Below are 56,704 nucleotides of genomic sequence, written 5' to 3'. Positions count from 1 at the left end.
TTATTCTCAAAAAGGACATTTGGTCCAATTTTAATGAGAAGGGATTTTTCCATATTTGTCTTGATATAAGGCATGGCAGTCCCCATTATTTTGGGCAGTTTCACCAAAGTGTTAAACTCCGAAAACTCACTGCTTAACACCTTCAGCACTTCCTGCTGCCTCCGCACTCTTCCGAAATCACTTTCTGAATCCTGCCTGAACCGGACATAATCCAGTAGCTTGTCGCCATTCAATGTTTGCTTTCCAGCCGTAAGGGCATGGTCGATTCCTTTGGACATATCTTTTTCCACATCAATTTCAACGCCGTCCGGAAACGCCACATCCACGACCTTAGGAAAGCTTTGGAAGTCCACAATCGCATAGTAGTGCAGGTCGACACCAAAATTGTGCTTGATTGTTTTTCTTAATAACTCCACTCCACCGATAGCATGGGCTGCATTGATTTTGTTTGAGTCATGACCAGGTATTTCCACATAGGTATCGCGCATAATAGAGACAAGCTTCGTATCCTTTGTCTTTTCATCATACTGGGCAATTATGATGGTATCCGTTCTGGATTGCTCCTCTCCCCTTGCATCAATCCCCAACATAAGGACGTTATACTTCTCTTCGGTCACCTCTACGGGATTGAACTCGATCGGTTCATCGTCCAGAGTCGAATCGTCCTTGGCATTTTCAAATGCGCTTTTGTACTGTAGGTATCCATAAGAAAAAACTACTGCAATAAGAAACAGAGGAACAAAAATCAGGGACAGAATGATATATTTCTTCTTATTACTGCCCCTTCTTTGACTTCTTGTCATATTAGTCATAATTATACCCTATCCTTTGAAATTTGATTATTCAGAACAAGGTTAACAAAAACTAGAAATAAATACAAATATTTATAGATACTGTGAATTTATCATGTTAGTTAAAATTTCAGGTCAAAAGGTTCCCCTTCAAAATATACGGTTTTCACCTTTTCGAGTTTCGACTTTTCTATTGTAAATACAAATGATTTTAGGAAACCAATATCATCACAGCCATCTCCATCAGGAACCGTTTCTATGGATAGCTTGGTTCCATCTTCACTTAGCTCAAACCTTTCTATATCCTTTGGACATGAATTTTCCATTGTATGTGCAATTAGGATAGCAGATTCATCAAAGTTAATATCAGGTCGGTTCTCATTAAAGTTGAAGTCCCTCCATAAGTGCTCCAACTCCTTTTCCGTATACGCTATTTCTATTGCTCTTTCGCCTGCAACGGGACCTTTTGGACCGGTTTGCTCGTCGTGTATCAGACTTCCGCTAACAAGCTTGCTGTTGCATCCTATTAGGGAAAATACTAGCCAAATAAGAATTGCTCGATTAATAGCCTTCATTTTCCCACCTCAGTTAATATACTTTTCTTGTTCATTCTAAATCACTCCTTCATTGTGCACAGTTAGTTTCGGCTGTTTCTTCCCTCATGACTAATACAGAATCCCATCACTTCTCAACCGCTCCTTATCCTCCAAAGAGAATATTCCAGGAGACCAGTCTTCCAGATGACCGTGGCCGCCGATGATGTTTCCATCCACCTCATAGATGAAAATGTACATGTTGTTTCCATCAAAGATGGAGGCGTTCTCTCCTTTTCTTTGTTTTTCTTTCAACAAGTATCTCGTTACCTTTACTTCCTTGTTCTTATATTCCTCCAGGTCTAAACCCGCCTCTTTGTACATTTGGAGGGTTTCTGGCAAATAATCGTTCAAATTGATTATGTTCTCGTTTTCCATAGCTCTTATATGCCAGCCAAAAGAATCCAGATATTCCTTATGTTCTTCTGGAAAGTTTCCCTCAAAAAAAAGACCTCCAAATAAAAACAAACATCCGACCAGAATAAGCAACGAAAACAGCCGGCCTCTCAATCTCATTCGAATACCCCCATGCCAAATCTATAAGATTTTCATTTACATCATTCTAACTACAACACGCCGCAGCCGCTGTCATATCCTCTTTTTTAATCAGCACATTGTTTTCGTCATCTAATCTATAATTGATGCCTGCCTTTTCCAGTCTCGTAATCAGGATTCTCTTAGTTAAATATTGTCCATTCCCTCAGCCCAGATCATTTAATGGTCCTTGTCCTGCAGAAGAATGATTTCCTTCGCTTCTACTTGTCTTTGATCATTTTTCCTTATCTTAGTTTCCTTGTTGAATTTGACATTAACTACTGTATTCTCGTGAAAGCTTTCGAGAGTAAGATTGTTCCCATCCTCATCGGCCAGTTTGGTTCGTTCGCTGACTGTTACTTCACATAGATACATGATGGCTTCCTGGCTGTTAGCCCAAAAAGGCTTTTCGTTTTCGAATGCAGCAGAGCAGTCTACAAGCAGAGAATTTATCTGTACCTCTTGCACGGAAACTTTTTCAAAACCTTTTAACTTCTGTCTGGCTTGACAGCCAACAAGTAATATTAAGAGAAGAACAAATATTATAAAATTTCGTTTCATGTATACCTCCCTCTTAGGGTTTTCAACAACCTGTCAATCCCTCTTCAGTCTTAATACCAATTATTTCAAAATAACCAAATATTCTCAATCTTTTTCTGTTCAATACATAAAAAAACACACTCTTTTGAGAATGTGCTAATATCCATTTTCCCTCTCATCCTGCAACTCAGTTCTATTGTTTCCCCTGCCCATATTTATTCCTGTAATGACCAAGTGCCTGCAACGGCCAAATATGCTTATAACTGTGGTAGTGAATATAGTAGCTCCCTGGAATACCAGCACCTGTAGGATACCTGGAAATCCAATCATTTTGTTCAAATTGTTGTAAAAGAGCCCTAATTCCCTTTTCTATTTGAGTTGTTGGTTGATCGGACACAGAAATAAGCGCATCCAGTGCCCAGGCAGTTTGAGAAGGTGTGCTACGCTGCAAGGGAATATACCGTTTCTTTATGTCACTCTCACAAGACTCGCCCCATCCTCCATCAGGATTCTGGATGGAGAGCAACCAGTCGACAGCCCGGCTTATGATGCGATCAGTGGCTGGAACTCCAATGGCTTTTAGACCTGTAATGGCTGCCCAGGTGCCATAGATATAACAAATTCCCCAACGACCATACCAGGATCCGTTCGATTCTTGGTTGTGTATTAGCCATTCCTTCGCCAGACTTAGCGGTTCAGAATCATGCGGCATGGATGTATATTCGCCAAGGAAGTATAGAGTCCTCCCAGTCAAATCGGCGGTGGATGGATCAAAAAGCACTCTATCCTCGTATCGAAAAGGTACCAGGGGCAAAAGGTAATTGTCCGTATTTTTTTCAAAAGCGGACCAACCGCCATCTTCATTCTGCATGGACAAAACCCACTCCACCCCTTTGTTCCAGGCATCCCGGAAACGGTCATTCGATTGGGCGTAGGGGGTGATTACCCGTAAGGCAGCGGTTGTGTCATCAATATCCGGGATCAACGTATTGATATCTGAAAAGCCCCATCCACCCGGCTCAACTCCTGGATTTTTTATGGACCAGTCCCCATATTTGTGCTGTTGTTTTGAAAGGATATAGTGGCTGGCTTTTTGAAGTGATCTATGTTGGAGAGGAACGCCTGCATTGTACAATGCGGCTGTCATTAAAGCCGTATCCCATACAGTTGATGGTGAATTTTGCACAAAAGTAGTACCGTCAGTTGAAGTTTTGCAAATATAGGATTTCATCCCTTGAAATGCATTCAAGATATTGGGATGATTTTTACTGTATCCCAATGCAAGAAATGCGAAAACCATAAAGAAGCTTGAGCTGAAGTAGCTACATAACGTCCCATTTTCTTCTATTCTATCTATTATGTAGCTTTCCGCTTTTGAGTAGGATTTTTTTCTTAAGGCATCAGGTGTACCAGCCAGCTTTTCCATTGCATAGGTCACAAAATGCTGAAGTACTTCCATTCCCTCTAAAGGCCGTGAATCATCCATATCATTAATCAGGTAGGATATGTTTGGAGTCTGTGATGTTTGAAAGGAGGCATTCTTGTTGCTGCAGATGATAATGGGTATCCAGTGAGCCCTTGCATATCCGACGAGATGGTAGATATTAATCGGAAACCATTTAGGCAGCAGCATGATTTCAATCGGAATACTTTTTACAATACTTGGCCACTCTATCTGACCAGTCAGCGCTAGCATCATCTTGGTGAGCCAATCACTTTGTAACAGTCCACCCTTACTCTTTATAAAATTCTCCGCCTTGCGCATATTACTTTCTTCAGGATTTGCGTAGCCTGAATAAAGCAAGGAAAAGTAGGCCTCTATCGTTGCACTTAGATTTCCATCGACTTCATCATCATGCACTTTCCAGGATCCATATTCAGTTTGCTGCCCCTTAATCCGTTCAACCAGCCTCTTCATTAATTCCTCTTCATCCTTCATCTCTAAAACTCTGATAAGAATGATCATATAGGCATCTGTCATGATACTTCCTTCAAAACAAAAATTCCAAGCTCCGTTATCAGACTGTTTGCTTAGCAAATAATTAGTCATCTTGCTTATTTTTTCGTTTACAATATCCATTGTTTTCATACATTCCTCCAAAATGGGTTTGTTAGTATAACTTATGTGCATTTATCCAATTTAGAAGAATGTTGCGGACGAACTGGCACGCCCACTTTTTCAACAAAAATAACCATGCAGTATAAACAACATGGTTATTTCTGATTTTGACTGGTTTACACTACCAACCATTTTTTGAATTCTAATAAACTACCTGATTTATTTCACTAATGGAATCAGATAATCGAAGGTATCTGATTCTAGATTCTGATACCTCTCCATCTTACTCCCTGCAGGTTGAAAACCGTACCGGATGACTACCTGGATGTAGGAAAAACACAGAAAGGCATCATCTGCCCGGCAATCCTGCATGACAGCAAATAGGGTGGGAGGAACCTTTTCATATCGGATGTTTTCAATGTTCTTCAATTGAGCGCTGTTACTAACCTCAAACCCTACCTCCCCGATTATCTTTTCCTCGGTAACCTTCTCAGTTCTGAGATATACCTGTTCTGAACAAGGAATTCCCTGATCCCTCTTATAGTCGTTTCGCGGTAAAAGTTCGTACCACTCCTTCATTTTTTATTTACATTTTCAGGATAAAAGTTAAACCTAGTTTAAGGTCAATGGATAAATTCATTTTTTTGAAAAAGATGCATTCCGACTGATTATTTTCTTATTAACAATAATAATCAGGAGTGATAATATTATTAAAATTATTCCCCCACCTATAACTAGATGAAGAGGATTATACTTTCCTCCGGCATACTCACCATCCCAGTCAGCCTTTATATATTTACCTCCGTCTTCAACAGCTATTGCAGTATCTGTACTAATTCCTTTGATTGAAAAATACTTTGTGCCTTTTTTATAGGTATTAGAAAAATTCCCATAATAAGTGCCTTCCTTATCTGAATACTGTGTTACATGTCCTATTTCTTTATCAATCTCAGTTACATATTCATCGCTGACCACATAAATATATCCTTCATAGATCACAAATGAATATGCCCAGCTAGCAAACTGCTTAGTTGGTAGTAATAAACAAAAAATAACTGTCATTAATAAGATAAAACTGAGTGATTTATTAATTCTCATACACCAGCCCCCTTAGTAACTTGTGCGACCATCTACTACCAATTATTTCAAATGCCAACCATTAACTCAATCTATAATTTGATAAAAAAGGAAGCTTACCTCATTCCAGATAAGCTTCATTCGAACTGGTACTATTCAAAAGACTCCGCCATTTTTATTAATTGCTCTTTACTCACTTCTTTTGGTGTAAGCTTATAATAATAAGTGATCTCATAGTTCAAATCATTATCTTGCCAAGTAAGAATCCTTTTTCCTGAACCATCTGAGAAAAACACTCCTTGTAACTCATCACCTAAACGGACACTTTCTTCTTCAAAACCCTTTTTATATTCTATTTCTTTTCCACTAATTCTGACTTCTAAAGTTTCTTTATGTAAATTCGTTAAAGTAACTACAATCTCGTGTTTCTCAAAATCAAAATTCGAACTAGATACATTCGTTTTTTCAAATGGAACTTTTGTAGGAACCTTGGCTTCAAATGGTAAGCCTTCTATTTGTTTAGAGAAATCTGAATGATTATATTCATACATCTTCCCGCTCCAATTAGACCACCCAATCGTGATTCCCCCAATTGAAATTAATAAAAAGGTAAAAGCAATAAAGCTGCGTCTTTTCATTTGTATCCCTCTCCCCACACGAATAACCCTTACATTAACCACTTTATAAATTCTCTCTTAACTCGATTAAGAATTAACAATAATATTAATGAAGATATAGATGATTGCCACACAAAACAACACCACATCCACCTTTGCCAAAATACATTCTGTCATATATATCGTCTCTATCGAAATACTTTTTTTACCTTTGTCCATATTCATGGATATCCCCCCTACTATTCAAACGAAGGATCCACACATTAAGTTCCAGACTTAACTTTATTTGTTTTCGGATCATTCTTTTACACACGAAAAACCGAGCACTAATAAGCGCTCGGTTTTAAAATCTTCATCTATTTTCACCAGGTTATTTATTATCTTCAGTATACGTATGCTTGCTGTTGGTAAGTTTCTGTAAATCTTCTCTATATATTGTATCTTTCAATTCCTCCATCTTAAATGGAATTAATGGGGAAAGATAGGGAACTCCTACTGATTTTAGGCTCACCATATAAATTATTTGAAGGGTTGTAGCAATAATTATCCCGGTAAATCCAAAAAAATTAGCAGTAAGCAAAAAAAATATTCTTAAAATGTTATCAACTACTACCAGTCCCCTGTTTGCACCGAGGAAACTTGAAAGAGTTGTGATTCCTATCACGATCAGACTGACGGGGTGGATTAACTTTGCTGTAACAGCCGTTTCGCCAATGACAATTGTTCCGATTAATGATACCAAAATTACTGCCGTTTGCGGAAGGCGGAACGAAACATCAACTAGTATTCTTATCAAAAATATTAGAATGACAATTTCCCAAAAGGTAGGCAACAGCTCATCCTTAGAAATGATTGCTTCTGAAATCTTTTTTGGCAGATCATCTTTGTGAAAATTTGCTATCGCAATATAAACGGCAGGCAGATACACTCCAATAAAAAATGCGAACAATCTCATTGCCCGGCTTGTAAGCCTGCCCAATGGAATGTGATATTCATCAGGTGCCTGAAGAAATTCGACAAATAGGGCAGGAGTCAAGATGGCGAAAGGGTAGCCATCAACAATAATAGCTACTCTTCCTTCAAATAAGGAAGATACCACTCCGTCAATTCTTTCTGAATGTCTTATTCGTGGAAAAATAGACCTTGGTTTTCCCTCTAACACATCCTCAATTACTCTCTCACTAAGGACATACTTTATCGTAAGTCTATTTAATCTCTTTTTCACTTCTTTTAATATTCCTTTATCGACAATGCCTTCTATGTATAAGATGGAAACTGATGTTGGGGAAATCGAGCCCAACTCTATTGTATCTACACAAAAATCGGGAGTTTTTAATGAACTTCTTATCAGATTGATATTTGTTTTCATTTTTTCAGTCAGTCCAATTTGGGGACCTCTTGCGGTACGTTCTCCTAGAGTTGCTTCGATGCTTCTTTCGGCCCACTTAGGAGATGGAATGATGATTCCTTGTTGATACTCGTCTATCAGTAAAACGGTACTCCCCTGTATGATGGCATCGGTCAAATCCTTATACTGAATTGTGGTCTTTACATCTGCCGATTCAATGATTCTCCCCATTATCTGATCTATGAGTGCTTCCTTCATACCTACAGTCTTGAATGGTTCCAGTAAAGGCTTGACCATATGTTCCTGAATAAGATCTAAATCAATGATTCCGTCCAAATAGACAATTGCCATTTCGGCAGAACCTTTGAAGCCCACTTTTATTTTTCTTACAATAAGGTCAGAAGTATGGTGGAAGGTATTCTTTATATTCACGATGTTTTCATCAAGGCATTTATGAATTTCTATGTTAGGCATCCTTCATCCTCCCTTAAAGTTAGTATTAGGAAATGGCAAAATACTATACTTTTTTACGGAGATATCACCGGTCTGTATTTTTTTAAAAAGAAAAAGAATAATAATGTTCTAAACATTCCGTTTTCTGATAAAATGAGGCTTAACAAATTTCATTAGATTGGGGATCATCAACATGGAGAATTTCTATCTGTTTGTGATTATGAGTATTCTGCTAATCATTCTGCCCGGTCCTGATACTGCAATTGCCACCAGAAATACTCTTTCTGCAGGAAGGTCTGGGGGGTTCAAAACGTTAGCGGGGACATTTTGTGCGCTGCTCATTCATACTCTTGCAGCTGTAATTGGTCTTTCTGCTCTCATCGTAAAATCAGCCTTTCTGTTTTCGATCTTCAAATATGTTGGTGCAGTGTATCTTGTGTATTTGGGCATCAAGACGTTACTGGCGCTCAAGAACAAACCTGCTACCGGCCCCGAAGACACAGGATCCATACGAAAATATAAGAATCAGTCCCATTTCAAACAGGGGTTTCTGACAAACATGTTAAATCCTAAAGTTGCTGTTTTCTTCTTGACATTTTTGCCTCAGTTCGTTCATCCAGGCAGCGACACTTTAGTACCGTTCATCCTTATGGGTCTTACTTATGCCATCCTGACAGCTGTTTGGTTTATCATGTATATCCTTCTTGTGGACCAAATCAGCGCATTTATGAAACGACCAAAAACCACGACAGTAATTGAATCCATCACAGGGGCTGTGCTGATCGGGTTTGGAATCAAACTTGCAATGGAAAAAGCCCAGCATTAATTTCATACCAGGTTATAAAAATTCCACCATTCAAAGTTTCAAAAACTCTCTCCTTGGAGGACTGAGTTTTTGGAACTTTTTTCATTTAGACCCGCCCTTATCAGAAACATAAAAAGCACCCTGATTTTCTACTAACTACGCCTTGAACATTATAATGAGTTAGCAATAGGCCTGTCCCGATAGCTTGGATATTTTCTCTTTCTTTGGGGATGCTAAAGTAGGTAAATTTAATATAGGGATGTGTTTTTTATGTTTTTTCATGTGAAGGAGCTTCAGTATCGCGCCAAACCAGATCGTGCAGATCCGGTTTATGCCAAGAAACTGCAAGAGGTTTTAGGTGGTCAGTATGGTGAAATTTCTGTTATGATTCAATATTTATTTCAAGGCTGGAATTGTAGAGGCGAACAGAAATATAGAGATATGTTACTGGATATTGGGACAGAAGAAATTGCCCATGTTGAAATGCTTGCTACAATGATTGCTCAGCTTCTGGATAAGGCTCCTGTTGAAGAACAAGAGCAAGCAGCTCAAGATCCGATTATAAAAAGTATTATGGGTGGGATGAATCCTCAGCATGCAATTGTCAATGGTTTAGGTGCAAGTCCGAATGATAGTGCGGGATATCCATGGAATGCCAGGTACACCATTTCAAGCGGAAACTTATTGGCAGATTTCAGGGCGAATCTAAATGCTGAAACGCAAGGTAGGCTTCAAGTCGTCCGATTATATGAAATGACAGATGATGCCGGGGTAAGAGATATGCTGTCCTTCTTAATAGCCAGGGACACCATGCATCAAAATCAATGGGCAGCAGCTATTGAAGAGTTACAACAAAAAGAAGGCTTTGTTGTGCCCTCCACATTTAATAAGGAATATGAAAAGCAAGAGGTTTCCCATCAATTCATTAACTGTTCACAAGGTACTGAAAGTAAGCTAGGACGCTGGGCAAGTGGTCCTACGATTGATGGACAAGGTGAGTTCACCTATATAGAGAACCCTTCACCTGCAGGCCAAGCCCCAATATTAGCCCCTGCGCCTGGTTATATCCATGGTACACCGATTAATCCAGCATAGAAGAAATAAAGGATTGGAGATTCTCCAATCCTTTTAACTATTATTTACACTTAATGGTGTATCGGATCTTTATTAAACAGACCTTTTTGTCCAGTAGTATCAATATTAAAGTCAACTTTTATCGTAAATACCGCATCTTTGAATCCCGTTTCCTTCCAATTCAACGATTCAAAAAATGCGCGATTTTGCGCCCGAATTCTTTGTCCTAGTAACCATGGTTCTACATTGGCTTCTTGCATTTTTTTGACGGTATTTTCAATATCATTCTTTACTTCCGTATTTATATTTGTTTCTAATTTTTTTATAAAGTCTTTGGATGTTTCACCAGCGGATAGTTCGACAATATTGCCATCTCCCTTTATTGAAATGTAGATTGATACAGGAACTGTTTGCTGGAGTTTCACCTTACTCTTCATCATCATACGGGCCAATGATACAGAGACTAATTTTTCTCCTGATTCCAATTGTGTAACATAGTTCATTTCTTCTACCTTATTACCTTTTATCAATTCGCTAGCTGCTACTTCTTTCCCCTGAAGTATTTCTACTAACTTATCGTCCTTCAATACACCCATATCTTCTATGATAATTTCATTCTTCTCTGTCGCTGCATATGGGATCGTAGCCGCAGAAGAGACCGTATTTCTATCGCGCCTATACTGAAACACTCTAACGGGTAAGGACCGGGATAATTTTTTATCTGCGCGAAAAAAACGATTGATGTACAAGGATGGGAGCTTAATAAGTGGCGATTCTGTTTTTAAAAACTTTCTAGCTTCTTCATCCTTACTGATAATCAGAAAGACCTTATTTCCGATATCGGGGATTCTATCAACTAAATCCAACGCACCATTTATACTTTTTAGGGCAATTGCTTCCGATATGATAATAACTTTTAACTGACCAAAGAATAGTACATTCGGAGTCTTTGATTCCAAATTCACAAGCGCATCCCAAATTGTATCTCCCTCACTTGTCAGCACTTCAAACTCTCCAGACTTTGCAGGACCCGCACCCCCATTCTCGCTTTTACCGAGAATGGGAAGCTGAATGCTTACCTTGTACTGCAATTCTTCCCCTTGATCAATCGAGATACCAAGTACCATCCCACGTTGATCAATTTCTCGCATATCATTACACCCGACTAAACAAAGGAGAATACATATCAATACAAATGATGTTTTTCTGATCATGAATAACTCTCCTGTTGTTTCTTTTGTTTTAGAATGACAATCAATAATGATAAACAAGGAACGACAAAAGAAGCTAAAAGCACATTCACGTTGTAAACTTGCCAAGCATCGATAAACTGATAAGGAACCAAATAGGCATATAAAAAGAAAAATGGAGTAATGATGAAAATAAAAACCACCCTTTTGACTCTCGGCATTAACTGCTCTAGGAGATAAAGCGAAAACCAAAACAATATACAAGACACTTTAATAAAGGAAATAGTCCAAAAACCCAAAAATAACAGATCCATTCTTTCCAGAAGCCCCGTACCCGGTGTAATGGATTGCACCAATGTTATTATCGGGGAAATCAAGTGGATAGCTTCTTCAAATCCAAATACCCCCAGGACTACCAGGCTAAGAGAAACATAAATGAGCATGACAAAAAATAAAGCTGTACTCATTGCTCCGAAAATTTTTTCTTCTTTTTTCATAAATTGTATCACTGCAAGTAGTGTGACAACTCCTCCATACCTTGCAGCATCAGATAGAGAACTTACTAGAAATGTATGGATATCCACGTCCATGATAGGAGGGATGAATATCCAATTAAAATATTCGCTGAAAAATCCCCACACTATAAATGCTCCTAACATCACGATCTCCGCAATGACAAAAAAAGAAACAAATCTGACGATTGTCAAAATCCCATAATGAACGGCTATTGATATCAGGAGGATAAAAGGGATCAGAATAATGATTGTTGGGGTTGTTTTTAGCAAAAATGTTCTTACCAAAAAGGTTAGGTCCTGCGTAACCTTCATCGTACTAAAAATCGAACTAAAGATCAGGTAAACCATAACCACTAAATAAACTATAGCACCAGCCTTTTTTCTCAACTCCATAAAGAAATCGTTATTCCCATAGATTTTAAAGTACCTCGATATAAGCCATAATAGGAGAAAATATGGGATGGAGGTAATAATCAATTTTAACCAAGCACTTCGAATTTCCCCATCCGCTACATATGGTAAAAATGCTACACCTAGTGTGATAGTAGATGAGAATGTAATTGCAAATAGGTCAAAGGTTCTTAATTGTGGACTATTCATTTGAAAGAAAACTCACGTCCCTTCTTACTTTTGCTTAGAATATCTATTATTTCTTAGTCGGTAAAATACATCCAAAAATTCTTTAGGATTAAACGGACTAACTGGAGAAAGATATGGTTTTCCAAAAGATTTAAGATTACAAAGATGCAAAGTAAGATATGCCACTCCAATTGTCAATCCAAATATCCCCAATAACGCAGATAGTATAATTAATAGATATCTTGCAATTCTCCAAGAGGAGATTAAATGCCAAGTCGGCAGAGTAAAGGAAGTTATCGCTGTTGAGGCACTGACTATTATCATGGTATTGCTCACTAGGCCTGCTTCTACCGCAGCCTGCCCAATCACTAGACCACCTACAATTCCAATTGTCTGCCCTACAAAGCTTGGTAGTCTTAAACTTGCCTCTACTAAAACATCCAGGGCAAAAACCATCATTAATGCTTCCAAATAAACAGGAAATGGGATATTGTTCCGCGAGTCGGCAATAGATAATGCCAGAGTGGTTGGCAATAATTCCGGATGGTATCCCACTAATGCCACATAGAGACCCGGAAGTATTGTAGCTACCAATATTGAAATGATTCTCAGCATTCTGATAAACGAATTATCCAATGCCATCCTATAATTGTCCGGGCTTATCTCAATCAGATTAAATAATGTTACAGGCAATATAATACAGAAAGTAGAGTTATCAACGATCAGAACAATTTTCCCCTGACTTAATGCAGTAGTAGCATAGTCAGGTCGTTCCGTTTCATACACCTGGGGGAAAATAGAAAGAGGAAAATCTACAATTTTCTTCGCAAGCTCCCCTCCATCGGTCAATTGCTCCATATTCAAAGATTCCATTCTTTTTATCACCAGCTCTAAAAGCTCCGGGTCCACATATTCTTCCAAATACATTAATCCTACCTGAGTGTGACTAAGACTACCGACCGTAAATTCATTTAGTTTCAACCTAGGGTCTTTTATCAGTTTTCTAACTAAAGAAATATTGGTTCGCATATCCTCAATAAATCCAATCTTTGGACCGTAAACCTGATATTGAGAAGTCGGTTCTGTTAAATTTCGTTTTTCGGTCTTCTCATATTTCACCAGTAATGGACCTTCAAAAGGCAAATGTATAATGATATGGCCTTCTAAACACCCTTGGATGCACTGCTTCCAATCTTCCGGTTTATAGTAATCCGATCTTTTTAAATTCATGAAAACCTTTTCTTGATATTCAACTGCAATGCAATCTTCTTTCAATAAAAGAGCTTCTTCCAATTTTTCTATATCTGCTATCCCCTGGATATAATAGGTAAAGATTCCACCTTTTTCTTCACCTCGAATGTACTGCTCTCTAAAGTCATCGCTTCCTTCAAAGGCTTTTCTTATTAGATGACGGAATGTCTCCTGGTCCTGAGGAAGGCAATTCAAGTCATCGATTTTCAATTTTTCTATTAAGTAGTTATCGTAATTGGGTTTGATTGGTGATGGTTGTTTGGTTGATCGTCTTTTCTTGAACATTCAATAACCCCATTTAACTTTTTTGCAATAGGCAGCAGGAATACATGTACCTCTCACTTAATTTTCCAAAAAAAAAATAAATTATCCCTAAATGACAGGACAAAGCTAGTTGTGTTGTGTCAGATGTGAATAAAGTATTAATTGATTGAATATGAACGTAGAGTTCTTTATTGGAGAAGTACTTGGCTATATGCAAAAAAGCTTACCTTATTAAAGATAAGCTTCCTTAAATATTATTTATATTAATATCTATCAACAATTCCATTCTGAATCACGCACTCGCATTTTTCCAACTTCCTCAATCGAAAGTTAAGCGAATTTAGCCACTCTTTGTACCGAAATACCATCTTGCAGCAACTCACTTGTTTGGTTAGGATTGTAATACTAATATTTTGTTATTTCTTCACATCAAAAGGTTCTCCCTCGAAAAAGATGGTTTCCACTTTTTCCAGCTTGGCTCTTTCAATTTTCATTACAAAAGTCTTTGACACTGCATCACTTGTACAAGTAGAACCTTTTTGAACTGTATCTATGAATAAATCCGTTCCAGTATCACTAAGCACCATTTTATCAACTTCAATTGGACACGTGGAGGATTCACTTGTATGTGCAAATAGAATAGCAAATTCCTCAAAATCAACATCCGAAGGCTTTGCTTCAAAATTAAAGGCATTCCACAATACCTCAAATTCATCGTCGTTAAATACTATTTCTACAAGTTTGTCTCCAACACTTTGACTATACGGACCAGTCTGCTCTTCATGTAATAATTCTCCACTTTCCAACGGTTTGCTACAAGCTACTAGTAAAACAATAAAAGCCATCTTACTTATTGTCAGCAAACAATTCCCCCTGCCTATCAAGTTCCTACAGTATTGAAGCAAACAATTCTTCCCTTCTCTTTCTGAAAGATTGATAGTTATGTTCCCCATCATCGATCATTACCAATCTGGAGTTTGCAATCTTTTCTTTTAATATCTTATAGATTGTCTGATTGGAGGCAACAAATGCTTTGTTTATTGGCGTTCCTTTACCAGCCTCTATAGCGCCTAAATCAAGATAAAGGCTTTTGATTGGAGACAAATCGCTTTCTATGATCAGCTTCTCCATTTCTTCCTGATTGGCTAAAAATGAAGGGGATAGAAGAATGATATGCTGAAAAACTTGAGGATACATGCAAGCTGCGTAAGTGGAGATTAGTCCTCCCAGTGAAATCCCGGCGATGGACGTTTGATTGGTAATCGTTCGATACTTCCTATCTATCATTGGTTTCAATTCATTTACGATAAAATCTATATATTGTTTCCCTTTACCTCCATACGATTCGTTTCCTCTCAGCGCTTTGTTAAACGGACCGTTTACCCAAGGACAGTACTCGTTCAATCTTTCCGCACTGACCTGGTCTATTGCAACCATAATCACATCCAGCTTATTTGAATTGAGGTAATCTTCCAGACCCAAGGAGACTCCTCCAATAGCACCTTCGTCCTGAAATACATTCTGGCCATCATGCATGTATAGTACAGGATATTTCTTTTCCTCATGAACGGAGTAATTCTCTGGTAGATAGACACGGACCAATCGTTCATTCTCTAATGAGGGAATATAGATGGGGAATTTTTCAATCATTGTTGGTCACCTGCTTCAATTATTTTTAGATTCACTTTTGAATATTTCGCCTGTCAGGGTTTTGATGAGCATTAGAATACATTTTGGGCTGTTTAATCAATCTATCTCAATAAGATGGGATAACCCAAGCCACTCCCCTATCATTTATCTAAGTCTGCTCTAGGTACATCATCTCTGTGTCCTCCTTAGAAAGGATTATTTCGCTTCTCAGCTTTCTTGTTAGTTCTATGGGTATTTGTAGTAGATAATCAATAAAATACTGGCTTAATTAATCACTTTCATTCTATATACAACTTTGGAATTTGAAAAATATTATCATTTATTTTTTATATCCTTCAGCAACTCAACAATCTTTTCGTTGCTCTTCTTGATACTTCGCAACTGAATCTCAAGCGATAGGATTGTTATGACGATGACTATTCCGAAAATTATTTCCAATACTCTTTTCACCCGCTTCATTTATTAAACTTTTGAATTTTCAACCATCAGAATATCATATACTATTTTAGACGAGCTTTTGGATAGGGTTCACCAATTCGATTGTCCATCGATTTTGAGTTCTAGCCTTTCTTATTCTTCGTTTCTCCATACACTGTGCTTAAACCCTAATCGGGAATTGTCCTCTTGCAAATTAAGCTGTTTGTCTTCCTTTTCGTGCTTCCACCGCAAGAACAAGTGGATAAGCTACTATGAGTGCCAGAGTAAGATAAGTGGACTGCTCAAAAAACGATCGGAACATCTCATTCGTCCACCGCTCTTCGCCGATGATCCAATAGGCCAAGCTATTGGATATCCCCATTCCGTCATTCGCTTCCGGGATAAGACTTTGCGTATAATTCTGCGCAAGTGCAATAACAGCTAGAATGGAAAGTGCAATTGCTAAGGCAATTCCTTTTGAATAAGCGTTTGGTATGCCGAATCTTTTAAACAAGAGTATGGAAGCAATCACGAAAACTAAGCATCCAAAAATGAACATACCGCTTAATCCCCCTAAAATTTATTTAAAGAATTCTTCCTATATCTTTATTCAATCCACTATACCCATTCCAAGCTTACTCACTCATAGTAGGGTTGGTGATACTATATTTTGACGGTCCTAGATCAAAAAGGTTTCATATCTATTCAATACAAAGACGGAGGGGTGTCCGGAACAGCGTTTACAAGAATGATATAGATGATAAAAGAAATAGGCAGCGTTAAAATAAACATCAGTCTAATGCTTAGGGAAGAGATTCCGTAAAACTCTGCAATTCCACCACAGACTCCAAACAATGATCGATCTTTTGCTGATTTTCTTAATTTGTTTTTATTCATTGTTCTCCTCCTCTATGTTATGAATAATCAACTCTTTATTTTCTTGATAGTCTTCAAAGAGTTCATCGATATGGCTTTGAACTGAACTCCCCCATTTGTCCTCAACATTTTCTGAGGAAGGCTCCCCAAACTCACTCTTTATATATGCTTGAATATATTCATTTCGTTCTAGATATGTTGTTGACCAGATTTCAAAATATTCCTCAGCCGTGATCCCTATGAAATCCGCTTGCTTCCCATGGAAATCTTCTATTTGGGAAGGTTGGTCACTAGGATAAAGTAGACCTTTAAGTTCTTTTATCTCTTGTTCAGTTATGGAAATTCCCCTGTTTTTAGCTTCCCTAATGACAATCTCCTCTTTAAGATAAATTTCTATATATTTGCCCTCTACAGGATACTGTGTAAGCACATCACTAACTCGGATTTCTTCCCCTTTGAGAGAAGCGATTACCTCGTTTTTATCGTTTCCTGGTTCAGAGCAAGAAACTAAAAATATGATACATACGCAATACAGGTACGATACATTTAACTTCATAATTCCTCCCCATCGTCCAGTAATTAGTCGGTATAACTTCTTTCAAATAACTCAAAAACACCTTGAGCAGATTGTTCCGAGAGTGTATAAATTGTATGGGTGTCAATTAAGTTCATGATCGTCCCTGACTTCTCTGTGAGCCAGAGGTAATAGACATCCTCTCCAAAATCAATTTTGTATTCCGGGTCTGACATGTCAGCTGTGCCAGGCTGCTTAACCGCTTTGCTAAAAGACTCTTGAAGAGTTTTTACATCTTCTGAATTAGTAATCTCTATTACGGAGCCCGGGGTATTGCTTGATAAACCGTCCATTTTCCGAATGGTTACTATTTCTATCTCTTTCGAAACAAGAGATCCTGGTGTATTTTCGGTTGATTTTATAGTGAATGGATTGTTATAAAAATATAAAGTGCTTTTGAGTTTTTCTAATTCTTCCGTATACTCTGCTTCATTCCAATCGAGTAAATTATTTTCTTTGGGAATATTGTTTCTGTGTGTTGCAGCAAAGGTTTCCTCGATAGATATCAGATCTTCTTCTAAATGGTCGAGTTCCTCAGAAGATGGAATGTAGCTGCTGGTTATCCATTCTTTTACCATCTCAGCATAAGAAGCTGTAATATCTTCTTCAGGGTATTGAATCAGCCCCCTTATATTATAGGACAATAATGAAGCCGTTCTTAAGCTGGAGTGGAGCGCCACAAAGCTTTCATCATAAATACCGTTCCTTGCATTCTTTGTGTGAACATCACTGGACACGATTTCTGAATCGAATAAGGAGTACAGGTAATTTAACCGTTCCTGTTTATAACTCCTGGCGTCGTTATATAAGATTATTAAAATAACATTTAACGCTAAAGATATGACTATAAGAAGCTTAATGATATTTTTCTTCAAATTATGTTCTCATCCTTTCGATGAATCAGCTATGTTAAATCATGAACTAAGAGTTCCTTATGAGCATTGGATAGTTTCATCAAACCAATCCCCTTATCATTTAATTGAGAAGAAAGCCTCTCCGCTTCATCCCAAGCCATATCGTAAAGAGTTTTATCAATGACTCCTGTAAAGAAAGCCTGTTCCAACTCATCCGCATCTTTCTCGATCACTTCCCCTGAAGGAAGCACAACAATGTCCAGATATAGATCATCCATATAGGGAATGCCGTTTTCCATACCATTTTCCAGGCAAATATCGATATACCATTGCAGCACATTACCGCATTTGTCATACATGGTAGTGACTGAGTGCTTTTCTTTCAACGGAAATTGCTGAAGCCACATGTACCCGTCGTCCACAATGCATAACTTCTTCTCACCGTACGAAACGAATAATGGCTCGGTAACTTTCAATGTATGTAACAAAGTAACGTTCCCCGTAAAATCACCGCTCTCTAAATACTTTTGAGCATACCTCCGCTCTAGAATCCTTTTCCAGTCAGACCGGTTTCCGAATTTTCTCTTTAGCACATCCATCCTCCCAACCATTAATCCATTTACTCGGGATTTGAGAATCAAACATAAATAGAGCCTTCTATTATCACCTTATCCTTAACTGATGTTTCAAGTTCTGTTTTTCCATTATTAAGCTATTATAACATTAATTACAAATTTTCTGATAACTAAGTACAATTCGGTAAAATAATACTGCGATTCCTTGATCAATGAATGCGTACTGGGTAACGTTTAGTGGAGTGATAGTTAAATTATGGGCAACCAGTTAAGCTGCACTATGAAAAATTTGCAGAGAATTTCTATGAAGTCATGCTGCAAAGAAAAGGTGAAGGTTGTAATCGCAAACCTTAAGAAGCGTGCACAAACCTTTATCATAAAAAAAATGAACTTGAGAGCATTTCAAGTTCATTTTTTGCGTTTTTATTATAATCTTTCCCTAGCTGTTCGGATTGCATTAACGTGGCACTAATCTTTAGTAACTACAATCTTTTTGGCAAAGTGCTGGCCGTCAACTGTTTCCATCCATACTTTAACCTCTTGATTTTCTTGCAACTCAATAATACTGCTTATTTTTCCAGTAACTTTAGTGTCCTCTGAAAAATAAATTACTGGAGTGTAGGGTTCCTCTTCGGGATCTACTTTAAATGGGTATAGGATAAATTTATTCTCTTCTAACGCTCCGACAATACCGGAATGATCTGGTTTTGTAAGATACCAGATTGATAGGAGAACCAAGACAACTATTATTAATAATGAAAGTAGGAAGATTTCTTTTTTTACTCTATTTGTCATTGTATTCTCCTTACCGTATTCGAAAATCCTGGCTGAACCTTTAAAAGGCGAATAAGGGACCTCGATTTAATTAGATCTTTGCTTTTGCTTGTATAGGAATATGGAAGCAGCGGCTAATACTAGGGTCCCTACTTGCCAGCCCCATCTTAGTGAATCTTTAAACATTACATAGGAAAGGTAAGATTGAAATGATTGCCATCCTTTAAAGGGTAGAATAAATATTACTGGAATTAGACTTATAACAATTATTAATACTGAGATAAAAACAATAATTTTTGATACTCTTTTTACATATACCCCTCCCTTCATTTCCTATTAGTCAGTATTCTTTCGCTCAATTTCTATAAGCTTCCTTTTAATACTCTCCAATTCAGAACGGAGAGCCTTCATATTCTGTGAAGTGTCAATTCCTGCACGAACAGCATAGACAATAATCAAAAACAGTAGAACCAACCCCATAGTGCCATAAAAAATAATATCCAACTCTTTTCACTCCCTTTTATGCTATTCCCAAGTCTCATCCAATCTATCTGAATAGAATTCAATCGCTCTTTCGTATCTTAATATTTCATTGTCTGATGTGGTATCTATCAAGCATTTCAGAAGAATTTCCATTGCACTGCTATGTTCTTTCAAATTATATAAGGTCATGGAATAGAACACTTGGATTGCTCTATTATTCGGAAATGCTTCCATCCCCCGCTGAAATATATTCTTTGACTTTTCATATTCTCTTAAAGTTCTATATGTGCTTCCTAAGCCTAAAAATGCCCCTTCCAATTCGTTTGTAGGTAAACCCAATTTGATTGCCTTTTCATAAAAGGGCACTGCGTTTGATTCTTCCCCTAATAGATCAAAACTCCAAGCACAATGATAGTTAATCGAAGCATCCTCAGGAAAATCTTGTACTAGTTTAATTAGTAATTGATTAGATTCTTTATGTTTTCCACTTTTTCGTAATTCAATGGCTTTATCTAAATCATAGTTCATTTATTTCTCACCCTTTGTCTCATTCATTTCAGGAATCCTGTCCATAAGCTTATTAGATTAAACAAAAAGAAGCTTTAATCCTTTCTTGGATTAGGCATTCAAACATTAATAGCATAAATTTTCCATTAAATATGCTATAATTATTTAATAAGTTACTAAGCAAAAGGGATGCATAACAATGAAAATCACCCAAAACTTTGTGTACTTTTTCAATAAAATCCTGACTGCCATAATGGCATCCATTCTCTTTGCTACCTTATTAGGAACGCTAACATATTTTACTGGGCAAGAGTATCAGGGTTGGAATTATCCTGTATTAACAACTATTTTCATCATTCTGCTATATGGATCCACTGTCTTCTTCATATTAGGAATACCTAGTTCTATTCTCATTGAGTTCATAACTGATAAAAGAACGTTTCATTCACAGATAAGAAATCTCTTCTTTCGATTTTTCGGATACATCCTATTGGGCTTACTTTCTGGTCTTGTTGTTGCAGCTACAATATTTAAATACCTTATTAGTTATATGGACGCTGCGGTATTTGGCATTACTTCAGCAACCATCTATTTCGTTATTCAAAGCATAATGAATGGCTTCTGGAATAAAACGTTTCATCAAATCAAGAGAAATACTCTTACGTGAGTGCACAATATAAAGAACTCAACATAATCTCTGATTTAAAAATTCATGAGCTTGTTTTAGAATCTGTTTCTGATTTTCATAAACAAACAACTTTAATGTATCTGTAAATGTAGCCCATTTATACATTGCGATTTCACTCTGTTGAATGGTAACAGAGGTACTCGTGGGTGTCCCTAAAAATAAGATTACTTCTTTTCTAATAGCTGATTGTGAAATCATATATTCCATACTTAACTTAAAATCTTCATGAATAACAACATCTAGACCTGTCTCTTCTTTAACTTCCCTTCTAGCTGCATCAATTTCTGTTTCGTCCTCTTCAATGTGTCCTTTTGGAAAGCCCCAGTGACCGTTAGCTTTACTTTTTACAATGAGATACCGAGTGTCTGGTTTGTCTTGATATATAATTACCCCACATGATTTTTCTTTTTGCATTTCTATAACCACTCCTTTAAATTCCAGAAAAGTTTTCGCTAATCGTTTGTAAAATAAAACTTTTACGAAAGATCCACTTTTTGAAAGTGTTCAACTGTCGGGAACGGGTCATAAAAATGATGGAGTTGATTTTTCCATTCTTGATATTCGTGTGATTGTCTAAATCCAACTGTATGATTTTCTAAAGTCTCCCAATTTACTAATAATAAATACTTCCCCTCTGTTTCCATACAACGGTGTAGTTCATGGGATATATAGCCCTTCATCGATGAGATAATTATAGATGCCTTACGAAAGGCTTCCTCATATTCCTGTTCCATCCCTTTTTTAACTTGAAGCATGACCGCTTCTAATATCATAAAAGCTCCCCCTCCATATACACCCGTCTTATAACATCTTTTTAAAACAAATGATACGATTTGCTTCACTGAATCCCAATTTCAGATGCATGGCTAAGCTTTCTTCATTTTCTAATTCACAGTCACTAGCAAACTCGTGACAACTTTTTTTCTTAGCCCAATTCTCACAAGCATTAACTAGTTTTTTAGCAAAGCCTTGTTTACGAAAGGCTTCTTTTACGTAAAGTCCTTCTAGATATCCTACCGGACTTGAACTAGTGCCTTCCACATAATCATATCGCAGTTGGCATTGTGCAAACCCGATTGCTTCACTGTCATGATAAGCTAAAATAACCGTTGCATCAGGCTGAGCCATAAGATGCGTAAGTTCTTCTATAAATTCCTCTAAATTGTGATCTGGCCAAAGCAGTAAAGCAAGGTGCGCAGCTTCTTGTACGTCCTCTAATATCGCCTCTTTTAGCATATAGAACCTTCTCTCAAAAAATTATTCCACTCCACTTTCTAGAATTGTGAAAGTCTTCTTATCACAATTAATTTCTGCCATTGCGCCATATGGCAAAATGAATTTCGGTTCGGTATGACCGAAATTCAAGTTATAAAGAATCGGTAAATCCTCCAAATCATACTCCTTCATGACTTGTTTAATTTTTTCTTTATACTCGTCGTAGTACTTCTCATCTTGAGGTTTAGCAAAAATGATTCCTTTCGCTACTTGCAGAATGCCTTGTGCAGCATAATTACGTAACCAATACTTGATAAATGCTGGTTCTGGCTTTTCTTCAGATGTTTCAAAGAATAAAATGCTATTCTTCCAATATTTTTTCTCAGGCCAAAGTTCTGTTCCTTTTGCAAACTCAAGGACTTCAATGCAACCACCAATCAAATGTCCTTGTGCGACACCTGAACCTTGTAGTACCTCGTAACCTACATTCTTTCTCATTGTCCGTCGGCGGTTCTTATTCTCTTCTATCCATTCTAATCGCTCGCTCGTCCATTCTTTCGCAGGTTGAATATCACCAATAATCTCATTGGAAAAGAGCGTTCGGTTCACCATTTCAATTGTATAAGGATACATCTCCACATTCTCAGCAAAATCAGTTAAAATGGCTGGACCGTAAAAAGAAGAAATTCCTGCTTTATGACAAAATAAATGCGAAACGGTCACATCAGAGTAACCCATGAAAATTTTTGGATTTTCACGTATAACGTCGAAATCTATATAAGGAAGTAAGCGAATACTATCTTCTCCTCCAATATTTGCAATGATCCCTTTTATACGCTCATCCTTAAATGCTGTCATCAAATCTTCTGCACGAGCCTGTGGATTGTTATAAAGATAGTCCCCACCTTTCAAGCTATTCGGCATTGGGACAACCTTAAGGCCGAAAACTTCTTCTAATCTCTTTACACCTTGCTCATAACGCCATCTAATTTCCGGTTCGCCTGCCCCTCCCCATGAAGGACTTATTGTCGCAACTATATCTCCTGGCTGCAATTTCTTTGGTTTTATTAACATATTAACTACCACCCTTATTTAAGTCGGTTTTCTACGTGTGGACTTAATTTCTATATAATCATCAAATTCCCTGCTGTTATTTAAGAATTTCCGCAGGATTGATAAATTTCCATGAAGAAGGACGCTTTCCATAGTTTCAGAAATGCGTCCCATAGTTATTGAACGAAATGAACGATCCGTTCTTAAACTCAATATAGTTGTCTTTGCAAAACTTAGACCATCAATGAGCCACGGAAACCCCTTGCAGCATAATAGGAATCTGCTCCATTGTGATACACGAAGACGTGACCAAAGCGATAATCGCAAAATAGTGCACCGCCGAGACCCCTAATATCAGCTGGTGTTTGTACCCAACTCGACGTTTTCATATCGAAATTTCCAAGTTCCTGCAACGCTCGATATTGTTCTTCCGTCAAAATTTCAATTCCCATGGCAGTTGCCATATCTATAGCACTATTTTCAGGCTTATGTTTTTTTCTGGCACCCAGTGCTTCACGGTCGTAACAAACACTTCTGCGACCTTTAGGACTTTCCACTGAACAATCACAAAACATGTATTCGCCCTTCTCTTGATCAAAATCGACAACATCCGGCTCACCCCCGGTTACTTCCATTTCATTGAGCGACCACAGTTTTTCTGGACTGGCATCCAGCTTTGCTTGGACATTTGCCCACTCAAGAGCTTCATGGCGGTTCATGTTTTTCTCAAAACGAGCTTTCAATACTCTGAGTAATTCGTCACTTTGTTCTTGTGACAACTCCTTTTTATTGCTGATATTATTTACCTTTGTCATGTTAGTTCCCCCTGGTATATTCATTTTCCACTTTATGATTTATGTACAACTGTCTATTAGTTTATTCCTGATTTCATCCTAGAAACTGTCATTTTTTTTTTTTGCTCGATATAATTGAATGATCATTCTTTATCCGATTTACCCATTGTGATGTCATCAAAGGGAGTATAGTTGTTACCTGGCAATTTTCTTTTTCTCACTGCTTTATATATCGAAAATCCTACTGCAAACACTACAAATGCGATGAAAATATATGCGATAAAAACCACTCCCATCTATAATTTTTTGTTCCGGAAAAACTCCCGTATACGGAATAATTAAAACAACGCATCAGCTAGCTTAAAAAATAAATACTATAATTGCTAAAATTAATAGAATGAAAGACAGGATAAAACGTACAAATACTTTCCTTACATCTTCTACTGTTTCTGCTTTCTTAACCTGGGATCTGTAATCTTTCCAACTAAAGAATGTAGAAATTAAGATCATTATTAAAAGTAAAAGTTCCAAGAGATTTACCCCCTATCCCTTTATACTTTACCGTAAAAATAAAAATCAATGTCTTTCAAAACCCTTTGTTTAGTAAATTCAACAAATATAAGCATTAATCCTTCTTAGATTAGAGCTTCTTCCCTTCCAATGATTGGTTTGTGGATATACTTTAGTACACAGACTTATACCCACAGTGGCATGTTAAAAGATGAAAAAGACTGCTACACACTTTGCCAAGTATGGAGCAACCTTTAATTAGGAATTGTAGTAAATTCCCAAATGAAGAGAGGCAGTATGTAACTGCCTCTCTTCATTTTACGGAGGGTGGGGTATTATGCAAAGCAGGTGGGGCAGGTGCTAATACAGGTTTGTTTCCCCAAGCACCAGGCATGGAAAGATAATTAAATTGGGATATTCCATCTGGTGTCGGCCCACTAGCCCATCTTCCTTTACTGCTTTCTTCTCCTTCCGATAAAGCAATAAAGGTATGAGAAACTTCCGTTTTTTCTTTTTCAAAAGGGAAGGTACTTGGAACAATTACTCCTTCTTGCGCTTCTAATTCACTGATAGCAGCCATCCATTGATTTTGATGCATTCTATCTCGTGCTATCAAAAACGATAACATATCTTTTACTCCACGGTCCTTTGTTTGTTCATATAGCCTTACTGCTTGAAGTCTACCTTGGCTTTCTGCATTTAAATTAGCTCTAAAATCTGCGAGCAAGTTGCCACTGGCTATCACATATCCAGCATTCCATGGAACTCCTACACTATTTACAGGCATCGCTCCTAAGCCTGAAACAATAGCATATTGTGGATTCATCCCCCCCATTATTGCTGCCATGATTGGATTTTGAGCTGCTTCCTCTTGTGCTTTTACAGGGGCATTATCTAATAGTCTTGCAATCATTGTAGCCAACATTTCAATATGTGCCAGTTTCCCTCTCTATCCCGCTCTGACCCGAGTGAGGGTATCATCCGATGCTTTTGATTCCCTCACTATCACGCTCTGACCAAAGTGAGGGTATCATCCGATGCTAAACGATGCGGTTTTCACAATAATCTATCTTACTTTTTCTTCCCAATTCTTGAATGTCTTTTATCAGCCGCACTTAGTACAAAAAAGGTAGATAAAAAAATAGCAACAAGACTAATAATCATCTCTGTCCAATATCCTAGTGGGAATAATAATGACAACAAAAATAGAAATAATGGAACAAATAATATTAAACTTAAGCCTATTGTAAATGCCACCTTTTCAGGTAAATCTTTAATTCTATTTAACATTTTTCACCATTCCTTCTTAAACATCCCTGCCCAATTCTTAACTAAAGAGCCACCCACAATAATGTTATCGTTCGTCATTTTAATACCATATATTTAAATATTAACATAATTCTCCCAAAACCCGCGCGACAGTTCCATAAAAAAGCAGCAAAAAAACAAATGAAATCTCATACCATTTCAACTGTTGTTTTGCTACTTTTTCCATAAGCTATTGTTGAACTCTTTAAATCTAATCGATCATCCTTCCGTCGTTTCCATTCAAAAATCCAACTTCAAAGTTTTCCCGGTTATTACATTTCTATATATATTTTCACCTTGATCCGTCTCTTCTATTTCAAAGATCCCATATCCACGTGCAATAACTGTGTAGATTTCATCCTCAGCCGGTTGTTTCGCTAAAATTACCGCGTATTCTTTTCCAGGCTCCATCTTATAATCGTATTCAGATGTATATGAAATAAATTTGGTTTCCTGTTCTTCTTTAGAAAGTTTGGTTAGGCCCATTTTTTCGAATTTATGTTCGATCCACGAATCCAATAGATTGGATATCCTTATGTCCCCGCCTTGGATATAAATCGTCTTATTTCCAGCAGATACAGCATTGCCATAGACAGTTTCCCCTATTTCCACTTCCAATGGAGTGTAGGGCCTATAGGTATAGAAATTTTCATATTTAGGAAGTATCTCAGCCTCCCCGATGGATTGAACTTTTAAATGTACAACAGATGCCCCTTCCACATTCATAAGTATAATCCTTGGTTCTCTAGGATTCCATGCCCACAAGTTCTGGCTCTGAGAGACCGAGTAGATATCCTCGGGGCCAATCTCTTCCTGAATGTTCACATATTTTTTATTCTCAATTGTCAGTATCTTATCACTATGGATTCCTGCTTGCTTTTGAACGTTCCCATCCTGACCACCAATGCTCCAAAGTAGAATTGCTGCAATTGCTATAGGTAGTAATGCGGTTGTGATTACTTTTTTATTGAAAAATGAACCATTTCTATATTTCGCCTGTCTCTCTGCCAATTCCTTATCAATGCTACCAGAAATTTTGCTTAGACTTTCTTCATTTAATCTATGATTTTTTGGAAAAGATTGAAGTTCATCATGGAGTCTAGAATCCTTCATATTTTTCGCCCTCCCATCTTTTTCTCCAGCGCCCTTAAAGCCCTATGGTAGCTAAGATTCACTTTATTTTCACTCCACTGCAAAGCTTGGGCAGTCTCTTGCACAGATAGTTCGTTGATTCCTCTGAACATGAGTACATCATAATAGCTTTGCTTTAACGTCCTTATCGCCACATAGAGTTCCGCCTTCGTTTCGCTTAATCCCACAATTTCTTCCGGCGAATCCGAACCCTTTGCTGACAGACTTAATTGCAGAAGTCGATTTCTTTTCGTCTCTTCTTTCCTTCTCTTTCGGCTTTCATCAATTGCCACATTCCTTGCAATACTGATCAGCCAGGTTCTGGGATTCGAATTCCCTTTAAACTTATGTATATTTCGTACAGCCTTCACGAAGGTCTCTTGCACAAGATCCTCCACATCCATCCCGCCTGTATAATAGATTAGGAAATTATAAATGTCATTGTGATATTCCCTGAACCAATCTGTTATCTCGTTTTCTTCTCTCATTCCTTCTCCCCCGTAAAACGCATATACCTATTAGACGTTCGTTTTCATGGATACTTTCACTTGGGTGATAAATTCTCATCTACAACCTAAAAAGGCCCCCATTTCATCGTACAGAAATGGGGGACCTTTCACCAGAAAAGTTCATTCTAAATCTATCATACTTAATCTTTCTTATTGCAAAGTGGAGATATATTCTTTCACCACTTCATATACATATCCCTGGTTGGCTGCTGCTGTTTCCGGGTTGTACTTGCCGCCGTTGACTTTGTTATTGGATAGGATTCGTATGCCTAAAAATGCTATATCATACGCTCCGGCGATTTGTGCTGCTGCGGCACCTTCCATTTCTTCTACGGATGTGCCGTATTTTTCATGGAACCATTTAATTCGATCCACTTCATTATTCCAGACATCTGCAGAACCGATTGTCCCCTGAACAATTTTCCCCTCTTTATAGGTATCGATTACTGCATTGGCAGCTGCGAGCAACTCTTTGTCTCCCTCATAATAACGAATCTTTTCGGCATTAGGGTCTTCGCCTGCGCTTCCTTCAGAAGCCATCAAGTCCATCGGTTTCCATACAGTTGGATCAATCCCTTGGTTTTCATCCTTATCGGCTGTCTTTAATGAGCCTAGGTTGGTCGTTTTTTCTCCTAAGACAATATCAAATACGTTCAGGTCCGGATCATGTCCGCCTGATGTTCCTTGATTGATGATGGCAATCGGATTGTATCTCTCAATAGCAACTGCAGTAGCTGCTGCTGTATTTTCCATCCCTTTACCCGTTTTTGCAACGATGACCGGGTAGTTATCTAAAGTCCCTATGTAAAATACAAACGATCCTGATTTTTCTTCTTTCACGTTTTCAAGTCTATCTGCAAATTTTTCTGCTTCAATTGGCATTGGCCCTTGAACCATGATTGGCCTTTGCGTTTCCTTTTCCTTACCTGCTGATTGGGTCGTAGAACTGCAGCCTGCAAATACCGATACCAACAGTACCGCAATCAATGTTAATGAAACGAATTTTCTTACCATGATGTTTTTCATGCGTGATCTCTCCTAAGTAGTATTTTCTTGTTGATTTGGTCAAAAGAAGAAGGTCTAGAAAATAGAATAATATCTACCCTCTACACCTACGAGTTCAAGTATAAATAATGGCGCAGATATATAGCCCTGCAACAAAAGTAAGAATCAGCAAATAAGCCGACCTGCCATATACTTTACATCGTAGTCCAGTTCTTCAATGGGAACCGGGTAGAGACACTCAGACCATATTACCAAGTATATACGAGTAAAAATATTTAATTTTACTACTTTCCTAATATAACAAACGAATTATGGATAATCAACATAAATGCGAATATTTTTAAATAACATCTAAATTAACGTTCGGATTTAACTAATTCTATACTAAAATTTGTCTTTATACCCAGCATATTTACACCAAAAAGCCCAGAGCATAAAAGCTCTGTGCCATTCAAAAAAAATTATATTTTTGGTCCATTAAAATCGTCATTGTTGAAGGTGTTCGAACGATTTGGTGTGTTTGATGTACTTGGCGTCTTTTGATCTTTTAAAATCTTATTTTCAAATCTTTCCAAGTTGCGCTTTGCGAACTCTCTTCCGCCAATTCCAAAGGAGATGGCAAAAGCGATTGATAAGCCGCCCAGGATTAGCAAGAAGCCGATATTCACGATTGTAACTGCAAAGCCAAGTTGAGATAGTGCCATGAATACAGCAAATACAATAAGAATGTATTTCACAAGCGCCCCGGTGAATCTGCTATTTGTATACTTGGCAATTAGGTTTTGCAGGAAATTTCCTCCCACTAATGCCAATCCGATAATGATTAATGCACTGATTACCATTGGCAGGTAAAGGATGATTGCATTTCCGATATTCTTCAGCACTTCAAGATGTAAAACATTTAATGCTTCTACAGTAAAGAAAACGATAATTAATATCTTTACAATTTGTCCAATTACCGCTGCCAAATCAAAGCTTGGCTTGGATTGATCTTTCATTCCCATAGACTGGTAGATATTGCTGATTCCTGTACGTTTTAACAGGCTTACCAGCAGCTCGGAAACAAATTTCGCCAAATAGTAGCCTACCAGTAATAGAATAATTGCTACAATAATATTTGGAATCATGTTCAGGATTGTATTCAATACCGATACAATAGGACCAGAAATAGTTTCAATGTTCAATGTTTCCAATGCAATCGTAACGATTGGAATTAAAATGACCACGAATACAATATTTGCAATAATTTTCGCTAATGTACCTTTATTATTCTGAGCTTCTGCTTGTAGATTAGTGGCACCTTGAGGATTGGAAGGCTGCACTCTCATGCTATTGCCTTGGCCCAAACGGTCAAACCAGTGATCTATATTCAGGCTAAGTAGAAGATTATATACTAGGTCTCTAACTAGACGGGCAACAAAATACCCGATTGCTATTATGATGGCTGCAGCAAATAGATTTGGAAGGAATGCCAGGAATTTTTGGACCATATCTGTAATAGGCTGAGACACGCTTCTCATATTCAATGCATCGAAAATACTAGGCAAGAAGAGGATGAATACCAGGAAGTATATAACTTTCCCCAGAGAATCGATTATCTTCTTTCCCTGTCCTTCGCTTTTGACCAGTTTAGATCTTGCCATTGTTCTGTGCAATCCAGCTTTTTTAGAAAGCTTGACGAAGATGCCCTTTACTACTGTAGCCACTATCCAGGCCAGCAGTAACAGCAATAAGGCGATAATGACATTTGGTATTGCTTCGATCAATGAGCTTATTGCTGATTGAAAACTATGGTTCGTTTCGTTCAAAACAATCACTCCTTCTCTTTTTATGAGGAAGTATCAGTAAACTATTCACGCTGAGTCCAACTAATACTCTATGTCTCTAATAACCTGTATCCCGCATATTTAAACAATGGAATAAATTTGAAGGAGATTATACCCGGCTATCATTCTGGCTATCGCCCTTTAGTGGAATGGAAATGGCAGGCATCGGATTCTCTATTGAAAATCAAACTCTCATCTATTATAATTTCATTTAGAAACTCAATAATAAAATCTTTACTGTGGATTTTTCTAGAGGTAACTCTATTTTCGCCACACGACTGTCTTAGGACAGTCGTGTGGCTTTTTGTTTTTCTAGTATAGGAAAGAGGGGATTTATGATGAAGACTTGGCATTATGCATTATTTGTATTTATTGGAGGCTGCTGCCTTGGGATATTATCTACGTTTGTTAAACTTGCCTATTCGGCGGGGTTTTCGATGGTGGAGGTTACGGGTAGTCAAGTGCTGTTTGGTACCTTGATTATTTGGCTGGTGGTTTTGTTCGCCAAGAAGACCAAAATTGGTTTCAGACAAGCCGGGACCATACTGGTAGCCGGAATCCCAATGGGTTTAACCGGTCTGCTTTACTATCAATCTCTACAGACACTCGATGCTTCATTGGCCATCATTTTTTTATTTCAATTCATCTGGATCGGCTCCTTGATCGAATGGATCGTTTATAAAAGAAGGCCATCAGCAGGAAAAGTGGTTTCGATTGCGATTCTCCTTGCCGGGTCTATTTTGGCAGCTGGACTTTTTGTAGAAAATATACAAGCTGTATCCTTGCAAGGTGCGGTATGGGGAATGCTTTCTGCAGTGACGTTCTCCTTTTTCATTTTTTTGAGCAGCATCATCGGTAAGCATGTTCCTGCTATTCAAAAAAGTGCCCTCCTTTCAACCGGGGGAATGATTGTCACTTTTTTATTATTTCCACCCGTATTCCTACTTGATATTTCGACCCTTACAGGTGTAATGCCTTACGGATTGATTCTCGGTATATTCGGTGTGGTGTTTCCCCCGCTATTATTTTCAATCGGGATGCCTCATGTCGGACCAGGACTTGGCACGATCCTTACAGCGTCTGAGCTTCCCGTTGCCATTATCATGTCGGCACTAGTCCTATCAGAAGAAATAGCTACATTACAATGGTTTGGTGTTGTTCTTATTTTAGGAGGAATCATCATCGGAAATATAAAACAAAGCCAGAGGGACATTCTCTCTGGCTGATTTCTTCTTATCATGTTTACATGAATAACCACATATTGATGAAATAGGTGTACTAATTTATTTATAAGGAGTGTTAACTTTGTATCCATATTACTTTAGGGGAAACGGCTGGGAACCAATTTTGGGCCTATTACAACAAAGTCTATATGCCGAAGAAATGCTATGCTCGATAAGTAGTGAACTCTATCATATTCCAGAGACCCAGGATTTGAAAGGCAATAACGAGATGCATAACCATCTGGTTCCAGCCTCCTACCATCGAGTCACCTCGGTTGGATCAGCCAGGAGGCTTGTCGGTGGAGAACAGCAGAATACCATCATTGTAACTATGGCAACCTGTATCGTGAATGCAGAAAAGCAAGATAAGGGAGTTCGCGAGTGGCTTCAAGTAATGGAGAATAATGCCGAAGCTCCATATAGACCAAAGATGAGATTGTTAATCCAGTGGCAAGATCAGGCAGAATTGTATTTAAAACAAGCAAAGAATGCTTTAAAGTCGATGGGAGTTAGCTTTCCTACAGAAAGTGCGGATCAGGAGCAAAATTATTAGAACCTACTTTCAAAGCATCTATATATAATTCTTTGTTAAAGTTGAATATTTAAATAAAGAATGGAACTCCGATATTTTGGAGTTCCATTCTTCAATTATCGCTCCAGATTGTAGAAGAGTCTTTAATTCAAACGAAAACTTACATCTGTTTCACTTTCATATTTTTGTAACAGGTCTATCCAGTAATCATCTGCAATTCCTTTTTCTTCATAAATATCGAAAAAATCTAATGGTAAACCTTTGTCTGCTTCTTTTGGTGTGGATTTTAATGTTTCATTAACAGCTGCTTTGTATTTTTTCATTAATTTTATCATTTTTTCAAGTATAAAAATTTGTTCTTCCGTTAATTGTATTTCTTCGTTCTCAAAGTCTAATTTCAAAAAAAATTCACTATAATCATTGTTTACAGATACAACGACATCACTAGAAAATTGCAAACGACCTATAGAATTCCCCATATAACTAACATCTTGTATATCGAAAGCTAAGTTATTAAATCCTTGTTCCAACTCATCTGCTTGTGAATTGGAAATTTTACCACTCTCAAATATATCTTGTAATATTCCTAAATTATAATTTGGTAAACTTGATATTCGAACCATTTGATCAACCAATCCGTCAGAAAGAAACTTTTCATAAGCATCGTTTTTCTTTTCTGAAAGGACCCATAATGTAAGGAAAATTAAAAGACCAACTCCTAACACAATATATATAATGTTTGGTTTGTTTGCTTTCACTTAACCCCACCCCCATCCATAAAAATACATAAACCTTATTCCACAATCCTGCCCGATTGCGGAAGAACGTTTTAATTTATGTTTGATAACCTTTTATTACTTAAAAGCACCGATTGTTCATCAGCGTATCTTTCATTCTTTTTCTAAATCTCTTTTATTCTTTTTTTTCATCCAAATCCATCTACTATTATACGCGGATCTTAAACTAGGTTCTTCAACAAATCCAACTCCCTTATAGCATTTAATAGCTTGTGCATTTCTAGGCTCTATTCTCATATAGACCCAATCATAAGGATAGGCCTTACACTTTTCTAGTAGTTCTTGAATAAATCGTTTGCCTATTCCTTTATTTCGAAAAGAAGGGTCAACAATTATATGTGCAAGTTCTATATCTTCTTCTTCCTTATCTACCCATATCTCCCCATATGCAATGTTTTTAGAGTCTTCTTCAAAGATATACCCAAATTGATCATGTTCTTCGTACCACCTATTAAACATGTCTGATGAATAATCTCGAATACCTGTTACGTACTCACAGTCTTGTGGATTTTTTAACCATCCTTTAATCGTATGTTCATCTTCGAATATTACGTTCCTGATGTTCATAATGTCAACTCCAGAAGTCTGAATTTTTTTAAAAATTATTTCGGAACTTATAACTCAATCCTAATTCCATAAAAGTTGAAGCAATCCATATTCCTGGAAAACTCCAGTTAATTGAATTTTATTACTGAAACATACCGAACAACCAAACAATCAAATACATTGGAATTGCAACGATAATCCCTCCGGCAAATAAATAACCAATGGACTTTATGATGAATTTAATAACATCATATAAAGCTCCTGCTAAGTCATCAACAAATCTTAGCACTAATAACCCTCCCGCAACTATTACTTGAAGATATTTAAATTTCTGTCAATGTAATTCAACAAAAAAGTACATTAATCCTCCATGGGATCAATGTACTTATATTTGTTGTTAAATTTCCTTTTATGGAATATTTCGCGTGATCCTATTAGCTTATAAGACGTTAATTACGAGGTCCACACAACATCACTGACACTCCAACCAGATAACATATTGCTGCATCCAACCAATCATATGTATCTGGTGTTTTCTTATCGTGTACTATTTAACTACAAAGTTATTTTGAATTCACTTTTGTAAAGCACTCTGACCAGTTCAAACATTCACACTCTAAGCCATTGTTTAAAATATTGATCATGGTATCAATTTGCCTCTTTTTTTCCTCTAATTCCAAACACTTTGTATTAGCCATTTGTTGCCATCGTTCTGATGGAGGAGCCTGATTATCAAAACCCTCTAAAAGAAATGTAATTTCTTGATTACTAAAACCAGTAAATTGAGCAATTCTTATAAAATTTAATTGGTTCAATACATCAATGGTATAACATCTTTTTCCACTAATTCTTTTAGGAACTGGTAACATGCCAATTGATTCGTAATACCGAAGAGCCGAAGCACTAATGTCAGCTTTTTTGGCTATCTCCCCAATCGAAAGAAAAGAAACCATCATTATCACCCCTTGACTTAAAGTTTACTTTAAGTATTACACTTTAAACAACTTGAAAAGGAGGCTTTGATAATATGTCTAAGTGTCAATGTGATAGTACATCAGCGGTGGCTTGCAACCTGTTAGCATTTAATCCCGAAGAAAGAAGCCGTTATAATCAACTCCGAAGAGAATTAACGGCTGATTTGTCTATTGAAGAAATTCCAAGTGGTTTTGCGTTTTTATATCCCAATCAATCCTCGTTATTATTGAAAATTGCTGAATGGATTTTTTACGAAAATCAATGTTGTCCATTCATAAAATTCTCACTATATGTAAGTGGTGAAGCAGACATAATAAGATTAGAATTAACTGGTAATGAAGTAGTTAAAAATCTTCTAAGAGAAGAATTTAGTTTATTCTAAACAAACATCCTGCATTACAGAGATGCAGGATGTTTGTTTTTTTACGAAATATTTTGACCTTATATTTGATTATTACACTAGCTGCCTAATATTGGATCAATCCTTATTAAAGAATAGGGCTTTTACATAAATAAAGCACTTTGCTTGTTACAGAAAAGCTCCCGATTCTAGAATAACTATTGAAAACCAAAATAATGAAAGAAAAAAAGTTTTTATTGTAAACAGCCTTACACACACAAATTTAATAACATTTATACTTAATCTGTTATGAACATTTATTTTATTCGTTTTGCAAAGGGATGATTTTCATTAAACTGAATTAAATCCCATAAATTCCCGTATAAGTCCTTAAACACTGCAACTCTACCATATTCTTGATCTTTAGGTTCTCTTACAAACTCGATCCCTTTAGAAATCATTTCATTATAATCTCTCCAAAAATCATCCGTACCTAAAAAAAGAAAAACTCTTCCGCCTGTTTGGTTACCAATAAAATACTCTTGCTCTTTATTAGATGCTCTTGCAAGTAATATTGTGGTTCCTGAAGAACCTGGTGGCGACACAACTACCCACCGCTTATCTTGTTCGGGTTGATATGTATCTTCAATAAGAGTAAAGTGAAGCTTCTTCGTATAAAATTCTATAGCCTCATCATAGTCTTTCACAACTAGAGCTATATGAACAACAGATTGTATCATTTTCTTATCTCCAATCTTTTTCCGATCTCCAATATTTGTAAATACGCTCTCTTAAAGACCCCAATACTCAAATAGAAATACTTATGAAATAAATGTAAGACTATCTTTGTAATTGAATGAGTGGCTTCCTTCTTTACTCAAAAGGACAGGTAAATATTGAGCAATCATATCCGCGATTCCAAGATTTTGAGGATTAAGTATCCAATCAATAGACTTCCATTCCAGAATACCTTCACGTGTCTTTAGTGGTGTGTCATATGTAAAATTATCATCAACTTCATACAAATAAACATATATTCTATCCAGTTCCCCATTTATAGTTTCCCAAGTTACAGTACCTTTAGAAAAAAAGGATTCTAATTTTATGCCTGTTTCCTCAAACACCTCACGTAATGCACCTATATCAGGTGATTCATCTTTCTCAATTTTACCCCCTACTCCGTTCCAAACACCCATAATGGGAGCTTTTTCCCGATTAAGCATTAGTATTTTATTTTTTTTCTTTACAAAACAAACGGTGTACTTAAACATAATTTATATAGGCACCTCTTTTTCTAGAATGTTAATTGATTATAGACCCTATAATAGAAATCTCCAATAGTCAAACAGTTTAATTCCAAAGCCATCTAGAATTCCTAAAGAATTTCCAATATAAAGAGCCCCAATTCTTTTATATTAATACAGAGAAATTGAGCTCTCTTTCATTACTCTATTGAAGTGCCCATTTATTGAATAAGAATTTTCTTCAAATATTCTTACTTCAGTAATGTATTTTTCAGTAAAGGCTTTTATTAAACGTCACTTACTTATTTGTTACCGAGTTGTTCCGCCAAACCGATTAGAAGTCCTTCGATTCCACGAATGTAGCAGAGCCGATACGAGTCCTCGTACTGAACCACTTCGCCAACGAGCTGAGCACCATACTTAGTGAGTCTGGATACCATTTCGTCAATGTCTTCAACGGTGAACATGACGCGTAGATAACCGAGGGCGTTTACAGGCGCAGTCCGGTGATCTGATATAGTAGGCGGGGTGAGAAATCGCGAAAGTTCAAGTCTGCTGTGGCCATCTGGGGTAACCATCATCGCAATCTCTACGCACTGAGAACCCAATCCGGTTACGCGACCAGCCCATTCACCTTCGACAGTGGCTCGCCCTTCGAGGTTCAAGCCAATCTCCTCGAAGAAAGAGATTGCGTCATCAAGGGATTCTACAACAATGCCGACATTATCCATTCTTAGTAATTTGTTTTTTTCCATAGTTTTATCTCCTTATGTGTAAAAATCTATTATCTGATCATCTTCATAATTATTCTATTAAAAAGTTACAAATTCCTTTCTTTCAAAAAACACCTTTGTGAAATTGGGTTTTCTTGTATGTCATATATCATCTTGTTAATGAACAACATTTCGTAAACCCTCTACTATTGGAATATTCGCGAACCTTATTTCGTGAATGCCATCATATTCAAATAGTTTCAAAAATTCGATACCGTAGTTGCTATTCGATAAAACAACTTCGACTTCCCCACAAAACATTGCTTCCCTATACTCCATTAAATGGCCGAATAAGAAAAAATCCTGTTGATGAAGATACAACAAGATTTTTATCAATCTTTATTATATTTGCTCAAACTTTATTTTATATAATCGAACTTTGTTTTAAACGGTCATCAATACGTAACTCTATCCTTTGACTCTTCTATACTACCTTGCAGTCCCATAAATAACTGACTTTATTCAGTTCCATTCAAAAGCTATCACACCTGATTGTTCATAATCTCTTTTGTAATTTGGGTATATTTTTTACATAGAAAGAAACAAAATGGAGAAATTATAATGAAAGCTAATAAATATGAGGTGATGGTCATGTCAAGCCAACGAGAACATAAGGAAAAGAACCAATATCACAACCAAGAAAAGAGTAAGCATTCCGAACAACATCCTCCATACTTTGCCCCTTCCTTACCAAAGGATACCATCATTCTTGATGAAGATATGTCAAGAAATGCAACAAATGTTGATGATATTGAAAGGTAGCTTATCGTAATAGACTGAAAACAAAAATAAGAATGTTACAAATTAACCAAACCTTTTATATAGAATAAAGAAATATCTGGAGAATCCGAAGATGTTTTTAACATATTCATCTAAAGCTTTGAAATATAGTTAGATTAAAGAACCGTAACGAACCTTACTTAATAACACAGGAAAACACTCCATTTTGCAAAAGATAAAAATGGAGTGTTTTCCTGGTGTATAGTTTTATAAAATGAATGTTCGCTAAATATTACTCTTGTAAACACTTTAATTTGATTTGGAGAAATAATTAACTTTATTTTTTTGCCAAATCTCACATAGGCACACCATACACTATAACGAATTACAGAAACAAAATAATCATAAACATATTCTGATTTATAACTCCATCATTATCCTCTTTTTATATTCCATATGTGTTGCCTCCATTTACGGAGAGGGTTTGGCCTGTGATGAAGCTAGAATCTTGGGATGCTAAAAAGAGGACTGCTGACCCGATATCCTGTGGTAGGCCGATTCTTTGGAGCGGTACTCTTTTAACATAGTCTCTAGGATCGATACCTTCATGTCTTTCCACTGGGATAAACCCAGGATGGATAAGGTTTACTGTAATCCCATGAGGCCCTAGCTCGCTTGCCCAAGATCTGGTCATTCCAAGCTGGGAGGATTTTGCTGTTACATAGCTGGAGAAGTTCGGATTCCCGATTTGGACAACTTCGCTTCCAATATTGATAATTCTACCTTCTTTCTTTTTCTTCATCCCTGGTAGCACTGCTTTTGTGAGAAGGAGTGGAGCTTTGACGAAAAATGCCAACTGATCCAAATAATCATCCCATGTACTTTCCTCAATAGAGAGCTCAGGCTGTGGGCCGGTTGCATTGTTCACCAATATATCGATTGTATTTCCGCTAAATTCTTCCGCTTTCTGAATAAGCTTCCTCACCATCTTCTCATTCGTGATGTCTGCTTGAATGGCAACAGCTTTTCCTCCAGACGCTCTGATATTTCGAACCGTTTCCTCCGCATGCATAGAATTATTGGCATAATTGACTATGACAGTAGCTCCAGCTTCGGCCAAAGCAGCACTTATTGTTTTCCCAAGACCCCTCGAACCACCAGTTACCAGTGCTATTTTACCTGCCAATTTCCCCATCCTTACAGCCTCCTCCAAAAATATCAAAATCCACTTTCTTTTCCTTCTATTAAATAAGCAAGTAGAAAATTTTTTTCTACCTGCCCCAATCCCAATTCTTATACCTCAAACCAATTTTTATCGATCGTTTGTTTATACCAATAGAAGCTGTCTTTCTTTGTTCTCTCCAATGTCCGGTAGTCTACATGGACAATACCGAAATGCATGCTATACCCTTCCGCCCATTCAAAATTATCTAAAAGGGACCAAGTAAGGTAGCCTTTAATATTGACGCCGTTCTCTATACTTCTATTCAAAGCGACAAGATGCTGTTTCAAATAGTCTATTCTTCCTTCATCTTTCACACGGCCATCTACAGGCCCCTCATTATAGCAGGAACCATTTTCCGTAATATAAATAGGAATCGCCCCGTATTTTTCACCGATATACGTCAGGACTTTGTAAAACCCTTCCGGATACACATTCCATCCAATATCAGTCTTTTGATAGCCTTGATCGACTCTTTCATGATCAAATAACCCCTCATTTTCTTTAAAACGGCCTACACTTCCGGTATAGTAGTTGATTCCCAAGAAATCAATCGGCTGATTAATAATATCCATATCGCCCTCTTCTATATTGACATGCACACCTTTTTTCTCCAGCCACTCAACCATAAAATCCGGATAGGTCCCTTTAAAAACGGGATCAAAGAACCATTCAATAAACCAGCCACCAGCTCTTCTGCACGCATCAATATCTTTTTGGCTTTTTGAATAAGGTTCGTTCCATTCCACATTAGGCGCATAACCTATCTGCCCTTCCGTCGCAAGCTCCCTAAAAAGTTTGACTGCTCTTCCATGTGCAACATGAAGATGATGCGCGACATTGACCGCCAGCTGCAAGTCACGATTTCCAGGTGCATGGACCCCAATATAGTTTGATAGAAAAGACACACACCAAGGTTCATTGAAGGTAATCCAATGCTTTATTTTACCGTTGAACTCTTTGAACATTACTTCTGCATAGGCTTCAAAGGCTTCGATAGTTGCACGGTTATCCCAGCCGCCATTATCTTGCAACGCCTGTGGCAAGTCCCAATGGTAAAGCGTACACATCGGTTCAATGTCATTGGCTAACAGCTCATCTACAAAGCGGTGATAGAAATTCAGCCCTTCCTGATTCACTTCCCCTGTACCATTCGGGAAAATTCTTGGCCACGAAACCGAAAACCGGTACATATCGATGCCAAGATCCTTCATAATTTGAATATCCTCTTTATACCGATGATAGCTGTCGCAGGCTACATCCCCGTTATCACCATTAACTATATTACCAGGCGTTTTGGAGAAGGTATCCCAGATGGATGGGCCTCTTCCACCTTCATTATAAGCACCTTCAATTTGATAGGAAGCAGTTGCTGTTCCCCATTTCATCTCAGCGGGGAATTGAATGATTGCCATTTACATTACCTCCGTTTTACTTATACGATTGTCATCTTAAGTATTCATTTCAATTTCAAAAGACTTGCTGCACATGGAGTACGTGAGAAAAGCAAGAAGACTTCCCGAAACCAGGAAAAGAAGTGGTACGAAATAAACTGCGACTATCATAGTTGCTATGGTGATTGAGCAAAGAAGGGTGGTTCCCATCCTTCCTATAGAAAGAAGTAAACTATTCTTAAAGACCGCTTTTATCGGTAATTCATAGTTTGCTAAAACGGGAAAGAGATGGATGGTAGTAAACAGATATATCATTCCACAGAACAAAAGCAGGGACATGAAAAGTAGTTTCCCTTCAAATTGTATCTGAATTAAAATATAGAAATCTATTAACAACACCATACCGATCAAACTCCAAATTGCACCTACAAGAAAGTTTTTCTGCCAATTCTCTTTCAACATCTTCAGGAATGGCTTTACAGAACCGTAGTCGATTCCTTCCGTCTTCCATTTTCTTACCACACCAAACATAGCTACAGTAGCTGGATAGATTGGGATAATGAGCAGACAAAATAACAACCAAACGATGTTTAACATAAGAAAAGCTGTAAATATTTCCAGCACTCGATAAAAATTGTTCCTCGCCGTATCTATCATTCTTTACCCCCTCCCAATATCTTTCTGAGCTTGTAGCTACGATTTCCTAATAACTAATTCCGGTTCTACAAGTGCAGACTTTATTCCTGCAAGTCCATTGATTAAATCATTCAGCATATAGGCTGCCAATTTCCCGATTTTCTCTTTATCCTGTCTTACTGTGGATAGTTGCGGGTCACTATAGCGACACGCTTCAATATCATCACAGCCGATTAATCTTATATCGTTTGGTACAGTAGCATCCGTTTCTCTAATCGCTCTTAATGCTCCTAATGCCATCATGTCTGATGCTGCAAAGACAGCTTTTGGAAGAGAATCCGATTGCAGAATACTTTTCATGGCTTCATAGCCGCTCTCTTCGTAAAAGGTCCCATATTGGATCCACTCTTCTTTTACAGGCAACCCAAACTGTTTCATAGATTGGAGAAAGCCTTCTCTTCTTAATTCTGCTATGACAGAATCTTTTTTACCGCCAATATAAGCTATATCTCTAATGGATTGTAAATAAAAGTATTCTATGACTTTGGCCGAAACCTTCGTATTATCTGTCATCACATAGCTGGAATTGGGTCCAGTAATCGGTATATCAACCCCAACGCACGGAATTTCACTTTGAACCAGCTCATGAACAGCAGATTCAATTTCTTCCCCTGCAATGATTAGACAGCCATCCACATGGAAGTGCCGGCATCTCGCCAAGTAGCTCCCATTGTCCTGCTGAAATTTTTCATTGGAAAAAATAAGGATGTCATATCCAAGCGATCCAACCGCTTTTTTGAAGGCAGTTACCACTTCATTGAAAAATGGGTGATTAAAATCAACGTTTATTTTTCCGGCATAGATCAGGCCGATCAAGTTCGATTTTTTCGTTGCCAACGCCTTTGCAGAATACGTTGGCTGATAACCGGTATTTTCAATGATATCAAGGACTTTTCGTTTTGTTTGTTCATTGACACCTTGATAGTTGTTCATTATTTTTGAAACAGTGGCAGGAGAAACCCCCGCCATCTTTGCAATATCTCGTATCGTTAAATTCATGGATATCCCTCTTATCTTCTTCCTTATTGATTAACTTTTCACAGCTCCCTGTGTCAAGCTCGATATGAACATTCTATTAAACAATAAAAATACAATGACAAGAGGCACTGTTGCCCAGAATGTTCCAGAGATAATCATACCATTGTCTCGAACATAGTTGTCAATAAGCGTACGGATCGCAATTTGAATGGTATGGGACGATTCTTCGCGCAGAACGACAAGCGGCCATAAAAAGTCATTCCACATATACATGAATTTAATAATAGCCAAGGTCGCAAAGGCAGGCAGAATTACCGGGACTACAATGTTCCAATAGGTTCTGAAATTAGAACAACCATCTATTTTGGCAGCTTCTAATAAATCATCAGGAACAGCACTTTTAATGTATTGTCTCATCCAGAAGATTCCGAATGCATCAATCAGTCCCGGGACGATTAACGCTTTCAGATCGTTCAGCCAGCCCAGTTTTGTAATAATATAATAAGTAGGAATCAATCCTAATTGCGGCGGGATCATCATCGTGACAAGTATTGCCATAAACAGGACATTCTTCCCTTTAAAATGAAATTTCGCAAAGGCAAAGCCTGCTAAGGAGCAAAGGAACAACACGCCGATTGTTGTAACAGAAGCGACTATCAGCGTATTCAGGATTGCGCCAAAAAAGTCGATGTTCGCCAAGACGTTCGTAAAATTTGTGACGAGCTCACTTCCTGGAACAATAGCAGGCGGAACTTTATTAATGGCACTATTATGGTTGGTTGCCATGACAAACATCCAATAAAACGGAAATACCGAAAGGATGGCCGATGCAAATAAAAGAAAATATAGAAATAGTTTTGACATTGAGAACCTTTTCATCACATCCACCTCCTATTTACCAATTCTGTTTGCAATGAGCATGTTAATGGAAGAGAAGATAATAATAATGACGAACAAAATCAGTGCGGTTGCCGATGCTGGACCAAAAGCCATATTTACAAAAGCTTCTCTCCATAAATACAGAACAACAGTCATTCCCTCTTCCCTGAATGTTCTTCCTAAGAAAACGAGTGGTTCAGCGAATATTTGCAAGGATCCGATCGTTGATAAAAAAACGGTGAATATAATCACCGGCTTCAGCATCGGAACGGTAATATAGCGAATTTGCTGATAAACGGTAGCTCCATCTATTTTTGCCGCTTCATACAAATCATTAGGGATACTTTGCAATCCTGCCAAATAGATGATCGTGTTATAGCCGACCCAGCGCCAAAAAATCATCGTTGCAATCGCTATTTTTACTCCCCATTCCGTAGTCCCCCAGGAAACAGGATCTATTCCGAACCACCCAACGATAATATTCACTAAGCCAAAGTCTTGATTATTGAACATAATTCCAAAAACAATCGCTACTGCAACCGTGGAGGTTACATACGGCAAAAATATAGAAACACGGAACAGGTTTTTGAAACGTACAACAGCTGAATTCAAAGCGAATGCCAATAAAATGGCAACAATCAATTGCGGCACTGTTCCAAGAACCCCGATCATGATTGTATTAGCTAAAGACTTCCAAAATAAAGCGTCTCCCAGAACGAGCTCAAAGTTGCGCAGCCCGACAAATTCCATTTCCCCAAATCCATTCCAACGTTGAAAACCTAGATAAAAACTGAATAAAATTGGAAATAAGCCAAATATGGCAAAAAGTATAAAAAAGGGGGAGATATATAAGTAAGCAGATATCGCATCTTTTGTCTTCTCTGTTAATTTTCTTTTTGGAGGCGGGAGTTTTTCATGTACCGGCTCTGTTTGAAGTATTGCCATCTTCATCCTCTCCTTTCATTAATATGGACTACCTAGGCAGATTATTGCCTAGGTAGCCTTTTTCTGACAATTACTGCCTTTCTAGCTGGGCTTCAATTCTTTTAATTGCTTCATCCCATTCCTTTTGCGGATCCGCTTTGTTTACAGCCACATTCGTTAATGCAGTGATAAGCTCAGCATTTACAATTGGATAATATTTGCCCATGTAGACAGGTTTCACTGATTCTGCAGCTTCTGCAAAAATATTGGCAGTTGGAAGATCGTTGAAATATTCATCTGTAAAACTTGTAAACTCATCCTGTGTGTATACGGATGGAGCAGATGGGAATAACCCGTTATTGGAGAATGATTTCAGCTGCTGCTCAGGCGCTGTCAGCCATTCAATAAACTCGTAAGCTTCTTTGGGGTGCTTTGTTTCTTTTGGAATCGCAATAAAGGATCCGCCCCAGTTTCCTGCTCCTTCCGGCATTGTTGTTACACTCCAGTTTCCACCTGCATCTGGAGCATTCCCTTTGATAACAGCTACCATCCACGATGGAGCAAGCAAGGTACCATAGCTTCCTTCGGCCATCGCACCGCCCCACTCAGGAGACCAAAGGGCATTCTGGCCAACTAACCCTTCTTGAATAAGTTTTGTTGTAAAATCATAAGCTTCTTTTACGTATGGAGAATCTTCAATAATCAATTCATCTTTTTCATTGAAATACTGTTCTGGCGCCTGGTCACGCACAGCGTTGAACAGTAATTCCGGGCCATCGACGATATTTTTTCCTGTTTTTTCTTTTATCGTTTTTGCTAATTGATGAAACTCTTCCCACGTATCCGCTAAGGCAGCAACCTCTTGCGGATCAGTCGGCAATCCAGCCTCTTCAAATACATCTGTACGATAATACATGGTCGTCGGCCCAATATCAGTAGGGAGACCAAGCATGAATTCACCATCTGGTGTTTGTGCATTGTTCCAAACCCAATCCAGGTAGTTTCCCTGTACATCCTTTGCCCCATAATCATTTAGATTGTAAAAGCTATCCTTCGCATCTAAAAACTTGGAAATCTGACTAACTTCAATCATCGTTAAATCCGGGGCGCCACTTCCCGCAGCAATAGAAGTAAACAGATTGTTATGCAAATCTCCCATTTCTGTAAAATTGACTTTAATATTTACATCCGGATTATCTTCCATATATTCTTCTACTAAAACATCATATCCAGCACTTCCAAAAACCCAGAAGTTCAAGTTTACTTTCCCATTTGTTTCTGTCGACGAGTCGTCTCCACTGCATGCAGCCAATGAAAAGGTTAGCAATGCTGCTGACAACCCCAAACCAAGCCATTTTTTTAGTCTTTTCATTTTCAAATCCCCCTCAATTGATTAAATAATAATGATTCACATTTAAGTAAAAAATCCCCTTCACCTTCTGTTATCCACTACCTCCCCACTAAAAATTTCTGTTATTAAATACAACACCCTAAAATTGGTTTTCTACGCAGATTCATGCTGTTAAAAAGTAATATAATATCCATATAAAAATTCATCGAAACCGGTTTACATAAATTATAAAAAAATATAATTAAATCGAACATCATGTTCACAGAAACCGCTTTCATTAATTAATACTATGCTTATTTTCAGATAATATCAATATATTTTTTCGGAATTCCATAAAAATATGTAAAGCGGTTTCTTAAAATAAGAAAAACCGGGCATAAACCGCCCGGTCTTCATCTATAAACTATTTGCTTAGCGAAAAACTTAATCGCTTCAATTGTGGAATATATAACGATAAAAATATGGAGCGTGCCAAACTGAATAATAGAAATGCCACCCATACACCGTGGTTTTGAAAAGCTGGTACAAGCACCCAAATAGCTACTAAAAATAGTATCAATGCGAAGCTGATCGAATCCCTGATCGATTTTGCATCAGTAGCTCCTGAGAAAATCCCTTCCAATTGTAACCCCCAGAATCCGGCAATCGGAAAAATCACCATCCACAGCAAATAGTCATTCACTGTACCTCTTACTTCATCAATCGTAGTAAATACTTTTACCGCTACTTCGCCGAATAAGAGCATTCCCATGGATAAGAGAACGGCGGTGCAGAAGCCCCATTGTGCTGATAATTGGCAGGCACGTTTAAAAAGAAAGGGATTATTACCACCTATCGACTTGCCGACGATAATACTGGATGCATTGGCAAACCCACCGATCAGATAGGCCATTATATAGTGAATCTGCAGCAGTATCGCGTTAGCTGCCAACGTTACCTCGCCCATTTTAGCACCCTGTGCAGTAAATATCCCGGTCATGATAAGCAAACAGACGGTCCGCAGAAATAAGTCCCGATTGATTCTTAACATTCTTATTAGCGGCTGCGACTCGACCACCATCCGCCATGTAATAGGTGACACACGGCCCCTGTTTGTTCGATAAATGAACCATCCTCCGAATAGAACAGCACTGACCTCCGCTATCAGCGTGGCATAGGCAACCCCTTCTACCCCCATTTCGAATCCTATTACGAAAAGTATGCTTAAGAGGATATTTAATAGATTCATGGTTATTTGCGTAGCCAGGGTCAGTCCGACTTTCCCCTTTCCCATCAGCCAGCCAATGAACACATAGCTTAATAGAATAAAGGGAGCACCCCAAATCCGGATGGTAAAGTAGCTTGCTGCAAAGGAGGTAACGGCCTCCCCACCTCCAAAAAGAGATAGGGCGACTTGTAAAATAGGCTTTTGAAACATAATAAAGAACAAACCGAAAATAAGGGCAATTAACATTGGCCGCAATAAGGAGAGCATCGTTTCCTTTTCATTATTCGCACCGATTGCCTGTGCTGTAAATCCACTTGTACTCACGCGGAGAAATCCCAACAGCCAGTACATCGTATTAAATATGACAGCACCAATTGCCACTCCTCCAATAGCGGACGGATCGGGTAATCTCCCGACAACAGCCGTATCAACCGCCCCTATTATCGGAGTGGAAATGCCTGAAATAATAAGTGGGAATGCCAGTGCCCAGTACTTCCGATGACTAAACGAATTTGGATCTGTTAACCCATAAGAAGATGCTGCAAGCTTCATAGCTTCTCCTCCTCTAATTCATAATAAGTTCCTTACTCCATTGAAGCTGCTTGAATCAGGTCCCTAGTATAAGGATGCCGTTCACGATGATAGAGTTCTTCCAATGGAAATTGATCGACCACCGTCCCGTTTTTTAAAACCATCATTTTTTCACATAAAAAGGTGACCGCCCTTATATCATGAGAGATAAATAGGATGGTCATGTTCGTTTTTTTCTGCAGCTCCAGCAAAAGTTGCAGTATTTGGATCTGCACGGTAACATCCAGGCTTGCTGTCGGTTCATCACAGATAAGAAGGGATGGTTCGATACTTAATGCTCTTGCAATACTAACCCGTTGCTTTTGCCCTCCACTTAATTCTCCGGGGAACCGGTCCAGCAAGTGTTTTTCGAGGCCGACCATTTCAAGAAGCCTTGATGCAATTTCTTTTCGTGATAGATTTTTCCCTTTTAAAAAAGTAGGGGCCATTTCCTTGAAATTGTCCAAAGGCTCCAATAAGCTTCTCCATATCGGAAGTTTTGGATTTAGTGTACTGTTTGCGTCCTGGAAGATCATTTGCACATTTTTCCTGTAGGAGCGAAGAAGTGATTTGTTTTTAGGAGCTATCGGTTTATCTTCAAAAGTGATAACCCCCTCTTTATAACGTTCGAGGCCGACCAGTACCCTAGCCAATGTACTTTTCCCGCTGCCGCTTTCTCCTACAATCCCCATGCATTGTCCTTTTCCTACAAAAAAGGAAACGTTATCCAATGCTTGAACACCTGTTGGATATTTGACGGATAGTCCGTCCACCACTAATTGATTCATAGCGATATCACCCTTTTTCTTGTAGCTAACGCCTCTTTTTCCGGAAGAGAAAGTAAGCAAGCGCATAATTTCTTGGTATAGGGGTGCTTATGATGACATCGAATCTGCTCGGGGAGACCTTCTTCCACTATTTCCCCTTCCTGCATGACATAGATGCGGTCTGTACGCCTATATGCCTGGGCAAGGTCATGCGTCACCATTAAAACTGCACAGCCTGTTTCTTTACGAATTTTGCTGATGTAATCCAGCACCAACTCCCCGCTCACCACATCGAGCGCACTTGTTATTTCATCACAGATGAGCAAGGACGGCTGCAATGCAAGCGACATCGCTATCGCAGCTCGTTGTACCTGGCCGCCGCTTAACTGAAACGGATAGCTTCGATAGACCCTATCGGCTTCCAGCCCCATCTCCTTAAGCACCTCAAGTGTCATTTCTTTCGCATTTTTTTTTCGGATTTTAGTATGTGTACAGATGGTCTCCACTATCTGCTTCCCTATCGAGAAAAATGGAGTAAAGCTTCCCCGGTAGTCTTGAAATATCAGACCGATTTCTTTTCCAAGCAGTTTACGGTGTTCTTTCGGTGGCATCGATAGGAGATCCTGATTTTTAAAGAGGATTTTCCCCTGCACAGTCAAATTTCCGGGAATAAGATTCATCATCGCTTTAGTCGTCATACTCTTGCCGCTTCCGCTCTCTCCAATTATCCCCACTATTTCACCTGCTGCAATGTCTACATTTACCCCAGATAAAATTGGTTTCTTCCTTGAATTTATCTGTAAATCCTGTATAGAAACTAGCAGTTCACCCATTAAAGACCGCTCCCTTTTCGAATATCAAAGAAACTTTTCAACCCATCACCGATCAGATTACAGCTGAGGACCGTCAGCATAATGGCAACTCCCGGGAAAATCATCAAAGTAGGCACCACCTGGAAGTATGCCCGTCCTTCATTAAGCATCGCACCCCATTCCGGAATGGGAGGTTGGGCCCCCAGGCCGATATAGGAAAGAGCCGAAATCAAGAGTATTACTTTGCCGATATCAATGGCAGCCATGACAATGATGTCCGGTAATACTTGAGGCAATAAATGCATGCGAATCGTCCGTAAACTGCTGGAATTGGAAATCCTTGAGACCAGTACATATTCTTTTTCTTTCTCCACAAGCACGATACTTCTGACCACTCTGGCGTAAACGATCCACCTCACCAGCACGATGGCTATCACGATGTTGGTCAAGTTGGGACCAAGAATCCCGGCAATGGCAATCGCCAGAATAAAATCAGGGAATGCCAGAATCCCATCAATCAATCTCATAAAGAAGGCATCCATCCTTCCCCCAACATATCCGGAAAAGAGTCCAATGGGTACACCAATGAGTATGGCAAACAGAATGGCAACGAGCCCCAGTCCGATTGTCAGCTTGGCACCATATATAATTCTTGAAAATACATCCCTTCCAAGCTGATCCGTTCCAAGCCAATGACTGGAGGATGGCTCTTGCAATCTATTTCCCATATCGATTTGAAAAGGGTCATGAGGAAGGAGAAATCCTCCTAAACTAGTAATTCCAACTAATAAAAGTAAAAGGAGCATACCCACTATCATAGCAGGATTTTGAATGAGCCGGTAAGGACGATTCCATGCAGATTCCATTATCCCAACTCCTTTCCATGCATAATCCTTGGATCCATCACGAGATACAATAGATCTACCATTAAATTGCTCATCACAACAAGAAACCCAACTACTATGATATAACCCTGAATAACTGGGTAATCTCGCTGCATCACCGCATTCACAATCAATTCACCCATTCCTGGCCAGGAGAAGAGAATCTCGATAACGGTCACGCCTCCAAGTAAACTCCCCATACTTAGGCCAAACATCGTCACAATCGGGATAAGACTCCCTCTTAGAGCATGAACGAATAGGATACGCCCATTTGACAATCCTCTCGCTTTTGCAGACTCCATATAGGAGCTTTGCAAAATGGAAATGAGCCTTTCCCGCAATAATTTGATATACATGGGAGCCATTGCGATTCCGAGCGTAAGAGAAGGCAGAACAAAATGGGCGAGCGTCCCTTTTCCCATTACCGGCAGCAGGTTCAGCTTTAATGAGAAAAAAGAGATGAAGAGTAGACCCAACCAGAAACTAGGAATGGAAGCACCAAGCATCGCAAACCACCTACTGAGATAGTCCGGCCATCTTCCTTCATATACAGCACCTATGATTCCAAGCGGGACAGCCAGGAAAAAGAGCACCAGTAATCCACCGGCCGATAAAGCTGCCGTTGCAGGCAATTTACTCCATATCATTTCCAAAACCGGCTGCTTGGATATGATGGATTCCCCCAAATCAAATTGGGCAACATTCCAGATCCATTGGCTGTATTGAACCAGAATCGGTTGGTCAAATCCGTACTCTTTCATCACTCTCTCTTTATCCTCCGTGGTTGAAATGACATCATCCACCTTCAAAACAGCCCGAATCGGATCTCCCGGCGTGATTTTCATCAAAAGAAAGGTTGCAAAGGATAGGACCAATACCATAATGATGAGTTGAATCAGCCTTGACCCTATTAAGGAAAGCGCTTTGCGCATACGATCACCTGCTTTTTTTTCTTATTTAACATGAAGAAAAGTGAAAGTATCCAAAGACACCTTCACCCATCCTTTATTTTACATCCATTGTGTTGGTAATTAAGTAGTACTCTTCAGACCCAGGTTTCCAATCTATCACTCTATTGTTCACCCCTACGATAATGTGGGGATGTAAGATGAATGATTGAGGTACCTCGTTCTGAATGATGGCCGAAGCTTTCTTCTGCAAGTCGTTTCTTGCTTGTGGTTCTGCTGTGCCATTTAGTTGCTTTGTTACATCATTCAGTTCTGGAATATTGATCTGACCCGGATTCAAGGAACCATTCGGTGAATAAGCAACATTAAAGAAGTATCCTCCGTCTCCACGCGGTGCTGTCAAGTTGGAATACGTCACTATATCCCACTCGTCCTGCTGCTCCCATAAATAGCTGTCAATGTTCTCCACCGTGATAATTTCCATACCTATTCCGATACCGGCAGCCTCTGCTTGCAGGTATTGAGCGAGTAATGGCAGCTCCGGTCTACCTTGATAGGTTGCGAGCTTCAAGGATAGAACCTCTCCGTCTTTTTCCAATTTCCCATCTCCATTTTTCTCGTAGCCTGCTTCTTTGAGCAAGGCTTCCGCCTGAGCAGGATCATAGCTTAAACCTTCTGCATCATTTGCAAACTCAAAGTTTGGATTGAATGGTCCATTTGCCTCAGTTGCGTGGCCATTCATGATTTCCTCTACGGCAACAGGGCGATTCACTAGCATATCCAATGCCTTTCTGACCTTCACATCTTTCAATTGCGGCTTTGCCTGATTATATAAGAAGAAATGTGTACGCAGGCTTGATACAGATTCAACCCGTAGCTTATCATTACTTTCGATCGGCTCCAGTGTTTCCGGCGGCAAATGATACGCAATATCCGCTTCTCCTGATTGCAGAGCAAGCGCCCGAACATTTCCATCGGAGTTGAACTTGATTGTTACATGGTCCAGTTTCGCTGCCCCATCCCAGTAATCTTCATACTTTTCCAGCTTGATCTCTGCTTCCGGTGTAAAATCCACCACCTGGAATGGACCGGTTGCGATCGGCTTTTCACTGATATTTTCCGCGTCCGCCTTGATGACAGCAGCGTTGGTATGTACCAATTCAGATAGAAATGCAGGGTATGCCTCCTTATTAACAAACGTAATTTCATGGCCGTCGGCTTCGATTGATTCAATTTTCAAGCTGGAGGCAATGGCTTCATTCGCTGCCAATACACGTTCAAAGGAGGCTTTGACCGCTTCAGCATCCACTGCTGTTCCATCATGGAAAGTTATCCCGTCTTTAATCTTGAAGGTCCAGGTTTTTTCGTCCTTTTGTTCCCATGACTCTGCCAGCCATGGTTGAATCTGAAGGTCCTCATCAATCCGGACCAAGGTTTCCGCTATTCCTGCACGAACACCCATCCAGTCCTGATGAGGATCTATCGTTTCGGAAGCAAAGCTGAATAGCATCGTGACAGATTTTTCACCGGAATCTTTCTTAGTCCCGCCTGCTGACTCCGCGTTCTCCTTAGAATTTGTGCAACCCGCAGTAAATGCAAAAAGAACCATCAATAGGATTGATAGAAAAAATTGCTTATTAATCATTGTTTACACTCCTTGTTTCTAGTTATTTATTTTATTTGTGCGGCAGCATTTTGTGGAACTGCCGGTATCCGTTTTCTTGAAATTGCGATGGAAGCGCCAATAATCAACGCACCACCCATAATGGAGAGAATGCTCAGTGTTTCACCCCAGAACAGAAATCCCCACATGACATTGAAGAAGATGCCTATGTAACGGACAACCTCCACCACTATTACATTTTCGTGCGTAAAAGCACTTGTCAGCACAAGCTGCCCCACCAGGGAGACCACCCCGATACATACCAGGTAAATCCATCCGCTCAAGGAAGGCATCACAAACTCATTCCACATCAATGGAATGGAGACCAGCGTACCCGATGCTAAAAAGTAAAACACAATTTCATACTTATGATGCCTGCTGCTTAAAAATCGGATAGAGGTGGCTGCACATGCAGCAAGAAAAGCACTCAAGATCCCTACCAGCGCATAAACCGTGTACGAATCATAGCTTAGGGGATTAATCAAAAGCATGGCACCCAGGATGAAAAAAGGAAAAAGTATGTACAGTTGTTTGTTCATTCCCTCTTTCAGAAAATAAGCGGAAAGGATTACAGCAAAAAATGGTGATAAATGAGCTAGAATACTAGCATCGCCCAAGGGTATATGGGCAATTGTGAAAAAGTAGGCCAACAGATAGAGCGCCCCCAATGCACCTCGAAGGATAAGCATCGGAATGCCTTTTTGGGAAAATGTTACCGCCGCCCTTCTCATCAGGTATAAAATAAGTACAGTACCAATCACACTTCGAAAGAAAACAATTTCTGAAATGGGAATGGTTTCACTTGCCGCTTTCACAAAAACATTCATGATGCTAAAAGTGAATGCCGAAGCAATAGCAAGCATGATCCCCTTTTTCAATACTTCCTCCTCCCCTTTACGAATAATATTTATATCGAATAAAAAGTAATCATTACGATTTAAAGCGTAAAAAAATAATTAGTTGTTCCAGTTATTATTCATTTTATTAATCGTAACTATTCTTATTTACGGATTAACTATACAGAATACCCCCACGTGCCGTCAATAAGAAATTTATTATTTGTTTATTCCAAAATTCCCTGGAACCACTATAGCCAGAAAATGATTGATGGGGTTCTAATACGGGAATAGTAACTAAATAGTACTATAACAAGGAGGGCTATCATGAAAAATAAAGAGAAAATCATCCGTGATAAAGATGCAGAAAACGCTATTGAAAAGATTAATGAAGCCTATAACGAGGAAGGAAAAACTTCCACTGATAAAAAGCCCGATGAAAAGGAAGCGAAACAACAGTTGAAAGAGGAAATGGAGAAAAGGAAAGAAGAATAGAAAGAGCCTCCGGATTTTCGGAGGCTCTTTCTATAGACAAACTCGCGGCCAAGGAAGATATCCAATAAAACCACAGGGTCAGTTTGGTCCTTCATTAGCTCGATGAAGGACCTATCACAGCATTAGAACGATAGATTGGTTCCTCATCAGGGGGCGAAGGATAAAAAAACATTGGTAAGCAGCCTTTCGTAGATAGTCTATGAAATTCTAATCTACCAATATCCAAAATCAGCTCTTCCACCGCACATATTTCTCCAATATCTTCTGCACCGGTCCTTCAAACAGGGTTTCCCGCCAGTAAAGGTCAGCGGTTTGCTGAACTGCCGCACTGTGACTCGGATAGGGATGGATGACATTGGAAAGTGCACCGATTTTCTTGTTGAATTCTTTGGCTGCAACGATCTCCTGCATGAAGTCGCCGGCGTGCTGTCCGATTGCATGGGCGCCAAGGATATAGCCCTTTTTATCCGTAATGACTTTGACAAAGCCTTCCGTTTGATGATCGGCGACAAACCGGTCGACATTGGATAACGGTACACGGAACACTCTGATGTCATTCCCCTGATCCTGAGCTTCCTCTTCAGTTAATCCGAGATGAAAGACTTCTGGAGATGTGTATATAACCCATGGCACATTGTCGTAGCTGACTTTCCGCCGCAGTCCCAGGAGTGCGTTCTGCACGACGAGCTTCCCTTCCATTCCTGCAACATGGGTGAAGGGGAATGCGCCGTTGACGTCACCAACTGCATAAATGTGGGAGACATTGGATTCCAGTCGTTCATTGACGGTGATGTAGCCTCGTTGATCAGTGAGGACACCCGCTTTTTCCAGTCCTAGTGATCCAGTATTCGGTATTCTGCCAGCCGCTACAAGTATTTCATCCACCGGGAGTTCACTCCGCACTCCTGCTCTCTTCACGAACAGGATTTTCTTGCCGTCCCGCATTTCCACTTTTTCCACAGAAACTTCGGTCAGGATGGTCAGTTCTTTTTCCAACAGCTTTGACATAGCCTGACTGATTTCTTTGTCCTCTTTACCAAAAAGAATTGGCGAACTATCAATGACGGTTGTCTCACTCCCCAACCGTGACATGGCCTGTGCTAGCTCCAATCCGACAGGTCCTCCACCGATGACGGCGAGCTTTTGCGGCAGCTCACTCAACCTGAATATACTTTCATTTGTAAGGAATCCACATTCTTTCAGCCCTTCCACCTCTGGAACTAATGGACGGGAACCAGTGGAGACGACGATTTTTTTGCCATAAAGCAGTTCATCTTTCACCCTCACCTCATGGGGAGACTGAAAGCTTCCCGGGCCAAAATAAACATCGACACCAAGCTTACGGAAGCGCTCGGCATCGTCGTGCTCCTGGATATGGGAGATGGATACCCGGACCCGATCCATCACGGCTTTCATATCGACGGCGCCGGATGTTTGAAGACCGAGACCATCCAGAGAGCGGGCTTCATGGACTCTGTTGGCTGTTTCGATCAGTGTTTTAGAAGGAACACAACCATAGTGCAAGCAGTCTCCCCCAAGCAGGTCATTTTTTTCGATCAGGGCCACTTTTCCACCCAATGAGGCTGCACCAGCGGCAACAGTCAGTCCGCCAGCACCTCCTCCAATAACAATTAGATCATACTTTTTCATTCCGCTTCACTCCTTATCCAATATTCGCTTCGCTTCCAATAGCCGCTGTGTGCCGGTGAAGGTCTCCACAAAAAAGAATAATAGCGTGGTCCATAAGACATAAGCAGGCAGGAGCATCATGATGGAGAGAAACAGGAAACCTTCCGTTCTCTCCGCGAGGCCTGCTTGATAGTAAAAGGATTTGACCCCCTGCTTTTCCGATACGGCCCCTACTGTCAGGAAGACGGTCATGGAAAAGATAATCGATACACTCAATAATAGGAGCGCCCATTGGACATCAGGAATGGCAAAAGCTATGCCGAGGATGACACTGATTTCAACAAGCCGGTCAAACGTCACATCCATGACTGTTCCAAAGGCGGATGGCTTCGTCTGACGTGCCATCGTGCCATCGACCGCGTCCAGATAGCCGCTCAGCCATAAAACGATGACGGCGATGATAGGGAAGCCGAAGTAAAAAAAGATCCCGGATGAAACTCCTATCATAAAGGATAGAATGGTGACCTGATTGGCGCTCAGGCCAAGCCTCAGAAAGCCTCTCGCTGTCTTATCGATGGCCGGTTGTACATATTTTCTAGCATGGGTATCAAGCATCTGTTTTTCCTCCTGCTTTAGTCAGACCGAGCTTTTCCCGAAGTTTAGGGCTTGCAATTATCGGAATGATGGTGATAAGTAAAAATACAAGGACCGCTGCGATTACAGTAAATTTATTATCCCCAATAATGCTCGATCCCAAAAAGTTATAAGCGAAAGTTCCCGGGATGATGCCGAGCAAAGTACCCAACACATAAGGCGCAAATTTCACTCTGGATGCTCCTGCAGCATAGCTGATCAAATCAAAGTTTAATAGAGGGATCAGCCTTAGTAGGAGCACATAGACAAATCCGCGTTTTTCTAGCTGCTCGGTGATCTTTTTCATTCTTGGACCGATCGTCTTCCCTTTCACGAAGGCTGTGCCCACTTTCCGGGCTACAAGAAAGGACACGATGGCACCCGCAGTCGCACCGATGATGGTATAGACTGTTCCCCATAGCGCCCCAAAGGCCAGGCCTGCCGTCAGCGACAGGACCGAGGCGGGAAACAGGATCAATGGCCGGACGGTATAGAGCAGTATGTATAGAACCGGAGCGAATGCCCCATAGGAAAGAATCCATTCCCTGATATCCTGTGGACTCAGATTCAAGTATTCTTTGTTGATATACAGCAGGACTACAATTATGATTGCAATACCAATTATTTTTCCAGCATTCTTCTTTGACATAGTATCATCCCTATTTTTTTGAGTGAGGTGTAACACAGAATGGAAACGGTTATTCTTGTCGGCGGCGGCCATGCCCATATACAATGCTTGAAACAGCTCCAGGAAGAATCAATCCCTGACACGAGGATCATCCTGGTGTCCTCCAATAACTATCAATACTACTCCGGGATGTTCTCAGGCTTCACCGAGGGTCTTTATGTCGAGGAGGACATTCGGATAGACTTGACCGAGCTTTCCCGTAAGGCAGGTGTACAGTTCATCGAAGCGACTGTCACAGAACTCGACCCTGAAAACAAAAGAATCGTCCTTGATAAGGGTGAAGCCTTGTCCTACAGTGTCATTTCTTTTGATATCGGATCCGGGACGAATCATGGATTTCTTCCCTCAAGCGCGGTCCGGACGGTGAAGCCGAATCACACCTTCCCTGACACGATAAAAGAACTCCGTGATTCCCCGTCTCCTGTGATTGTCGGGGGAGGCGCTGCGGGTGTGGAAATCAGCTTGTCCATCCTCGCGCGTAAAAAGCGACTCGGGCAATCCGGGCACGTGACTCTGATAAGTTCATCCCGCCTTCTTCCCGGTGCGCCTAAGGGAGCTTCTGCCAGTCTCGAAGAATTA

Annotated in this window: 67 protein-coding genes, 1 pseudogene and 1 riboswitch (2 of these 69 only partly in view); of the genes and pseudogenes, 9 read left to right on the top strand and 59 right to left on the bottom strand. The window is 39.1% G+C overall.

The window, feature by feature from the left end:
* The 10 genes from ACQCT5_RS03115 to ACQCT5_RS03070 all read right to left on the bottom strand — a co-directional run.
* On the bottom strand, positions 1-812 hold the 5' portion of the coding sequence (locus ACQCT5_RS03115; RefSeq protein WP_499638892.1) for an LCP family protein. The gene continues 133 nt to the left of window position 1, outside the view; only the first 812 of its 945 coding nucleotides appear in the window; the start codon lies at positions 810-812; its stop codon lies off the left edge, out of view.
* Between the two features lie 101 nt (positions 813-913).
* Entirely contained in the window at positions 914-1,366 is a 453-nt protein-coding gene (locus ACQCT5_RS03110; RefSeq protein WP_499638891.1) for a hypothetical protein, read from the bottom strand.
* Positions 1,367-1,456: 90 nt separating this feature from the next.
* Entirely contained in the window at positions 1,457-1,900 is a 444-nt protein-coding gene (locus ACQCT5_RS03105; RefSeq protein WP_499638889.1) for a DUF4830 domain-containing protein, read from the bottom strand.
* A gap of 198 nt (positions 1,901-2,098) precedes the next feature.
* Positions 2,099-2,479, bottom strand: a complete 381-nt coding sequence (locus tag ACQCT5_RS03100) for a hypothetical protein (protein WP_499638887.1) — start codon at positions 2,477-2,479, stop codon at positions 2,099-2,101.
* Positions 2,480-2,651: 172 nt separating this feature from the next.
* Entirely contained in the window at positions 2,652-4,547 is a 1,896-nt protein-coding gene (shc, locus tag ACQCT5_RS03095) for a squalene--hopene cyclase (protein WP_499638885.1), read from the bottom strand.
* A 189-nt stretch (positions 4,548-4,736) separates the two neighbouring features.
* Positions 4,737-5,096, bottom strand: a complete 360-nt coding sequence (locus ACQCT5_RS03090; RefSeq protein WP_499638883.1) for a hypothetical protein — start codon at positions 5,094-5,096, stop codon at positions 4,737-4,739.
* 57 nt (positions 5,097-5,153) lie between these two features.
* The gene (locus ACQCT5_RS03085; protein WP_499638881.1) at positions 5,154-5,615 is read right to left on the bottom strand and encodes a hypothetical protein; all 462 of its coding nucleotides are present in this window, start codon (positions 5,613-5,615) and stop codon (positions 5,154-5,156) included.
* Positions 5,616-5,746: 131 nt separating this feature from the next.
* On the bottom strand, positions 5,747-6,232 hold the full coding sequence (locus ACQCT5_RS03080; protein ID WP_499638879.1) for a hypothetical protein: 486 nt from the start codon (positions 6,230-6,232) through the stop codon (positions 5,747-5,749).
* Between the two features lie 66 nt (positions 6,233-6,298).
* Positions 6,299-6,436 (bottom strand): hypothetical protein, encoded by a 138-nt coding sequence (locus ACQCT5_RS03075; protein WP_499638877.1) that lies wholly within the window; start codon positions 6,434-6,436, stop codon positions 6,299-6,301.
* A gap of 145 nt (positions 6,437-6,581) precedes the next feature.
* The gene (locus tag ACQCT5_RS03070) at positions 6,582-8,033 is read right to left on the bottom strand and encodes a spore germination protein (RefSeq protein WP_499638875.1); all 1,452 of its coding nucleotides are present in this window, start codon (positions 8,031-8,033) and stop codon (positions 6,582-6,584) included.
* Positions 8,034-8,205: 172 nt separating this feature from the next.
* Between ACQCT5_RS03070 and ACQCT5_RS03065 the strand changes: the two genes are divergently transcribed.
* A complete protein-coding gene (locus ACQCT5_RS03065) occupies positions 8,206-8,838 on the top strand; it encodes a LysE family translocator (RefSeq protein ID WP_499638873.1) in 633 nt (210 codons plus the stop codon).
* Between the two features lie 249 nt (positions 8,839-9,087).
* Positions 9,088-9,912: a manganese catalase gene (locus tag ACQCT5_RS03060; RefSeq protein WP_499638871.1), complete on the top strand. Its 825-nt coding sequence runs from the start codon at positions 9,088-9,090 to the stop codon at positions 9,910-9,912.
* Positions 9,913-9,962: 50 nt separating this feature from the next.
* On the opposite strand, the gene ACQCT5_RS03055 is transcribed toward ACQCT5_RS03060, so the two are convergent.
* From ACQCT5_RS03055 to ACQCT5_RS02995, 13 genes are all read right to left on the bottom strand, one after another.
* A complete protein-coding gene (locus ACQCT5_RS03055) occupies positions 9,963-11,105 on the bottom strand; it encodes a Ger(x)C family spore germination protein (protein ID WP_499638869.1) in 1,143 nt (380 codons plus the stop codon).
* The gene (locus ACQCT5_RS03050; protein WP_499638867.1) at positions 11,102-12,196 is read right to left on the bottom strand and encodes a GerAB/ArcD/ProY family transporter; all 1,095 of its coding nucleotides are present in this window, start codon (positions 12,194-12,196) and stop codon (positions 11,102-11,104) included. Before ACQCT5_RS03050 ends, ACQCT5_RS03055 begins: the two co-directional genes overlap by 4 nt.
* Positions 12,197-12,220: 24 nt before the next feature.
* Positions 12,221-13,711 carry a spore germination protein gene (locus ACQCT5_RS03045; RefSeq protein WP_499638865.1) on the bottom strand — a complete coding sequence of 497 codons (1,491 nt, stop codon included), beginning with the start codon at positions 13,709-13,711 and terminating at the stop codon, positions 12,221-12,223.
* A gap of 395 nt (positions 13,712-14,106) precedes the next feature.
* Positions 14,107-14,553, bottom strand: a complete 447-nt coding sequence (locus tag ACQCT5_RS03040; RefSeq protein WP_499638864.1) for a hypothetical protein — start codon at positions 14,551-14,553, stop codon at positions 14,107-14,109.
* A gap of 25 nt (positions 14,554-14,578) precedes the next feature.
* Positions 14,579-15,340, bottom strand: a complete 762-nt coding sequence (locus ACQCT5_RS03035) for an alpha/beta hydrolase (RefSeq protein ID WP_499638862.1) — start codon at positions 15,338-15,340, stop codon at positions 14,579-14,581.
* A gap of 315 nt (positions 15,341-15,655) precedes the next feature.
* Positions 15,656-15,799, bottom strand: coding sequence for a hypothetical protein (locus ACQCT5_RS03030; protein ID WP_499638860.1), 144 nt, complete (start codon positions 15,797-15,799; stop codon positions 15,656-15,658).
* Positions 15,800-15,971: 172 nt separating this feature from the next.
* Positions 15,972-16,316: a hypothetical protein gene (locus tag ACQCT5_RS03025; RefSeq protein ID WP_499638858.1), complete on the bottom strand. Its 345-nt coding sequence runs from the start codon at positions 16,314-16,316 to the stop codon at positions 15,972-15,974.
* Between the two features lie 146 nt (positions 16,317-16,462).
* On the bottom strand, positions 16,463-16,654 hold the full coding sequence (locus ACQCT5_RS03020; RefSeq protein ID WP_499638857.1) for a PspC domain-containing protein: 192 nt from the start codon (positions 16,652-16,654) through the stop codon (positions 16,463-16,465).
* Positions 16,647-17,189 (bottom strand): hypothetical protein, encoded by a 543-nt coding sequence (locus tag ACQCT5_RS03015; protein WP_499638855.1) that lies wholly within the window; start codon positions 17,187-17,189, stop codon positions 16,647-16,649. Before ACQCT5_RS03015 ends, ACQCT5_RS03020 begins: the two co-directional genes overlap by 8 nt.
* A gap of 23 nt (positions 17,190-17,212) precedes the next feature.
* Entirely contained in the window at positions 17,213-18,082 is an 870-nt protein-coding gene (locus ACQCT5_RS03010) for a YhfM domain-containing protein (RefSeq protein WP_499638853.1), read from the bottom strand.
* A 29-nt stretch (positions 18,083-18,111) separates the two neighbouring features.
* Positions 18,112-18,660: a ribonuclease FAU-1 family protein gene (locus ACQCT5_RS03005; RefSeq protein ID WP_499638851.1), complete on the bottom strand. Its 549-nt coding sequence runs from the start codon at positions 18,658-18,660 to the stop codon at positions 18,112-18,114.
* Positions 18,661-19,104: 444 nt separating this feature from the next.
* The gene (locus tag ACQCT5_RS03000; RefSeq protein ID WP_499638849.1) at positions 19,105-19,431 is read right to left on the bottom strand and encodes a hypothetical protein; all 327 of its coding nucleotides are present in this window, start codon (positions 19,429-19,431) and stop codon (positions 19,105-19,107) included.
* Between the two features lie 504 nt (positions 19,432-19,935).
* Entirely contained in the window at positions 19,936-20,421 is a 486-nt protein-coding gene (locus tag ACQCT5_RS02995) for a tetratricopeptide repeat protein (RefSeq protein WP_499638847.1), read from the bottom strand.
* Between the two features lie 178 nt (positions 20,422-20,599).
* Here ACQCT5_RS02995 and ACQCT5_RS02990 point away from each other — a divergent pair, with 178 nt between their 5' ends.
* Positions 20,600-21,067 (top strand): hypothetical protein, encoded by a 468-nt coding sequence (locus ACQCT5_RS02990; RefSeq protein WP_499638845.1) that lies wholly within the window; start codon positions 20,600-20,602, stop codon positions 21,065-21,067.
* A gap of 18 nt (positions 21,068-21,085) precedes the next feature.
* On the opposite strand, the gene ACQCT5_RS02985 is transcribed toward ACQCT5_RS02990, so the two are convergent.
* The 12 genes and pseudogenes from ACQCT5_RS02985 to ACQCT5_RS02930 all read right to left on the bottom strand — a co-directional run bounded on the left by ACQCT5_RS02985 (position 21,086) and on the right by ACQCT5_RS02930 (position 30,421).
* Positions 21,086-21,502 carry a bis(5'-nucleosyl)-tetraphosphatase gene (locus ACQCT5_RS02985; RefSeq protein ID WP_499638843.1) on the bottom strand — a complete coding sequence of 139 codons (417 nt, stop codon included), beginning with the start codon at positions 21,500-21,502 and terminating at the stop codon, positions 21,086-21,088.
* A 62-nt stretch (positions 21,503-21,564) separates the two neighbouring features.
* Positions 21,565-21,861, bottom strand: coding sequence for an antibiotic biosynthesis monooxygenase family protein (locus tag ACQCT5_RS02980; protein ID WP_499638841.1), 297 nt, complete (start codon positions 21,859-21,861; stop codon positions 21,565-21,567).
* 28 nt (positions 21,862-21,889) lie between these two features.
* The gene (gene aac(6'), locus ACQCT5_RS02975) at positions 21,890-22,324 is read right to left on the bottom strand and encodes an aminoglycoside 6'-N-acetyltransferase (protein WP_499638839.1); all 435 of its coding nucleotides are present in this window, start codon (positions 22,322-22,324) and stop codon (positions 21,890-21,892) included.
* A gap of 21 nt (positions 22,325-22,345) precedes the next feature.
* Entirely contained in the window at positions 22,346-23,377 is a 1,032-nt protein-coding gene (locus ACQCT5_RS02970; protein ID WP_499638837.1) for a S66 family peptidase, read from the bottom strand.
* Positions 23,378-23,589: 212 nt separating this feature from the next.
* Positions 23,590-24,171, bottom strand: a complete 582-nt coding sequence (locus ACQCT5_RS02965) for a DUF4256 domain-containing protein (protein WP_499638835.1) — start codon at positions 24,169-24,171, stop codon at positions 23,590-23,592.
* 122 nt (positions 24,172-24,293) lie between these two features.
* Positions 24,294-24,446: a DUF3951 domain-containing protein gene (locus tag ACQCT5_RS02960; protein ID WP_499638833.1), complete on the bottom strand. Its 153-nt coding sequence runs from the start codon at positions 24,444-24,446 to the stop codon at positions 24,294-24,296.
* 527 nt (positions 24,447-24,973) lie between these two features.
* Positions 24,974-25,603 (bottom strand): annotated as a pseudogene (locus tag ACQCT5_RS02955) (manganese catalase family protein); the annotation flags it as partial.
* A gap of 128 nt (positions 25,604-25,731) precedes the next feature.
* Complete coding sequence (locus ACQCT5_RS02950) at positions 25,732-25,950, bottom strand: hypothetical protein (RefSeq protein ID WP_499638831.1); 219 nt, start codon at positions 25,948-25,950, stop codon at positions 25,732-25,734.
* Positions 25,951-26,208: 258 nt separating this feature from the next.
* Positions 26,209-27,081: a hypothetical protein gene (locus ACQCT5_RS02945; RefSeq protein ID WP_499638830.1), complete on the bottom strand. Its 873-nt coding sequence runs from the start codon at positions 27,079-27,081 to the stop codon at positions 26,209-26,211.
* On the bottom strand, positions 27,078-27,587 hold the full coding sequence (locus ACQCT5_RS02940; protein WP_499638828.1) for an RNA polymerase sigma factor: 510 nt from the start codon (positions 27,585-27,587) through the stop codon (positions 27,078-27,080). Before ACQCT5_RS02940 ends, ACQCT5_RS02945 begins: the two co-directional genes overlap by 4 nt.
* Before the next feature lie 171 nt (positions 27,588-27,758).
* The gene (locus ACQCT5_RS02935) at positions 27,759-28,634 is read right to left on the bottom strand and encodes a 5'-methylthioadenosine/S-adenosylhomocysteine nucleosidase (protein WP_499638826.1); all 876 of its coding nucleotides are present in this window, start codon (positions 28,632-28,634) and stop codon (positions 27,759-27,761) included.
* A gap of 161 nt (positions 28,635-28,795) precedes the next feature.
* A riboswitch (purine riboswitch) is annotated at positions 28,796-28,898 on the bottom strand.
* Positions 28,899-29,074: 176 nt separating this feature from the next.
* On the bottom strand, positions 29,075-30,421 hold the full coding sequence (locus tag ACQCT5_RS02930; protein ID WP_499638824.1) for a mechanosensitive ion channel: 1,347 nt from the start codon (positions 30,419-30,421) through the stop codon (positions 29,075-29,077).
* Positions 30,422-30,777: 356 nt separating this feature from the next.
* Between ACQCT5_RS02930 and ACQCT5_RS02925 the strand changes: the two genes are divergently transcribed.
* Both ACQCT5_RS02925 and ACQCT5_RS02920 read left to right on the top strand, forming a co-directional pair.
* Positions 30,778-31,665 carry an EamA family transporter gene (locus ACQCT5_RS02925; RefSeq protein WP_499639098.1) on the top strand — a complete coding sequence of 296 codons (888 nt, stop codon included), beginning with the start codon at positions 30,778-30,780 and terminating at the stop codon, positions 31,663-31,665.
* Between the two features lie 79 nt (positions 31,666-31,744).
* Entirely contained in the window at positions 31,745-32,215 is a 471-nt protein-coding gene (locus tag ACQCT5_RS02920) for a hypothetical protein (RefSeq protein WP_499638822.1), read from the top strand.
* A gap of 122 nt (positions 32,216-32,337) precedes the next feature.
* Here ACQCT5_RS02920 and ACQCT5_RS02915 read toward each other — a convergent pair whose 3' ends face one another.
* From ACQCT5_RS02915 to ACQCT5_RS02900, 4 genes are all read right to left on the bottom strand, one after another.
* The gene (locus tag ACQCT5_RS02915) at positions 32,338-32,952 is read right to left on the bottom strand and encodes a hypothetical protein (RefSeq protein WP_499638820.1); all 615 of its coding nucleotides are present in this window, start codon (positions 32,950-32,952) and stop codon (positions 32,338-32,340) included.
* Positions 32,953-33,084: 132 nt separating this feature from the next.
* The gene (locus ACQCT5_RS02910) at positions 33,085-33,558 is read right to left on the bottom strand and encodes a GNAT family N-acetyltransferase (RefSeq protein ID WP_499638818.1); all 474 of its coding nucleotides are present in this window, start codon (positions 33,556-33,558) and stop codon (positions 33,085-33,087) included.
* A 121-nt stretch (positions 33,559-33,679) separates the two neighbouring features.
* Positions 33,680-33,826, bottom strand: a complete 147-nt coding sequence (locus tag ACQCT5_RS02905; RefSeq protein WP_499638816.1) for a hypothetical protein — start codon at positions 33,824-33,826, stop codon at positions 33,680-33,682.
* A gap of 274 nt (positions 33,827-34,100) precedes the next feature.
* Entirely contained in the window at positions 34,101-34,493 is a 393-nt protein-coding gene (locus ACQCT5_RS02900; protein ID WP_499638814.1) for a MerR family DNA-binding transcriptional regulator, read from the bottom strand.
* A 71-nt stretch (positions 34,494-34,564) separates the two neighbouring features.
* Here ACQCT5_RS02900 and ACQCT5_RS02895 point away from each other — a divergent pair, with 71 nt between their 5' ends.
* Positions 34,565-34,894: a hypothetical protein gene (locus tag ACQCT5_RS02895; protein ID WP_499638812.1), complete on the top strand. Its 330-nt coding sequence runs from the start codon at positions 34,565-34,567 to the stop codon at positions 34,892-34,894.
* Between the two features lie 275 nt (positions 34,895-35,169).
* Here ACQCT5_RS02895 and ACQCT5_RS02890 read toward each other — a convergent pair whose 3' ends face one another.
* The 3 genes from ACQCT5_RS02890 to ACQCT5_RS02880 all read right to left on the bottom strand — a co-directional run bounded on the left by ACQCT5_RS02890 (position 35,170) and on the right by ACQCT5_RS02880 (position 36,851).
* On the bottom strand, positions 35,170-35,592 hold the full coding sequence (locus tag ACQCT5_RS02890; RefSeq protein ID WP_499638810.1) for a VOC family protein: 423 nt from the start codon (positions 35,590-35,592) through the stop codon (positions 35,170-35,172).
* Positions 35,593-35,673: 81 nt separating this feature from the next.
* Positions 35,674-36,123, bottom strand: a complete 450-nt coding sequence (locus tag ACQCT5_RS02885; RefSeq protein WP_499638808.1) for an NUDIX hydrolase — start codon at positions 36,121-36,123, stop codon at positions 35,674-35,676.
* A 275-nt stretch (positions 36,124-36,398) separates the two neighbouring features.
* Entirely contained in the window at positions 36,399-36,851 is a 453-nt protein-coding gene (locus ACQCT5_RS02880) for a VOC family protein (RefSeq protein ID WP_499638807.1), read from the bottom strand.
* 579 nt (positions 36,852-37,430) lie between these two features.
* On the opposite strand from ACQCT5_RS02880, the gene ACQCT5_RS02875 reads away from it, so the two are divergent.
* On the top strand, positions 37,431-37,631 hold the full coding sequence (locus ACQCT5_RS02875; protein WP_499638805.1) for a hypothetical protein: 201 nt from the start codon (positions 37,431-37,433) through the stop codon (positions 37,629-37,631).
* Between the two features lie 403 nt (positions 37,632-38,034).
* Here ACQCT5_RS02875 and ACQCT5_RS02870 read toward each other — a convergent pair whose 3' ends face one another.
* From ACQCT5_RS02870 to ACQCT5_RS02805, 14 genes are all read right to left on the bottom strand, one after another.
* Positions 38,035-38,784 (bottom strand): SDR family NAD(P)-dependent oxidoreductase, encoded by a 750-nt coding sequence (locus ACQCT5_RS02870; protein WP_499638803.1) that lies wholly within the window; start codon positions 38,782-38,784, stop codon positions 38,035-38,037.
* A 98-nt stretch (positions 38,785-38,882) separates the two neighbouring features.
* Positions 38,883-40,226, bottom strand: coding sequence for a GH1 family beta-glucosidase (locus ACQCT5_RS02865; RefSeq protein WP_499638801.1), 1,344 nt, complete (start codon positions 40,224-40,226; stop codon positions 38,883-38,885).
* A gap of 36 nt (positions 40,227-40,262) precedes the next feature.
* On the bottom strand, positions 40,263-40,862 hold the full coding sequence (locus ACQCT5_RS02860) for a YesL family protein (protein ID WP_499638799.1): 600 nt from the start codon (positions 40,860-40,862) through the stop codon (positions 40,263-40,265).
* A gap of 36 nt (positions 40,863-40,898) precedes the next feature.
* Positions 40,899-41,915, bottom strand: a complete 1,017-nt coding sequence (locus ACQCT5_RS02855) for a LacI family DNA-binding transcriptional regulator (protein WP_499639096.1) — start codon at positions 41,913-41,915, stop codon at positions 40,899-40,901.
* A gap of 15 nt (positions 41,916-41,930) precedes the next feature.
* Positions 41,931-42,743 carry a carbohydrate ABC transporter permease gene (locus tag ACQCT5_RS02850; RefSeq protein ID WP_499639095.1) on the bottom strand — a complete coding sequence of 271 codons (813 nt, stop codon included), beginning with the start codon at positions 42,741-42,743 and terminating at the stop codon, positions 41,931-41,933.
* A 27-nt stretch (positions 42,744-42,770) separates the two neighbouring features.
* Positions 42,771-43,703 carry a carbohydrate ABC transporter permease gene (locus ACQCT5_RS02845; RefSeq protein ID WP_499638797.1) on the bottom strand — a complete coding sequence of 311 codons (933 nt, stop codon included), beginning with the start codon at positions 43,701-43,703 and terminating at the stop codon, positions 42,771-42,773.
* 70 nt (positions 43,704-43,773) lie between these two features.
* A complete protein-coding gene (locus ACQCT5_RS02840) occupies positions 43,774-45,054 on the bottom strand; it encodes an ABC transporter substrate-binding protein (RefSeq protein WP_499638795.1) in 1,281 nt (426 codons plus the stop codon).
* Positions 45,055-45,436: 382 nt separating this feature from the next.
* Complete coding sequence (locus ACQCT5_RS02835) at positions 45,437-46,792, bottom strand: MATE family efflux transporter (RefSeq protein WP_499638793.1); 1,356 nt, start codon at positions 46,790-46,792, stop codon at positions 45,437-45,439.
* A 32-nt stretch (positions 46,793-46,824) separates the two neighbouring features.
* The gene (locus ACQCT5_RS02830) at positions 46,825-47,598 is read right to left on the bottom strand and encodes an ABC transporter ATP-binding protein (protein ID WP_499638791.1); all 774 of its coding nucleotides are present in this window, start codon (positions 47,596-47,598) and stop codon (positions 46,825-46,827) included.
* Entirely contained in the window at positions 47,595-48,410 is an 816-nt protein-coding gene (locus ACQCT5_RS02825) for an ABC transporter ATP-binding protein (RefSeq protein ID WP_499638789.1), read from the bottom strand. Before ACQCT5_RS02825 ends, ACQCT5_RS02830 begins: the two co-directional genes overlap by 4 nt.
* Positions 48,410-49,255 (bottom strand): nickel transporter permease, encoded by an 846-nt coding sequence (gene nikC, locus ACQCT5_RS02820; protein ID WP_499638787.1) that lies wholly within the window; start codon positions 49,253-49,255, stop codon positions 48,410-48,412. Before nikC ends, ACQCT5_RS02825 begins: the two co-directional genes overlap by 1 nt.
* Positions 49,255-50,205, bottom strand: a complete 951-nt coding sequence (nikB, locus tag ACQCT5_RS02815) for a nickel ABC transporter permease (RefSeq protein ID WP_499638785.1) — start codon at positions 50,203-50,205, stop codon at positions 49,255-49,257. The genes nikC and nikB overlap by 1 nt, the downstream gene beginning before the upstream one ends.
* A gap of 73 nt (positions 50,206-50,278) precedes the next feature.
* Positions 50,279-51,826 carry a nickel ABC transporter substrate-binding protein gene (gene nikA / locus ACQCT5_RS02810; RefSeq protein ID WP_499638783.1) on the bottom strand — a complete coding sequence of 516 codons (1,548 nt, stop codon included), beginning with the start codon at positions 51,824-51,826 and terminating at the stop codon, positions 50,279-50,281.
* Positions 51,827-51,852: 26 nt separating this feature from the next.
* Entirely contained in the window at positions 51,853-52,722 is an 870-nt protein-coding gene (locus ACQCT5_RS02805; RefSeq protein ID WP_499638781.1) for a DMT family transporter, read from the bottom strand.
* A gap of 285 nt (positions 52,723-53,007) precedes the next feature.
* On the opposite strand from ACQCT5_RS02805, the gene ACQCT5_RS02800 reads away from it, so the two are divergent.
* Positions 53,008-53,175, top strand: coding sequence for a hypothetical protein (locus ACQCT5_RS02800; protein ID WP_499638779.1), 168 nt, complete (start codon positions 53,008-53,010; stop codon positions 53,173-53,175).
* Between the two features lie 228 nt (positions 53,176-53,403).
* Here the strand turns inward: ACQCT5_RS02800 and ACQCT5_RS02795 are convergent, their stop codons facing one another.
* The 3 genes from ACQCT5_RS02795 to ACQCT5_RS02785 are packed head-to-tail and all read right to left on the bottom strand — an operon-like array spanning position 53,404 to position 56,086.
* Complete coding sequence (locus ACQCT5_RS02795) at positions 53,404-54,825, bottom strand: mercuric reductase (RefSeq protein ID WP_499638777.1); 1,422 nt, start codon at positions 54,823-54,825, stop codon at positions 53,404-53,406.
* A 6-nt stretch (positions 54,826-54,831) separates the two neighbouring features.
* Positions 54,832-55,419, bottom strand: coding sequence for a CDP-alcohol phosphatidyltransferase family protein (locus tag ACQCT5_RS02790; RefSeq protein WP_499638775.1), 588 nt, complete (start codon positions 55,417-55,419; stop codon positions 54,832-54,834).
* Complete coding sequence (locus ACQCT5_RS02785) at positions 55,412-56,086, bottom strand: TVP38/TMEM64 family protein (RefSeq protein WP_499638773.1); 675 nt, start codon at positions 56,084-56,086, stop codon at positions 55,412-55,414. The genes ACQCT5_RS02790 and ACQCT5_RS02785 overlap by 8 nt, the downstream gene beginning before the upstream one ends.
* A 39-nt stretch (positions 56,087-56,125) precedes the next feature.
* Here ACQCT5_RS02785 and ACQCT5_RS02780 point away from each other — a divergent pair, with 39 nt between their 5' ends.
* Positions 56,126-56,704, top strand: the 5' portion of a protein-coding gene (locus tag ACQCT5_RS02780) for an FAD-dependent oxidoreductase (protein WP_499638771.1). The gene runs 498 nt beyond the window's last position; only the first 579 of its 1,077 coding nucleotides appear in the window; it begins with the start codon at positions 56,126-56,128; its stop codon lies beyond the right edge, outside the window.

It is taken from the genome of Sutcliffiella halmapala (assembly GCF_050107295.1).
GTDB lineage: Bacteria > Bacillota > Bacilli > Bacillales > Bacillaceae_I > Sutcliffiella_A > Sutcliffiella_A halmapala_A.
This window is presented reverse-complemented; position numbering and strand designations above follow the sequence as displayed.

Coding starts and splice junctions, on each gene's coding strand:
- ACQCT5_RS02870 (WP_499638803.1), bottom strand. CDS start 38,784: ATGGGGAAATTGGCAGGTAAAATAGCACTGGTAACTGGTGGTTCGAGG.
- ACQCT5_RS03020 (WP_499638857.1), bottom strand. CDS start 16,654: ATGAATAAAAACAAATTAAGAAAATCAGCAAAAGATCGATCATTGTTT.
- ACQCT5_RS03100 (WP_499638887.1), bottom strand. CDS start 2,479: ATGAAACGAAATTTTATAATATTTGTTCTTCTCTTAATATTACTTGTT.
- ACQCT5_RS02940 (WP_499638828.1), bottom strand. CDS start 27,587: ATGAGAGAAGAAAACGAGATAACAGATTGGTTCAGGGAATATCACAAT.
- ACQCT5_RS03065 (WP_499638873.1), top strand. CDS start 8,206: ATGGAGAATTTCTATCTGTTTGTGATTATGAGTATTCTGCTAATCATT.
- ACQCT5_RS03080 (WP_499638879.1), bottom strand. CDS start 6,232: ATGAAAAGACGCAGCTTTATTGCTTTTACCTTTTTATTAATTTCAATT.
- shc (WP_499638885.1), bottom strand. CDS start 4,547: ATGAAAACAATGGATATTGTAAACGAAAAAATAAGCAAGATGACTAAT.
- ACQCT5_RS03015 (WP_499638855.1), bottom strand. CDS start 17,189: ATGAAGTTAAATGTATCGTACCTGTATTGCGTATGTATCATATTTTTA.
- nikA (WP_499638783.1), bottom strand. CDS start 51,826: ATGATTAATAAGCAATTTTTTCTATCAATCCTATTGATGGTTCTTTTT.
- ACQCT5_RS02865 (WP_499638801.1), bottom strand. CDS start 40,226: ATGGCAATCATTCAATTCCCCGCTGAGATGAAATGGGGAACAGCAACT.
- ACQCT5_RS02985 (WP_499638843.1), bottom strand. CDS start 21,502: ATGCAAAAAGAAAAATCATGTGGGGTAATTATATATCAAGACAAACCA.
- ACQCT5_RS02960 (WP_499638833.1), bottom strand. CDS start 24,446: ATGGGAGTGGTTTTTATCGCATATATTTTCATCGCATTTGTAGTGTTT.
- ACQCT5_RS03045 (WP_499638865.1), bottom strand. CDS start 13,711: ATGTTCAAGAAAAGACGATCAACCAAACAACCATCACCAATCAAACCC.
- ACQCT5_RS02790 (WP_499638775.1), bottom strand. CDS start 55,419: ATGCTTGATACCCATGCTAGAAAATATGTACAACCGGCCATCGATAAG.
- ACQCT5_RS03030 (WP_499638860.1), bottom strand. CDS start 15,799: ATGAAGCGGGTGAAAAGAGTATTGGAAATAATTTTCGGAATAGTCATC.
- ACQCT5_RS02950 (WP_499638831.1), bottom strand. CDS start 25,950: ATGTTAAATAGAATTAAAGATTTACCTGAAAAGGTGGCATTTACAATA.
- ACQCT5_RS02860 (WP_499638799.1), bottom strand. CDS start 40,862: ATGATAGATACGGCGAGGAACAATTTTTATCGAGTGCTGGAAATATTT.
- ACQCT5_RS02795 (WP_499638777.1), bottom strand. CDS start 54,825: ATGAAAAAGTATGATCTAATTGTTATTGGAGGAGGTGCTGGCGGACTG.
- ACQCT5_RS03075 (WP_499638877.1), bottom strand. CDS start 6,436: ATGAATATGGACAAAGGTAAAAAAAGTATTTCGATAGAGACGATATAT.
- ACQCT5_RS03035 (WP_499638862.1), bottom strand. CDS start 15,340: ATGATTGAAAAATTCCCCATCTATATTCCCTCATTAGAGAATGAACGA.
- ACQCT5_RS03005 (WP_499638851.1), bottom strand. CDS start 18,660: ATGGATGTGCTAAAGAGAAAATTCGGAAACCGGTCTGACTGGAAAAGG.
- ACQCT5_RS02840 (WP_499638795.1), bottom strand. CDS start 45,054: ATGAAAAGACTAAAAAAATGGCTTGGTTTGGGGTTGTCAGCAGCATTG.
- ACQCT5_RS02980 (WP_499638841.1), bottom strand. CDS start 21,861: ATGATATTAGAAGCGGTCATGCTTCAAGTTAAAAAAGGGATGGAACAG.
- ACQCT5_RS02880 (WP_499638807.1), bottom strand. CDS start 36,851: ATGGAAAAAAACAAATTACTAAGAATGGATAATGTCGGCATTGTTGTA.
- ACQCT5_RS02910 (WP_499638818.1), bottom strand. CDS start 33,558: ATGAACATCAGGAACGTAATATTCGAAGATGAACATACGATTAAAGGA.
- ACQCT5_RS02965 (WP_499638835.1), bottom strand. CDS start 24,171: ATGACAAAGGTAAATAATATCAGCAATAAAAAGGAGTTGTCACAAGAA.
- ACQCT5_RS02850 (WP_499639095.1), bottom strand. CDS start 42,743: ATGTCAAAACTATTTCTATATTTTCTTTTATTTGCATCGGCCATCCTT.
- ACQCT5_RS02995 (WP_499638847.1), bottom strand. CDS start 20,421: ATGAACTATGATTTAGATAAAGCCATTGAATTACGAAAAAGTGGAAAA.
- ACQCT5_RS03090 (WP_499638883.1), bottom strand. CDS start 5,096: ATGAAGGAGTGGTACGAACTTTTACCGCGAAACGACTATAAGAGGGAT.
- nikC (WP_499638787.1), bottom strand. CDS start 49,255: ATGGAATCTGCATGGAATCGTCCTTACCGGCTCATTCAAAATCCTGCT.
- ACQCT5_RS03025 (WP_499638858.1), bottom strand. CDS start 16,316: ATGTTCATTTTTGGATGCTTAGTTTTCGTGATTGCTTCCATACTCTTG.
- ACQCT5_RS03110 (WP_499638891.1), bottom strand. CDS start 1,366: ATGAAGGCTATTAATCGAGCAATTCTTATTTGGCTAGTATTTTCCCTA.
- ACQCT5_RS03000 (WP_499638849.1), bottom strand. CDS start 19,431: ATGACAAATAGAGTAAAAAAAGAAATCTTCCTACTTTCATTATTAATA.
- ACQCT5_RS02785 (WP_499638773.1), bottom strand. CDS start 56,086: ATGTCAAAGAAGAATGCTGGAAAAATAATTGGTATTGCAATCATAATT.
- ACQCT5_RS02825 (WP_499638789.1), bottom strand. CDS start 48,410: ATGGGTGAACTGCTAGTTTCTATACAGGATTTACAGATAAATTCAAGG.
- ACQCT5_RS02875 (WP_499638805.1), top strand. CDS start 37,431: ATGAAAGCTAATAAATATGAGGTGATGGTCATGTCAAGCCAACGAGAA.
- ACQCT5_RS03050 (WP_499638867.1), bottom strand. CDS start 12,196: ATGAATAGTCCACAATTAAGAACCTTTGACCTATTTGCAATTACATTC.
- ACQCT5_RS02970 (WP_499638837.1), bottom strand. CDS start 23,377: ATGTTAATAAAACCAAAGAAATTGCAGCCAGGAGATATAGTTGCGACA.
- ACQCT5_RS02800 (WP_499638779.1), top strand. CDS start 53,008: ATGAAAAATAAAGAGAAAATCATCCGTGATAAAGATGCAGAAAACGCT.
- ACQCT5_RS02835 (WP_499638793.1), bottom strand. CDS start 46,792: ATGAAGCTTGCAGCATCTTCTTATGGGTTAACAGATCCAAATTCGTTT.
- nikB (WP_499638785.1), bottom strand. CDS start 50,205: ATGCGCAAAGCGCTTTCCTTAATAGGGTCAAGGCTGATTCAACTCATC.
- ACQCT5_RS02890 (WP_499638810.1), bottom strand. CDS start 35,592: ATGATACAATCTGTTGTTCATATAGCTCTAGTTGTGAAAGACTATGAT.
- ACQCT5_RS03055 (WP_499638869.1), bottom strand. CDS start 11,105: ATGATCAGAAAAACATCATTTGTATTGATATGTATTCTCCTTTGTTTA.
- ACQCT5_RS03085 (WP_499638881.1), bottom strand. CDS start 5,615: ATGAGAATTAATAAATCACTCAGTTTTATCTTATTAATGACAGTTATT.
- ACQCT5_RS03070 (WP_499638875.1), bottom strand. CDS start 8,033: ATGCCTAACATAGAAATTCATAAATGCCTTGATGAAAACATCGTGAAT.
- ACQCT5_RS02945 (WP_499638830.1), bottom strand. CDS start 27,081: ATGAAGGATTCTAGACTCCATGATGAACTTCAATCTTTTCCAAAAAAT.
- ACQCT5_RS02990 (WP_499638845.1), top strand. CDS start 20,600: ATGAAAATCACCCAAAACTTTGTGTACTTTTTCAATAAAATCCTGACT.
- ACQCT5_RS02885 (WP_499638808.1), bottom strand. CDS start 36,123: ATGTTTAAGTACACCGTTTGTTTTGTAAAGAAAAAAAATAAAATACTA.
- ACQCT5_RS02925 (WP_499639098.1), top strand. CDS start 30,778: ATGAAGACTTGGCATTATGCATTATTTGTATTTATTGGAGGCTGCTGC.
- ACQCT5_RS02900 (WP_499638814.1), bottom strand. CDS start 34,493: ATGATGGTTTCTTTTCTTTCGATTGGGGAGATAGCCAAAAAAGCTGAC.
- ACQCT5_RS02895 (WP_499638812.1), top strand. CDS start 34,565: ATGTCTAAGTGTCAATGTGATAGTACATCAGCGGTGGCTTGCAACCTG.
- ACQCT5_RS03060 (WP_499638871.1), top strand. CDS start 9,088: ATGTTTTTTCATGTGAAGGAGCTTCAGTATCGCGCCAAACCAGATCGT.
- ACQCT5_RS02830 (WP_499638791.1), bottom strand. CDS start 47,598: ATGAATCAATTAGTGGTGGACGGACTATCCGTCAAATATCCAACAGGT.
- ACQCT5_RS02845 (WP_499638797.1), bottom strand. CDS start 43,703: ATGGCAATACTTCAAACAGAGCCGGTACATGAAAAACTCCCGCCTCCA.
- ACQCT5_RS02935 (WP_499638826.1), bottom strand. CDS start 28,634: ATGAAAAACATCATGGTAAGAAAATTCGTTTCATTAACATTGATTGCG.
- ACQCT5_RS03105 (WP_499638889.1), bottom strand. CDS start 1,900: ATGAGATTGAGAGGCCGGCTGTTTTCGTTGCTTATTCTGGTCGGATGT.